General features: G+C 64.4%; 43 protein-coding genes and 6 tRNA genes (1 of these 49 running past the window's edge). 9 read left to right on the top strand and 40 right to left on the bottom strand.

Annotated elements, in window-relative coordinates:
- From GPA22_RS13080 to GPA22_RS13060, 5 genes are all read left to right on the top strand, one after another.
- Positions 1-483: YybH family protein (locus tag GPA22_RS13080; protein ID WP_169256501.1), on the top strand; the 483-nt coding region annotated here is incomplete at its 5' end.
- Positions 484-488: 5 nt separating this feature from the next.
- A complete protein-coding gene (locus GPA22_RS13075) occupies positions 489-1694 on the top strand; it encodes a L,D-transpeptidase family protein (RefSeq protein WP_246264319.1) in 1206 nt (401 codons plus the stop codon).
- Between the two features lie 40 nt (positions 1695-1734).
- On the top strand, positions 1735-2313 hold the full coding sequence (locus tag GPA22_RS13070; RefSeq protein ID WP_169256499.1) for a peptidylprolyl isomerase: 579 nt from the start codon (positions 1735-1737) through the stop codon (positions 2311-2313).
- Positions 2314-2334: 21 nt separating this feature from the next.
- Positions 2335-2829: a peptidylprolyl isomerase gene (locus GPA22_RS13065; protein ID WP_169256498.1), complete on the top strand. Its 495-nt coding sequence runs from the start codon at positions 2335-2337 to the stop codon at positions 2827-2829.
- 36 nt (positions 2830-2865) lie between these two features.
- Complete coding sequence (locus tag GPA22_RS13060) at positions 2866-3582, top strand: UDP-2,3-diacylglucosamine diphosphatase (RefSeq protein ID WP_169256497.1); 717 nt, start codon at positions 2866-2868, stop codon at positions 3580-3582.
- Positions 3583-3645: 63 nt separating this feature from the next.
- Here the strand turns inward: GPA22_RS13060 and GPA22_RS13055 are convergent, their stop codons facing one another.
- The 24 genes from GPA22_RS13055 to fdxA all read right to left on the bottom strand — a co-directional run bounded on the left by GPA22_RS13055 (position 3646) and on the right by fdxA (position 29615).
- Positions 3646-4815: an O-succinylhomoserine sulfhydrylase gene (locus GPA22_RS13055; RefSeq protein ID WP_169256496.1), complete on the bottom strand. Its 1170-nt coding sequence runs from the start codon at positions 4813-4815 to the stop codon at positions 3646-3648.
- A gap of 5 nt (positions 4816-4820) precedes the next feature.
- Positions 4821-6344 carry an amidophosphoribosyltransferase gene (gene purF / locus GPA22_RS13050; protein ID WP_169256495.1) on the bottom strand — a complete coding sequence of 508 codons (1524 nt, stop codon included), beginning with the start codon at positions 6342-6344 and terminating at the stop codon, positions 4821-4823.
- A 10-nt stretch (positions 6345-6354) separates the two neighbouring features.
- Positions 6355-6846 carry a CvpA family protein gene (locus GPA22_RS13045; RefSeq protein ID WP_169256494.1) on the bottom strand — a complete coding sequence of 164 codons (492 nt, stop codon included), beginning with the start codon at positions 6844-6846 and terminating at the stop codon, positions 6355-6357.
- A 19-nt stretch (positions 6847-6865) separates the two neighbouring features.
- Positions 6866-7558, bottom strand: a complete 693-nt coding sequence (locus tag GPA22_RS13040) for an SPOR domain-containing protein (RefSeq protein WP_169256493.1) — start codon at positions 7556-7558, stop codon at positions 6866-6868.
- An 8-nt stretch (positions 7559-7566) separates the two neighbouring features.
- Positions 7567-8844, bottom strand: a complete 1278-nt coding sequence (folC, locus tag GPA22_RS13035) for a bifunctional tetrahydrofolate synthase/dihydrofolate synthase (protein WP_169256492.1) — start codon at positions 8842-8844, stop codon at positions 7567-7569.
- 15 nt (positions 8845-8859) lie between these two features.
- Positions 8860-9729 carry an acetyl-CoA carboxylase, carboxyltransferase subunit beta gene (gene accD / locus GPA22_RS13030; protein ID WP_169256491.1) on the bottom strand — a complete coding sequence of 290 codons (870 nt, stop codon included), beginning with the start codon at positions 9727-9729 and terminating at the stop codon, positions 8860-8862.
- A complete protein-coding gene (gene trpA, locus GPA22_RS13025) occupies positions 9726-10541 on the bottom strand; it encodes a tryptophan synthase subunit alpha (RefSeq protein WP_169256490.1) in 816 nt (271 codons plus the stop codon). Before trpA ends, accD begins: the two co-directional genes overlap by 4 nt.
- A gap of 41 nt (positions 10542-10582) precedes the next feature.
- Complete coding sequence (trpB, locus tag GPA22_RS13020) at positions 10583-11794, bottom strand: tryptophan synthase subunit beta (RefSeq protein ID WP_169256489.1); 1212 nt, start codon at positions 11792-11794, stop codon at positions 10583-10585.
- On the bottom strand, positions 11781-12404 hold the full coding sequence (locus tag GPA22_RS13015; protein ID WP_169256488.1) for a phosphoribosylanthranilate isomerase: 624 nt from the start codon (positions 12402-12404) through the stop codon (positions 11781-11783). The genes trpB and GPA22_RS13015 overlap by 14 nt, the downstream gene beginning before the upstream one ends.
- Positions 12405-13199, bottom strand: coding sequence for a tRNA pseudouridine(38-40) synthase TruA (truA, locus tag GPA22_RS13010; protein WP_169256487.1), 795 nt, complete (start codon positions 13197-13199; stop codon positions 12405-12407).
- A complete protein-coding gene (locus GPA22_RS13005) occupies positions 13196-13789 on the bottom strand; it encodes a CbiQ family ECF transporter T component (RefSeq protein WP_246264313.1) in 594 nt (197 codons plus the stop codon). Before GPA22_RS13005 ends, truA begins: the two co-directional genes overlap by 4 nt.
- A gap of 74 nt (positions 13790-13863) precedes the next feature.
- Positions 13864-16554: a motility hub landmark protein FimV gene (locus GPA22_RS13000; RefSeq protein WP_169256485.1), complete on the bottom strand. Its 2691-nt coding sequence runs from the start codon at positions 16552-16554 to the stop codon at positions 13864-13866.
- A gap of 237 nt (positions 16555-16791) precedes the next feature.
- Positions 16792-17925: an aspartate-semialdehyde dehydrogenase gene (asd, locus tag GPA22_RS12995; RefSeq protein WP_169256484.1), complete on the bottom strand. Its 1134-nt coding sequence runs from the start codon at positions 17923-17925 to the stop codon at positions 16792-16794.
- A gap of 27 nt (positions 17926-17952) precedes the next feature.
- Positions 17953-19005 (bottom strand): 3-isopropylmalate dehydrogenase, encoded by a 1053-nt coding sequence (gene leuB, locus GPA22_RS12990; RefSeq protein ID WP_169256483.1) that lies wholly within the window; start codon positions 19003-19005, stop codon positions 17953-17955.
- A 34-nt stretch (positions 19006-19039) separates the two neighbouring features.
- Entirely contained in the window at positions 19040-19678 is a 639-nt protein-coding gene (gene leuD, locus GPA22_RS12985) for a 3-isopropylmalate dehydratase small subunit (protein WP_169256482.1), read from the bottom strand.
- A gap of 75 nt (positions 19679-19753) precedes the next feature.
- Entirely contained in the window at positions 19754-21160 is a 1407-nt protein-coding gene (gene leuC, locus GPA22_RS12980) for a 3-isopropylmalate dehydratase large subunit (protein ID WP_169256481.1), read from the bottom strand.
- Between the two features lie 97 nt (positions 21161-21257).
- The gene (locus tag GPA22_RS12975) at positions 21258-22073 is read right to left on the bottom strand and encodes a M48 family metallopeptidase (protein WP_169256480.1); all 816 of its coding nucleotides are present in this window, start codon (positions 22071-22073) and stop codon (positions 21258-21260) included.
- Positions 22070-23233, bottom strand: a complete 1164-nt coding sequence (locus GPA22_RS12970; RefSeq protein WP_169256479.1) for an MFS transporter — start codon at positions 23231-23233, stop codon at positions 22070-22072. Before GPA22_RS12970 ends, GPA22_RS12975 begins: the two co-directional genes overlap by 4 nt.
- An 82-nt stretch (positions 23234-23315) precedes the next feature.
- The gene (aroC, locus tag GPA22_RS12965) at positions 23316-24449 is read right to left on the bottom strand and encodes a chorismate synthase (protein WP_169256478.1); all 1134 of its coding nucleotides are present in this window, start codon (positions 24447-24449) and stop codon (positions 23316-23318) included.
- A 121-nt stretch (positions 24450-24570) separates the two neighbouring features.
- Positions 24571-24885: an acetolactate synthase small subunit gene (ilvN, locus tag GPA22_RS12960; RefSeq protein WP_169256477.1), complete on the bottom strand. Its 315-nt coding sequence runs from the start codon at positions 24883-24885 to the stop codon at positions 24571-24573.
- A 2-nt stretch (positions 24886-24887) separates the two neighbouring features.
- Positions 24888-26555, bottom strand: coding sequence for an acetolactate synthase large subunit (gene ilvB / locus GPA22_RS12955; protein ID WP_169256476.1), 1668 nt, complete (start codon positions 26553-26555; stop codon positions 24888-24890).
- A gap of 263 nt (positions 26556-26818) precedes the next feature.
- On the bottom strand, positions 26819-28486 hold the full coding sequence (locus GPA22_RS12950; RefSeq protein ID WP_169256475.1) for a long-chain-fatty-acid--CoA ligase: 1668 nt from the start codon (positions 28484-28486) through the stop codon (positions 26819-26821).
- Between the two features lie 204 nt (positions 28487-28690).
- Positions 28691-29143, bottom strand: coding sequence for a CBS domain-containing protein (locus GPA22_RS12945; protein WP_169256474.1), 453 nt, complete (start codon positions 29141-29143; stop codon positions 28691-28693).
- 148 nt (positions 29144-29291) lie between these two features.
- On the bottom strand, positions 29292-29615 hold the full coding sequence (gene fdxA, locus GPA22_RS12940) for a ferredoxin FdxA (RefSeq protein ID WP_169256473.1): 324 nt from the start codon (positions 29613-29615) through the stop codon (positions 29292-29294).
- Positions 29616-29874: 259 nt separating this feature from the next.
- On the opposite strand from fdxA, the gene trxA reads away from it, so the two are divergent.
- Together trxA and rho are read left to right on the top strand one after the other, a co-directional pair.
- Positions 29875-30201 carry a thioredoxin TrxA gene (trxA, locus tag GPA22_RS12935; protein WP_050416668.1) on the top strand — a complete coding sequence of 109 codons (327 nt, stop codon included), beginning with the start codon at positions 29875-29877 and terminating at the stop codon, positions 30199-30201.
- Between the two features lie 136 nt (positions 30202-30337).
- A complete protein-coding gene (rho, locus tag GPA22_RS12930; RefSeq protein ID WP_169256472.1) occupies positions 30338-31597 on the top strand; it encodes a transcription termination factor Rho in 1260 nt (419 codons plus the stop codon).
- 95 nt (positions 31598-31692) lie between these two features.
- On the opposite strand, the gene GPA22_RS12925 is transcribed toward rho, so the two are convergent.
- The 14 genes from GPA22_RS12925 to phaC all read right to left on the bottom strand — a co-directional run bounded on the left by GPA22_RS12925 (position 31693) and on the right by phaC (position 41653).
- Positions 31693-32544, bottom strand: a complete 852-nt coding sequence (locus GPA22_RS12925; protein ID WP_169256471.1) for a 3-hydroxybutyryl-CoA dehydrogenase — start codon at positions 32542-32544, stop codon at positions 31693-31695.
- A gap of 241 nt (positions 32545-32785) precedes the next feature.
- Positions 32786-32862: transfer RNA gene (locus GPA22_RS12920), tRNA-Asp, on the bottom strand.
- A 65-nt stretch (positions 32863-32927) separates the two neighbouring features.
- Positions 32928-33003 (bottom strand) — tRNA-Glu (locus GPA22_RS12915).
- 21 nt (positions 33004-33024) lie between these two features.
- Positions 33025-33100: transfer RNA gene (locus tag GPA22_RS12910), tRNA-Ala, on the bottom strand.
- Between the two features lie 95 nt (positions 33101-33195).
- Positions 33196-33272: transfer RNA gene (locus GPA22_RS12905), tRNA-Asp, on the bottom strand.
- A gap of 71 nt (positions 33273-33343) precedes the next feature.
- Positions 33344-33419, bottom strand: a tRNA-Glu gene (locus tag GPA22_RS12900).
- A 19-nt stretch (positions 33420-33438) separates the two neighbouring features.
- A tRNA-Ala gene (locus tag GPA22_RS12895) sits at positions 33439-33514 on the bottom strand.
- Between the two features lie 72 nt (positions 33515-33586).
- Entirely contained in the window at positions 33587-34993 is a 1407-nt protein-coding gene (locus GPA22_RS12890; protein ID WP_343036035.1) for an FAD-binding oxidoreductase, read from the bottom strand.
- Positions 34990-35958, bottom strand: a complete 969-nt coding sequence (gene rssA, locus GPA22_RS12885; RefSeq protein ID WP_169256470.1) for a patatin-like phospholipase RssA — start codon at positions 35956-35958, stop codon at positions 34990-34992. The genes GPA22_RS12890 and rssA overlap by 4 nt, the downstream gene beginning before the upstream one ends.
- A gap of 11 nt (positions 35959-35969) precedes the next feature.
- Positions 35970-37301 carry a 30S ribosomal protein S12 methylthiotransferase RimO gene (rimO, locus tag GPA22_RS12880; RefSeq protein ID WP_169256469.1) on the bottom strand — a complete coding sequence of 444 codons (1332 nt, stop codon included), beginning with the start codon at positions 37299-37301 and terminating at the stop codon, positions 35970-35972.
- A gap of 53 nt (positions 37302-37354) precedes the next feature.
- On the bottom strand, positions 37355-37984 hold the full coding sequence (gene phaR / locus GPA22_RS12875) for a polyhydroxyalkanoate synthesis repressor PhaR (RefSeq protein WP_169256468.1): 630 nt from the start codon (positions 37982-37984) through the stop codon (positions 37355-37357).
- A 125-nt stretch (positions 37985-38109) separates the two neighbouring features.
- The gene (phbB, locus tag GPA22_RS12870) at positions 38110-38850 is read right to left on the bottom strand and encodes a beta-ketoacyl-ACP reductase (RefSeq protein ID WP_169256467.1); all 741 of its coding nucleotides are present in this window, start codon (positions 38848-38850) and stop codon (positions 38110-38112) included.
- A gap of 207 nt (positions 38851-39057) precedes the next feature.
- A complete protein-coding gene (gene phbB, locus GPA22_RS12865) occupies positions 39058-39798 on the bottom strand; it encodes an acetoacetyl-CoA reductase (protein ID WP_169256466.1) in 741 nt (246 codons plus the stop codon).
- A gap of 112 nt (positions 39799-39910) precedes the next feature.
- The gene (gene phaC, locus GPA22_RS12860) at positions 39911-41653 is read right to left on the bottom strand and encodes a class I poly(R)-hydroxyalkanoic acid synthase (RefSeq protein ID WP_169256465.1); all 1743 of its coding nucleotides are present in this window, start codon (positions 41651-41653) and stop codon (positions 39911-39913) included.
- A 121-nt stretch (positions 41654-41774) separates the two neighbouring features.
- On the opposite strand from phaC, the gene GPA22_RS22770 reads away from it, so the two are divergent.
- Positions 41775-41999, top strand: a complete 225-nt coding sequence (locus tag GPA22_RS22770; protein WP_169256464.1) for a hypothetical protein — start codon at positions 41775-41777, stop codon at positions 41997-41999.
- Between the two features lie 16 nt (positions 42000-42015).
- Here the strand turns inward: GPA22_RS22770 and pgeF are convergent, their stop codons facing one another.
- Both pgeF and rluD read right to left on the bottom strand, forming a co-directional pair.
- Positions 42016-42759: a peptidoglycan editing factor PgeF gene (pgeF, locus tag GPA22_RS12850; protein WP_169256463.1), complete on the bottom strand. Its 744-nt coding sequence runs from the start codon at positions 42757-42759 to the stop codon at positions 42016-42018.
- Positions 42756-43745: a 23S rRNA pseudouridine(1911/1915/1917) synthase RluD gene (gene rluD, locus GPA22_RS12845; RefSeq protein ID WP_169256462.1), complete on the bottom strand. Its 990-nt coding sequence runs from the start codon at positions 43743-43745 to the stop codon at positions 42756-42758. Before rluD ends, pgeF begins: the two co-directional genes overlap by 4 nt.
- Here rluD and GPA22_RS12840 point away from each other — a divergent pair.
- Positions 43732-43943, top strand: partial view of an outer membrane protein assembly factor BamD gene (locus GPA22_RS12840; protein ID WP_169256461.1) — the 5' portion only. The gene runs 586 nt beyond the window's last position; only the first 212 of its 798 coding nucleotides appear in the window; it begins with the start codon at positions 43732-43734; its stop codon lies beyond the right edge, outside the window. The genes rluD and GPA22_RS12840 overlap by 14 nt on opposite strands.

Below are 43943 nucleotides of genomic sequence, written 5' to 3'. Positions count from 1 at the left end.
GTCCCCGCGAACGCGGCTGCGGCAGCAAAACCCGCTGCACCTGCCCCTGCGGCGACAACGCCGGCGCCGGCCGTTCCCGCCGCGCCCGCCACCGCGATTGCAGGCGCTGCACACCCGGCAGCACCCGCTGCGAGCGCCGCAGGCACCGAGCGCGAAGCGGTGCAGATGGTGGAAGCGTGGGCAAAGGCTTGGTCGCGCAAGGACGTCAAGGGCTACCTCGCCTTCTACGACAAGGAGTTCCGCGCTCCTGACGGCCTGTCCCGGAAGGCTTGGGAGAACGAACGCGAGCAACGCGTCGGCAAACCCGGCCGTATTGCGGTCGAGATCGAGAAGCCCCATGCCAAGGTCGACGGTGACGTCGCGACGGTACGTTTCCGCCAGAACTATGAATCGGCGGGCTTCACTTCCAGCACGACCAAGACGCTCGAACTGGTCAAGCGCAACGGCTCGTGGCGCATCCGCCAGGAGCGCGTCGGGGGATGAAGGGGATGACGCCCGGGCGAGCGCTGTTCGTCCGACTGCTGGTCGCAATCGCCTCGGCGGTCCTGCCGCTTGCGGCCGCAAGCGCGCCTTCGCAGCGTGGCATCTCGGACTCCGGTCCGGACGCCTCGCTGGAATACGTGTTCACCGAGATCGAAGCCAACCGGCTGGACGCGGCACTCGAGCGCACCGAAGAACTACTGCGCGTCTACCCCAACTTCCGGCTCGCGCACCTCATCAAGGGCGACCTGCTGCTGGCCCGCGCCAAACCCATCTCGACCTTCGGTAATGCGTCGGCGCCTGCCGAGCGCGTGACCGAACTGCGGGACGAGGCCATTGCGCGCCTGCGCGCCTATCGCGAACGTCCCGCGGCAGCCACCTACATCCCGCGCTACCTCCTCCAGATGGGACCGGACCAGCGCTACGCAGTCGTCGTCGACACCAAGCGGGCGCGCCTGTACGTCTATGCCAACGAAGGCGGAAAGCCCCGCTTCGTCGCCGACTACTATGTCAGCCACGGCAAGGCGGGCACGGACAAGCGGGTCGAAGGCGACAACAAGACGCCACTGGGCGTCTACGAAGTCACGTCCTTCATCGAGCAGGCCAAATTGCCGGATCTCTACGGCATCGGCGCCTTCCCGATCAATTATCCCAACGAATGGGACCGGCGCCTCGGTCGCACGGGTCATGGCATCTGGCTGCACGGCACGCCCAGCAACACCTACGCCCGTCCGCCGCTCTCCTCGGAAGGCTGCGTCACCCTCGCGAACCAGGATTTCCTCAAGCTTTCCAGCTTCGTCCAGCCCGGCCTGACGCCCGTGATCATCAGCAGCGAGATCGAGTGGCTATCGATGGACCACTGGCAGGCCGAGCGCCGCGCGCTGCAACTAGCCATCGAAGACTGGCGCCGCGACTGGGAGAACGTCGGCGACGTCCGCCGCTACCTGTCGCACTATTCCAGGGACTTCCGCAGCGACAGCCAGAACTTCGCCGAATGGTCGGATCAAAAGCGCAAGCTGGCGGCAAATCGTCAATGGATCAAGGTGCGCCTCGACAAGCTGAGCATGTTCCGCAACCCGGGGCGCGACGACATCGTGGTCGTGACCTTCGAGCAGGACTATCGCAGCGACGGGCTGTCCGACCGCGTCCGCAAGCGTCAGTACTGGCAGAAGGAAGACGGTCACTGGAAGATCGTCTATGAAGGCAAGGCCTGACACAATCACCCGGGATTTTTCTCCTCAACGGAAACTCGACATGAAACGCTTTCTCGCAAGCCTGATTCTTTTCGCCTGGTTCGCCGGCGCCTACGCAGCCAATCCGATTGTGGAAATGCGGACCAACCAGGGCACCGTCGTCCTGGAGCTGTTCGCCGACAAGGCCCCCAAATCGGTCGAGAACTTCCTTGCATACGTGAAGAGCGGACACTACAACGGCACCATCTTCCATCGCGTCATCGACGGCTTCATGATCCAGGGCGGCGGCTTCGACAGCTCGATGAGCGAGAAGCCGACGCGCGCACCGGTCGAGAACGAAGCGAAGAACGGGCTGCGCAACGAAATCGGCACGCTCGCAATGGCACGCACCTCGGATCCCCACTCGGCCACGGCCCAGTTCTTCATCAACCTCGTCGACAACAGCTTCCTCGATTACCCGTCGCGCGACGGCTGGGGCTACGCGGTGTTCGGCAAGGTCACCGACGGGATGAGCGTCGTGCAGAAAATCGGCAAGACCCGCACCGGCATCGCCCGCGGCATGCGCGATGTTCCGGCCGAGCCCGTCATCATCGAGTCGGTCCGCGTCGTAGAGGCCGCCAAGACCGGCCAAACCAAATAACGAGCCCCCAAGGAGTCGCACATGGCAGTCAAGCTGCATACCAATCTCGGCACGATCACCCTCGAGCTGGACGCCGACAAGGCACCGGAAACGGTCAAGAACTTCCTCGAGTACGTCAGTGCCGGGCACTATGACAACACGATCTTCCATCGTGTCATCAAGAACTTCATGATCCAGGGCGGCGGATTCGAGCCGGGCATGACCCAGAAGCCGACACGCGAACCGATCAAGAACGAGGCCGACAACGGCTTGAAGAACCTCACCGGCACGATCGCGATGGCCCGTACCCAGGCACCGCACTCGGCGACCGCCCAGTTCTTCATCAATGTCGTCGATAACGACTTCCTGAACTTCCGTTCGCCGGACATCCAGGGCTGGGGTTACTGCGTGTTCGGTCGCGTGACTGAAGGCATGGATGTCGTGAACAACATCCGCGCGGTGCGCACGGGCTCGAGCGGCTTCCACCAGGACGTCCCCGTCGAGGACGTCGTCATCGAGCGCGCCGAAATCGTCTGATCCGGCCGGGCCGACCCGATTTCGATCTTTGACACCATGTCGGCCCTGTTCATCTCCGACCTGCACCTGTCAGAGCAGGCTCCGGAAAACACCCGCGCCCTCCTGAGCCTGCTCACCGGCCCCGCGCGCGGGGTCGGCACGATCTACATCCTGGGTGACCTGTTCGAGTACTGGGCCGGGGATGACGACAGCGATTCTCCGCTGAATCGGGAGATCGGCACCGCGTTCGCCGCCGTCGCCGCGGCGGGCACGGAAATCGTGTTTGTTGCCGGAAACCGGGATTTTCTCGTCGGCGACGATTTTGCGCGCCGCGCCGGAATGACCATCGCTAGCGATCCGACGCTGATCGAACTCGACGGTCGGCGGGTATTGCTCACGCACGGCGACATGCTGTGCACGGACGATCACGCCTACCAAACCTTCCGCCGACAGGTACGGGATCCGTCCTGGCAGGAGGCCTTTCTGCGACGCCCCCTGGTCGAGCGCAAGCAGGTCATCGAGGGACTGCGCCGCCACAGCGAAACCGCCAAGCAGGAAAAACCCCAGGAAATCATGGACGTTAACGCAGGCGCGGTGGACGCCCTGCTACGCGCTCACGATTACCCTGTCCTCATCCACGGCCATACGCACCGGCCGGCACGCCACCTGCACGAGGTCGACGGCCATGTCTGCGAACGGTGGGTGCTGTCGGACTGGCGCGGGACAGCCACCGGGCTTCTGTGGGACGGAGCGCACTTCCAGCCCTGCCCCTGACCTGACCGCCCAGATCCGGAGCCGGCGGGCGTCGTCCGCCGCCTCCGTGCTCTTCCGGTTGGCTCAGCTAACCAGGCCGCGCGCGAGATCTGCGCGCAGGTCGTCCACCGACTCCAGCCCTACGGCGATCCGCAGCAGACCTTCGCCAATGCCCGCAGCGGCGCGCGCCTCGGCGCTGATGCGCCCGTGCGTGGTCGACGCCGGGTGAGTGATGGTGGTTTTCGTGTCACCCAGATTTGCCGTGATCGACATCATGCGCGTTGCGTCCACCACCCGCCACGCCCCTTCGCGGCCGCCGGCAACCTCGAAGCTGACGATCGCCCCGCCGGACTTCTGCTGCCGCATTGCCAGCGCGTGCTGCGGATGCGATGCGAGTCCCGGGTAATAGACCCTCACGACACCCGGCTGCTGCTCCAGCCAGCGCGCGAGTTCGAGCGAGGTCGCCGACTGAGCCTCCATGCGGATACGCAGCGTCTCCAGCCCCTTCAGGATCACCCATGCGTTGAAGGGCGAAATCGACGGGCCCGCGGTGCGCAGAAACCTCAGCACTTCATCGAGAATCGCCTTCCCGCCGACGACTGCACCACCGAGCACCCGCCCCTGGCCATCGAGGTATTTGGTCGCGGAATGCACGACGACGTCCGCCCCCAGTTCGAGCGGGCGTTGCAGGGCCGGCGTGCAGAAGCAGTTATCCACGGCGAGAATGGCGCCGGCCGAATGCGCGATGTCCGCCACGGCAGCGATGTCGATGACTGCGGTGAGCGGATTCGACGGGGTTTCGATGAAAAACAGGCGCGTGCGCGTCTTGATCGCCGCGCGATACGCATCCAGATCCGTCGCCGGCACGAAGGTCGTCTCGATGCCGAACTTCGCGAGGATCGTCCCGAAAAGCTGCTGCGTGGATCCGAACAGACCCGCCGACGCGACCACGTGGTCGCCGGCCTGCAGCGTCGCCATGGCGAGCGACAGGATCGCGGACATGCCCGACGCGGTGGCGACACAAGCCTCTCCCCCTTCGAGGGCGGCCAGGCGCTGCTGCATCGCGGTTACGGTCGGATTGGTGAAGCGCGCGTAGACGTTGCCCTCGTCCGCGCCCGAGAAGCGCGCCGCTGCCTGCGCGGCGCTGTCGAAGACGAAGCTCGAGGTGAGATAGAGGGCTTCGCTGTGCTCGTTGAACTGGCTGCGCGCGATACCCGCGCGCACTGCCAGGGTGTCGAACTCGTATTCGCTCATGGCGGTCAGTTGTCCTGGTTCGCGACGAGGTTCAGATCGAGTTGCCCGCCCTCGCCGTCGTCGCCGGCCTTGCTTTCTCCGCGCTGGTTCTCGATGCCGTTCAGATACTCAGGCGTGATGTCGCCGGTGATGTAGCTGCCGTCGAAACAGGAGGTCTCGAAGAACTTGATCGCGGGATTCACCGCCCGGACGGCGGCCTTGAGATCACCGATGTCCTGATAGATCAGACCGTCGGCTCCGATGACGCGGCGAATCTCCTCTTCGTCGCGCCCGGCGGCGATGAGTTCGCTGCGGGTCGGCATGTCGATCCCGTACACGTTTGCGTAACGCACCGGCGGCGCGGCAGACGCCAGATACACCTTCACGGCTCCCGCCTCGCGCGCCATCGTGACGATCTCGCGGCTCGTGGTGCCGCGCACAATCGAGTCGTCGACCAGCAGGACCTTCTTGCCCCTGAATTCCTGCGGAATCGTATTGAGTTTCTGGCGCACCGATTTCCGCCGGATCGCCTGGCCGGGCATGATGAAGGTGCGCCCGATGTAGCGGTTCTTCACGAAGCCTTCGCGGTATGGGAGGTTGAGCCGGTGGGCCATCTCCATTGCGGCCGGACGGCTGGAATCGGGAATCGGGATCACGACGTCGATATCCGCATGCGGCACAACGCGCTTGAGCTTGTCGGCGAGGAACTCGCCCATCTTCACGCGCGACTCGTAGACCGACACGCCGTCGATCACCGAATCGGGACGCGCGAGGTACACGAACTCGAACATGCATGGCGCTTCTACCGTCTTTTCCGCGCACTGGCGGCTGCGGAAATTGCCCTGGGTGTCGATAAGGATCGCCTCGCCCGGCGCCACGTCCCGCAGCGTCTTGAACCCGAGCACGTCCATCGCGACTGACTCGGACGCGACGAGCCACTCATGACCATCGTTCACGTCGTTGCGCCCCACTACGAGCGGACGAATACCGAACGGATCACGGAAGGCCAGCAGCCCGTAGCCCGCAATCATCACGACGACCGCGTAGGCGCCGCGGCAACGGCGATGCACGCCTGCCACGGCACGGAAGACCGCGTCCTCGTCGAGCTTGAATCCCTTGGCGGCCGCCTGCAGTTCGTGCGCGAGCACGTTCAGCAGCACCTCGGAATCGGAGTTGGTGTTGATGTGGCGCAGGTCCGAGAGGAACATCTCGCGCTTCAGTTCCTCGGAGTTCGTCAGGTTGCCGTTATGGGCCAGCAGCAGGCCGAAGGGCGAATTGACGTAGAACGGCTGCGCCTCGGCCGGATTGCAGGCCGACCCCGCGGTCGGGTAGCGGACATGGCCGATACCCCAGTTACCGACCAGATTGCGCATGTTACGGGTGCGGAACACGTCGCGCACGAGGCCGGGCCCCTTGTGCATGAGGAAACGCCCGCCCTCCGACGTCGCGATGCCTGCCGCATCCTGTCCGCGGTGCTGCAGCACCTGCAGTCCGTCATAGAGCAACTGATTGACCGGGGATTTTGCAACGACCCCAATGATTCCGCACATGGAATAGCACCTATCTGAATCGAATCTTGGTGGCCACCACATCGGGCAACCACGGTTTGGCAGCGATGACCGCCGTCTCCAACGGAGGAGCAAACATTGCGCCGGCCCACCAGGGTTCACGCGCCATGCCGATCAGGCCGCCGAGCAGCACGACCGCGAGGGCGATCGCAATACCACGGGCAACGCCGAACAGCGCACCGAACACCCTGTCTGCGGCGCCAAGTCCCACCGCCTTGAGAAACTCGCGAAGCAGGAACCGCAGCAAGGCCGCAAGCATCAGCACAGCGACGAAGATCAGTGCGAACCCGGCAATCTGCCGCCACGCGGGCTCGGAGATCACCCCCGCGAGCAGCGCGGCGGCATCGGCGGCGAAGCGCCATGCGGCGAAAAGCGCCACGGCCCACGCGAGCAGTGCAATCACCTCGCTGACCAACCCGCGCCACATGCCCACCGCAGCCGACAGCGCAAGAACTCCGAGAAAGACGTAATCGAATACCGTCATCGCAGCAGCCTGCGCGCGCTCATCTCGGCACGACCGCGCCGCTCATTCCGCTTGCCTTGACCCGCAGCGCGACCTTCTCGGCGTCGTCGCGCCCGTCGTACGGCCCGATCCGGACACGCGTCACAGCGCCGACCTTCTCAGTGTAGGCGGCGAAACCGCGCTTTTTTAGATCCGTGGCGATCGATGCAGCCTTACCGCCGTCACTGAAAGCGCCCACCTGGACGACAAAGCTGTTGCCGGAAGCGGGCGTAGCGGTGACGGGGGGTTTTCCTTCGAGGATGGCCTGGGCGCGGGCGGAGTCAGTCCCGCCTTCCTTTGCTGCCGGCGCTGCAGGCTTGACCGTTGGTGCCGCAGCACTTGCCGCCGGAGGCTTCGGTACTGCCGGCGGCTTGACTGCAGGCGCCGGCACAGGCGCAACCGGCGCGCCTTGCGCTCGCAGCGTTTCGGGTGGAGTCGGACTAGGTGGCTGCTCCTCCGGCGGAGGCGCCAGTTGGGGCTCCGGTTCGCGGGCCGGACGACTGGCGATCGGGCGCGACAGGGCGTTGTCCGCGTCACGATCGGGGATGGAGACCTGTATGTCCTGCGTGGGAGCACTTGGCTCCTTGTCCATCACCATCGGCAGGATGATCGCGGCCAGCAGCGCCAGCGCGGCCGCCCCCACCAAGCGGCGCCTCGCACGCTTCTTGAGTTCGACGTTGTCGCTATCGGTCACGCAGAGCCTCAATGACGAGCGGCGCGGACGGCAGCCAGCACATCCGCGACCGTCAGGAATGAGCCAAAGGCTACGATTCTATCACCCTCGCCGGCAGATTTCCGGGCGGCAGCGTAGGCGTCGGCGGGATGCTCGAATCGCTGGATGTCGCCCCGCACGCCGGCCGTGCGCACGCGCGCTTCCAGCGCCTCCGCGCTCAATCCGCGCGGGCCGGGCAGACCAACCAGCATCCAGTGGTCGACCCGATCCTGGATCAGCTTCACGACGCCTTCCACATCCTTGTCCGACAGCATCCCCAGGACAGCCCAGGTTTCGGGGAAGAACCCCATGTTCGAGAGGTTTTCCGACAGCACGCCGGCGGCCTGGGGGTTATGCGCGACGTCGAGCACGACGGAGGGGCGCCCGGCAAGCACCTGGAAGCGCCCGGGGAGCTCGACGAGCATCAATCCCTGGCGAATCGCCTGCATCGAGACGGGGATCCGCTGCCGCAGCGTTTCGAGCGCCATCAGCACGGCCGATGCGTTGAGCAACTGATTGGCTCCTCGCAACGCCGGGTAGGCGAGCCCTCCCCTGCGCGTACCCCCCTTGCTCCACCAGACCCACTGCGAGCGGTCGCCGGAGAATCCGAAGTCCTCGCCGACGAGGCGAAGGTCGGCACCGATCGCACGCGCATGATCCACGAGCGTGGAGGGGGCCATCGGATCGGAACAGATCGCCGGACGGCCGGCGCGGAAAATTCCCGCCTTCTCGAATCCGATTTTCTCGCGGGAGTCACCCAGCCAGTCCATGTGGTCCATCGCGATGCCGGTGACGATCGCACAGTCGGGATCGATCGCGTTGACGGCGTCGAGGCGCCCGCCCAGGCCGACCTCGAGAATCACGACATCCAGCGGCTCCCGGCAAAATGCCCACCATGCCGCGAGCGTTCCATGCTCGAAATAGGTCAGGGACGTTTCGCCGCGCGCCGCTTCGACCGCGTTGAAGGCGGCGACCAGCGTTTCATCGGCGACTTCCCTCCCGTCGATACGCACACGTTCGTTGTAGCGCAACAGGTGCGGCGAGGTATAACAACCGACGCGGTACCCGGCGGCCAGGAGAATGGCCTCGAGCATTGCGCAGGTGGAACCCTTGCCGTTGGTGCCCCCCACGGTGATCACGACGGCATCGCTGCGCACGCCGAGGGTGTCGCGTACGCGGGCGACGCGATCCAGGCCGAGCTGGATCTGCGCAACATGCCGGTTTTCGAGCAGCGCGAGCCACCCGCTCAGGGAATCGGGAAAGAGCATGAAACGGAATCGGGATCAGACGCCAATGGCCGGCTGACGAGTGAGAAGAGTGAGAAGTTCCGCCAGTTTCGAGCGCATTTCGCGACGATCGACGATCATGTCGATCGCGCCCTTCTCGAGCAGGAACTCCGAGCGCTGAAAACCTTCGGGCAGGGTTTCGCGAACCGTCTGTTCGATCACGCGCGGCCCGGCGAATCCGATCAGTGCGCCCGGCTCGGCAATCACGACGTCCCCCATGAACGCAAAGCTGGCCGACACGCCCCCCATCGTCGGGTCGGTCAGAATCGTGAGGAAGGGGAGCTTGCGCTCGGCAAGCTGCGTGATCGCAGCAGTGGTCTTGGCCATCTGCATCAGCGAGAACAGCCCTTCCTGCATGCGCGCTCCACCGGTCGCGGTGATGCAGATGAACGGCAGGCGCTGCTCGAGTGCGGTCTTCGCGCCACGCACGAAGCGCTCGCCCACGACCGACCCCATCGAGCCGCCGAGGAATTCGAATTCGAAACACGCGACGACGACGGGCACAGTAAGGATCGATCCCTGCATCACGACCATCGCATCCGCTTCGCCGGTATCGTCGTTCGCCGCCGACAGGCGTTCGGTGTAGCGCCGTGAATCCTTGAACTTCAGCGGATCGACCGGCATGACCTCGTTGCCGATCTCGAAGCGTCCCTCCGCGTCGAGCAGCAGATCGAGCCGCGCGCGCGCGCGCAGACGCTGATGGTGCCCGCACTTCGGGCAGACACTCTGGTTGCTTTCGAGGTCCGAGCGGTAGAGCACCGCCTCACACGCGGAACACTTGCTCCACAACCCCTCGGGAATGGACTTGCGCGCCGCCGATTCTGCACGCTTGATCTTCGGCGGCAGCAGTTTTTGAAGCCAACTCATCGCGGAGCTCCTTGAATCTGGTCGAGCGCGCCACGTACGCCCTCGACAAAAGCCTTCACCCGGGCCACCGCCTGATCGCGCGGGCTGTTCTCGATTTCCTCGATGATGCGGCTGCCGATCACGACGGCATCCGCGACCTCGCCGATACGACGGGCCGACTCCGCGTCCCGGATACCGAACCCGACGCCGACAGGCATTCCGACGCCGTGGCGAATCTGCGGCAGGCGCGCGGCAACATCGTTGAAATCGAGCGCCCCGGAGCCGGTCACACCCTTCAGTGACACGTAGTAGATGTAACCGCTGCCGATCTGCGCCACGTCACGGATGCGCTGTTCGGTGGACGTCGGCGCCAGAAGGAAGATCGGGTCCAGCCCGCTCGCCTTCAGCGTCGCCGCAAATGTCTTGCACTCCTCGGGCGGATAATCGACGATCAGGACACCGTCGACACCGGCTTCGCTGGCAGCGAACACGAAGCGCTCGACACCCATTGCCTCAATCGGGTTCGCGTAGCCCATCAGCACGACGGGCGTGTCGGCATTCCGCGTACGGAAATCGGCCACCTGCGCGAGCACCTTGCGCAGGCTCATGCCGTTGCGCAACGCCCGTTCGGAGGCGCGCTGGATGGTCGGTCCGTCCGCCATCGGGTCGGAGAACGGCACCCCCAGTTCGATGATGTCAGCCCCGCCATCGACGAGCGCGTGCATCAGCGGCACGGTAAGTTCGGGAGCGGGATCCCCGGCGGTGATGAAAGGGATCAGCGCCCGCCGACCCGAGGCCCGCAGGCTCTGAAAAACTGACTGGATTCTGGACATGATCGGTATCGGGATGCGCGGGCCCGGCTCGGCCCGACGAGTCAGAACTGGATGCCGGACTTCTCGGCGACAGTATGCATATCCTTGTCGCCGCGGCCGGAAAGATTGACGAGCAGGATCTTGTCCCGCGGCAGGGTCGGTGCAAGCTTTGCTGCATAAGCGAGGGCATGCGAGGACTCGAGCGCGGGAATGATGCCTTCGAGATGACAGAGGTCGTGGAAGGCCGCGAGCGCCTCCTGGTCCGTCACGCCGACGTACTCCGCACGCTCGCTGTCCTTGAGCCACGCGTGCTCGGGGCCGACGCCGGGGTAATCGAGGCCGGCCGAGATCGAATGCGTTTCGATGATCTGGCCATCTTCGCTCTGGAGCAGGTAGGTCCGGTTCCCGTGCAGCACGCCCGGCGTGCCGCCGGTGAGGCTGGCCGCGTGACGGCCCGAATCGAGCCCCTCGCCGTAAGCCTCGACGCCGATCAGGCGCACCTCGGGCACGTCGATGTAGGGATGGAAGATTCCCATCGCGTTCGATCCGCCGCCGACGCAGGCGATCACGCAGTCGGGCTGCCGTCCGGCCATCTCCGGCATCTGGACGAGACACTCCTTGCCGATGACCGCCTGGAAATCGCGCACCATCATCGGATACGGGTGGGGGCCTGCCACCGTGCCGATGATGTAGAAGGTGTTGTGGATGTTCGTGACCCAGTCGCGCATCGCCTCGTTGAGCGCATCCTTCAGGGTTTTCGACCCTGATTCGACCGGAACGACGGTCGCGCCGAGGAGCTTCATCCGGTACACGTTGGCGGCCTGACGCTTCACGTCCTCGGCCCCCATGTACACAACGCATTCCATGCCGTAGCGCGCCGCCACCGTTGCCGTCGCCACGCCGTGCTGCCCCGCCCCGGTCTCCGCGATCACGCGCGGCTTGCCCATGTAGCGCGCGACGAGCGCCTGGCCGATGCAGTTATTCACCTTGTGTGCGCCGGTGTGGTTCAGATCTTCGCGCTTGAGATAGATCTGCGCACCACCGAGCGAGTCGGACCAGCGTTTCGCATGGTAGATCGGGCTCGGCCGGCCGACGTAGTGCTTGAGCTCGTACTCGAATTCGGCCATGAAGGCCGGATTGTTCCGGCACGCCTCGTAGGCCGCATTCAGTTCGTCGAGCGCGGGAATCAGCGTCTCGGCCACGAACACGCCGCCGTATGGGCCGAAATGACCGTGCGAATCAGGAAACCGGTATGGCTTGTCAGCCGTCTGCATTGCGTACTCCAGCGACGAATGCGGCAATCCGTGCCGCATCCTTGATACCCTTGCCCGATTCCACGCCGCTGGATACGTCTACCGCCCACGGCCTTACGCGGCGGACTGCTTCGCCGACATTCTCGGGGTCAAGTCCGCCGGAAAGAATCAGCGGACGCCCGAGGCGCTCCGGAATCAGGGACCAATCGAAAACCTTGCCGCCCCCCCCGTAGCCCTCGACGAATGCATCGAGCAACAGCCCGGCGGCGAACGGATGGGAAGCTGCGAATTCTACCAGATCGACTCCCGCGCGCACTCGCGCGGCCTTGATCCATGGCCGCCCGTGGATCGCACACTGCGCTTCGGTCTCGTCACCGTGGAATTGCAGGAGTTGCAGCGGTACTTGCGCCAGCGCCTGCTGCACGTAGGCGGGATCGGGATTGACGAACAGCCCTACGGTCGTCACGAACGGCGGGACCAGCGCGGCAAGCTCCGCCGCGCGCTCGAACGGGACGAAACGCGGACTGGGCGGATAGAACACCAGTCCGATGGCATCGGCGCCGGCCTCCACGGCAGCGCACACGTCCTCGGGACGGGTCAGGCCGCAGATCTTGATTCGGGTTCTGGACACTCAGACGAACGGGATACGCGGGAGGGCGATGATACGCCCTTCGTCCGGCAGCGGCCAGTGTGGAAGGTACTCGACTCCCGACAGGTACAGGCCATCCGCAGGGAAGGTCAACGCCGCCCGGCTTCGGTCCCGCGATGCCAGCACCTCGGCCATCCACTCGATCGGGTAATGCCCCTTGCCCACGTACACCAGCGCACCGACGAGATTGCGCACCATGTGATGGAGGAAGGCATTCGCCCAGAAATCGAACACGATGTAATCGCCATCGCGTCGGACCTGGACCTCGTGCATCAGCTTCACGGGTGATTTCGCCTGACACCCGGCGGCACGAAAGGCCGAGAAATCATGCCACCCGAGAAGCGAACGGGCGGCCTCGGCCATCGTCGCTGCGTCCAGCGGCGGGTGAAACCATCCCACGCGCCCCGCCAGCAGCGCAGGCCGCACGGCCGAGTTGTACAGGATGTAGCGGTAGCGACGCGATACGGCGCAGAAGCGCGCATGAAAATCGTCGGCGACTTCAACCGCCCAGCGGACCGAGATGGGTGACGTCAGGCGGGCGTTGGTACCGCGAATCCATCCGTGCATCGGACGCGCCGAGGTCGTATCGAAATGCACGACCTGCACCGTCGCATGGACGCCCGCGTCGGTGCGCCCCGCGCAATGCAGCCTCACGGGATGGCCTGCAATGCCCGCGAGCGCCGCCTCGAGATGGTCTTGCACGGTCCGCCCGTGAGACTGACTCTGCCAGCCCTGAAACGCATCGCCGGCATATTCGACGCCGAGGGCGATTCTCATCGTGCTACTCCGAACCAGATCGCCGCCACGACTACCGCGACAAGCATCGCCACGAGATCACTCCACGCAAAAGTCTCACGGGTGAAAGCGATCACCTCCGCACCGCCGCCGTCGGCGTGGTCGCCCTCGAGCCAGCTACGCCAGTCACCCGGCGCTGCAGATTCCACGTACCGCAGGACGAGCACGAGGCGCACGGCAAGCCTTTCGCTCGGAAGGCCGACGCAACCAAATGGCCGTAACAGCGCATGAAGACCTCCGACAAGCCGGCGAACCGGCAAGGCGTCCATCAGCATCGCCACACACAGTACGACTCCCAGCAGGCGCCCGGCGTGCTCGGCCGCCATCGTCACGCCCTCGCGACTGGGGCTGATCTCCGGGAATGCGGGCAGGAGCGCCTCACCGGGGGTGAAGCCCGCAAAGAGGACGAGGATCGCGAGGATCAGGAAGCGCACGCGCCTCAGAAGCCGCATGCTACGTGACGGCGAAAAACGCCATGCGGCGAACACACACGCAAAAACCGCGAACATCAGCGCCTTCGGTGAAAGAAACTGCAGGACGACGACGAACGCCGTCCAGAGCGCAATGAGCAATCCGGAATGCATCAAACGGGAGGGCCGCCCTGCGGCGGCCCCTGGACATCCAGCCTAACCGTAGCCTGCAGCGGTCACCCGAGCCGCTCTGCCAATCGGGTCGCGGCCTCCCGTTGCTCGGGCGAGCCCTCGCGCAGCACTTCCGCGATGAGCTCGCGCGCGCCCTCGGTATCGCCCATCTCCTCATAGGCGCGAGCCAGTTCGAGCTTGGTGTTGACCTCTTCAATCACGTCCGCGCTCGGGGCAAGACCACCTTCAGTCATTGCGTCGGACTGCAGCGCGACCGGCGCGGCGGACGTTGCCTCCAGGTTGAGATCAATACTGCCGAGATCCAGCGAGGGCGGGTTTGCAGCCGCCTGCCCCCCACCACCATCGAGATTGAAATCGAAATCGAGCAGGTTGCTGTCGAACGTCGTCTTCTCCATGTCCGGAGCAACTGCCGCGCCGGCTGCGGCGGACACGACATCCGACGCGATCACCGTTTCGTTGAGACTGGTTGCCGGCCCCGCATCAATTTCCGGAACGGCCAGGTCGAACTCGAGAGACTGATCGGCCGCTGCAAAATCCATCCCTTGCCCGATCACGGTGGCAACCATCGGATCGGGCGCGGGCGCGGGCGCGGGCTCGCTCACAGCAGGCTGCTCCGTCACCGCACCGATGTCGAGATCGAAGGACACCGGTTCGGCGGGCGCCTGTGCAGCGGGCGCCGCGCTCGCGACGGCGCTGCCGAAATCGAGACCCGCGTCGAGGTCGAAATCCAGGGCATTCGCGTCCACCTCCGGCAAAGCCTCGATGTCTTCACCTTCCGGCATCTGGGTAGGCAGCGGATCCGGACTCGTGGGGCTCACCGTCGAGAACGAATTCAGCGTATCGGGTGCCGCTCCAACTGCAGCTGCGCCCGCGGCCAGACCTGCGGCGACCATACCGCCGGCGGAAGGGCCGGCAGCGGCGCCACCCGACGAGGCGCGATAAAGAGGATTCTCCGGGTCGAGACGGCGCCCCATCTCGGCGGCCTTGTCCCAGTCGCCCCCTTCCCCGCCGGTACGGGAATACAGATCCGTCGCTGTATTCTCGAACGCCTTGAGATTCTTGCGCTGCGCATAGATCTCGAGCAACTTGAGATAGATTGCCATGCGGGACGTGTCGGTTTTCAACGCGTCCAGCAGGATCTCCTCGGCTTGGGCATCACGCCCGTAGGCCATGTAGACGTCGGCCTCGGCAACCGGATCAACCCCTTCGTCCGTATCGATTGCAGAAAGGCCGGACTGGCTGAAATCGGTATGCAGTACGCTGCTTTCACCGGTATTGACGCTCTGCCCCCCGGTCGCGCCGAACACCGAGTTCGTCGGCGGCGGGAATGCGCTGGCCACCGACTCGACGCCCTGTTGTTCGGCCTCCTGCTTGCGCCGCTGCCGCGCCTTGATCCCCGCATAGGCCAGCAACAGGGCGAGAATACCGCCGCCCCCCGCCAGTACGACCGGATCGCCGAGCAGGCTTTGCACGAACCCGGGCTCCTCGACAGGCGCCGGGGCCGGAGCGGGGACCGGAGCCGGCTTCGGCGCCTGAGCAGCCGCCGGCGGCGCCGACTCCTGGGGCGGCTGCTGAGCCTGTTGCTGCGACGGCGCGACCGCGGGCGCTTGTTCGGGCTGTGGCTGGGCCGGGGCTGCTGCAGTCGCCTGCTGCTGCAGTTTCGCCATGTTTTCGCTACGCAGGTTCAGGAGTTCCTGCATCTGCTTGACATTGGCCTCGAGCGCCGAGACGCGGTCGTTTGCCTCCTGGAGCGCCTTGTCGCGCGCAACGAGTTCTTCTTCCAGCGACTGCAGACGAGCGAGGCGCGGGTCTTCGCCCTTGACCTTCGACGGTGCCCCCGACACCTTGACCTGATCGCCGGCAGCCGCCTTTGCCGGTTCGTCCACCTTGGGCACGATTGTTCCGGTATCGCTGCGCGACGGAGCGGCCTCGGGAGCAGCCGGCCTCGCAGCAACCGTACCCGCGAGTTTCCGGCGGTAGGCAGCAAAATCCGCGGACTGGGCTTGCACTTCGCGGCGAGCCTGCGCAGGTTCGATTTCGCGCACACGCGCTTCCGGCGGCACCGTCACGATCGAACCGGAGCGCAGGCGGTTGATGTTGCCGCCATCAAAGGCGTCCGGGTTCTCGCGGAACAATGCGATGAGCATCTGGTCGAGGCTCGCCCCCTCGGGCCGGTTCGCCTCGGCAATGCGATGCAGCGTATCGCCTTTCCTGACCTCGACGCGCTCGCCCCCGGCGGCTCCCGGTGCCTGCGCCTGTGGCGCCGGCACTTTGCGCAGCGCAGGCGCAGCAGGCGCGGCGACCGGCGCGGCGCCACGCCCGACAGCGGGAGCCGGCGCCCCTGCCGGAACGGGATCGAGCAGGAAGGTGTATTCGCGCACAAGCCGGCCGGATGCCCAGTTCAGCTCGATGAGGAGATCGACAAATGGATCGCTGAAAGGCCTTTCGCTGGCGATCTTGACGACCGACCGACTGCCCCGGCGCTCGACCGTCAGGCGTACCGCAGACGTTGCACTGGTGTACTGGAGATTGGCTTGCCGAAACGCTTCAGCAGAGGCAACGCGCGCCGAAAGCGACTGCAGTTCCTCGTTGCTCGCGTTGAGCTCGACCTCTGCCCTGAGCGGCTGTCCGATGCCGCTGAAAACATGGATCGCACCGAGTCCTGCTGCGTTGCTACCCAGAGGGAGCATGGCGATCGCCGTCGCGATCAGGGAAGCCTTGATCGATGTCTTCATCTTTGTCATATCATCCGCACCCTTAGTCTGGGTACCTACCTGCGTGGAATATGGACGTCGCGGACGCGGCCGGGCATCCATCATGCCCCGGCAATCTAACATTTTGTTTAAATCTTGGCAGCAATTCTTTAATTGCCAAGACTATTTTGGGCCTGCGGAACCCGCTTCTGCCCAGCGGTTCCGCGGCACGGGGCACGGAAAGCGGCGATCAAGACGCCGCTTTCCGCGTTATGACAATCAGCGATCGAGAAGGATGCGCAGCATGCGGCGCAGGGGCTCGGCGGCGCCCCACAGGAGTTGGTCACCGACGGTAAAGGCACCGAGATATTCCGGACCCATCGCCATCTTGTGCAGGCGGCCGACCGGCACGGTCAGCGTGCCCGTGACGGCAGCCGGCGTGAGCTCGCGCTCGGAGAGCTCGCGCTCGTTCGGCACGACCTTCACCCAGTCGTTGGCCTTGGCAATGATCTCACTGACCTCGTCGAGCGGAACGTCCTTGCGCAGCTTGATCGTGAGGCCTTGCGAGTGGCAGCGCATCGCGCCGATGCGCACGCACAGGCCGTCGATCGGGATACTGCCGGCGCTGCGGAACGCGGGCCGGCCGAGGATCTTGTTGCATTCGGCGCCGCCCTTCCACTCCTCCTTCGACTGGCCGTTGTCGACCGGCACGTCGATCCACGGAATCAGGCTACCGGCGAGCGCGGCACCGCGGAAGTTCTTCACCGGGAAGTCGGACGAGCGCATCGTCGCGGCGACCTTGCGGTCGATGTCGAGGATCGCGGACGCGGGATCGGCCAGTTCGGCCTTGACTGCATCATGAAGCGCGCCCATCTGTGCGAGCAGCTCGCGCATGTTCTGCGCACCGGCACCGGAGGCCGCCTGGTAGGTCATCGCCGACACCCACTCGACGAGATCGTTCTGGAACAGGCCACCAAGGCCCATCAGCATCAGGGAGACGGTGCAGTTGCCGCCGATCCAGTCACGGCCGCCCTTCACGAGCGAATCCTTGATGACGTTCATGTTGACCGGATCAAGGATGATCACCGCGTTGTCTTCCATGCGCAGCGCGCTGGCGGCATCGATCCAGTGCCCCTTCCAGCCGGTGGCACGCAGCTGCGGATAGACGGCCTTGGTGTAGTCGCCGCCCTGGCAGGTGATCACGATGTCCATCTGCTTGAGCATGTCGATGTTCGACGCGTCCTGCAGCGGCAGGGCGGCTTCCTTGCCGCCGAAGGCGGGCGGCTTGCCGCCGGCCGCGGACGTCGAGAAATATACCGGCTCGATGTGGGCGAAGTCGCCCTCCTCGACCATGCGCTGCATCAGCACGGAACCGACCATGCCACGCCAACCGACCAGACCAACCTTGTTCATTTGCTATACCTCGAATTGCCAAAAATCTCAGAGCGCCGCCAGAACGGCATCGCCCATCTGCTTCGTGCCCACCTTCGTCGTACCCGCCTCGTAGATGTCGCCGGTGCGATACCCCTGCGCGAGAACCTTCTTCACGGCCGTCTCGACACGGGCAGCCGCGGCCTCGTTATTGAACGTATAGCGCAGCATCATCGCCGCCGACAGGATCGTCGCGAGCGGGTTTGCCACACCCTTGCCGGCAATGTCCGGTGCCGAGCCGTGCGAAGGCTCGTAGAGGCCCTTGTTGTTGGCGTCGAGCGAGGCCGAAGGCAACATGCCGATCGAACCGGTGAGCATCGAGGCCTCGTCGGACAGGATGTCGCCGAACATGTTGCCGGTGACCATCACGTCGAACTGCTTGGGCGCGCGGACGAGCTGCATCGCGGCGTTGTCGACGAGCATGTGGGTGAGTTCGACGTCCGGATATTCGGGGGCGAGCTCGATCATCACGTCACGCCACAACTGCGTCGTTTCCAGCACGTTCATCTTGTCGACCGAGCACAGGCGCTTGTTGCGCTTACGGGCGGCATCGAAGGCGACGCGACCGATGCGGCGGATCTCCGACTCGGTGTAGTGCATCGTGTTGAAGCCGTAGCGCTCGCCGTTGCGGTTCTCGATGCCGCGCGGCTGGCCGAAGTAGATGTCGCCGGTGAGCTCGCGCACGATCAGGATGTCGAGGCCCGACACGACCTCCGGCTTGAGCGTGGAGGCATTCGCGAGTTCGGGATACAGGATCGCCGGACGCAGGTTGGCGAACAGGCCGAGATCCTTGCGAATGCCCAGCAGGCCGCGCTCGGGGCGCTGCTCGCGCGGCAGGTTGTCCCACTTCGGGCCGCCGACGGCGCCGAGCAGCACGGCATCGGCTTCGCGCGCGAGCTTGCGCGTCGCTTCCGGGTACGGGTCGCCGGTGACATCGACCGCAGCGCCGCCGAGCAGCGCCTCTTCAAGTTCGAACTTCAGATCCAGCGCTTGGATCACGCGGACGGCCTCGGCCGTGATTTCCGGACCGATCCCGTCGCCCGGCAGAACGCAAATCTTCATCAGCAGTCTTCTCCTGGTGCCCTTGCAGCGCTGCTCAGGCGAAATAATAGGGGTGTTCGGCGCGGCGCTTTTCCTCGAAAGCGCGAATCTTGTCGGCGTGGCGCAGCGTGAGACCGATATCGTCCCAGCCGTTCAGCAGGCATTCCCGGCGGAACGGATCCACGTCGAACTTGATGGTCGTGCCGTCCGAGCGGGTGATCGTCTGCGCGGCCAGATCAACCACGAGGCGATAGCCTTCGGACGCCTCGCACTGGCGGAACAGTTCGTCGACCTGGGCAGCGGGCAGGACGATCGGCAGCACGCCGTTCTTGAAGCAGTTGTTGAAGAAGATGTCGGCGAAACTCGTGCCTATCAGCACGCGGAAGCCGTAATCCTCCAGCGCCCAGGGGGCGTGCTCACGCGAGCTGCCGCAGCCAAAGTTGTCGCGGGTGAGCAGGATCTGCGCCCCTTGGTAACGTGCTTTGTTGAGCACGAAATCCGGGTTCTTCGGACGGCTGGTGCAGTCCTGACCCGGCTCACCGTGATCGAGGTAACGCCATTCGTCGAAGAGGTTCGGACCGAAGCCGCTGCGCTTGATCGACTTCAGAAACTGCTTCGGGATGATCGCATCGGTATCGACGTTCGCACGATCGAGCGGCACGGCCAGCGCGTCGAGTGAGGTAAACGGTTTCATTCTTTCACTACCCTCTGGATGGCCCGGCCATCCCTGTCAAGTTCGGTCGTCGGCGCGAAGTCGCGCCGGATGCAGTCAGAGTTCCCGGACATCCACGAAACGTCCGGTCACGGCCGCAGCGGCAGCCATTGCGGGACTGACGAGATGCGTTCGGCCGCCGGCGCCCTGCCGCCCTTCGAAGTTGCGGTTCGAAGTCGAGGCACAGTGCTCGCCCGGCTCGAGGCGATCCGCATTCATCGCCAAGCACATCGAACAGCCCGGCTCGCGCCACTCGAAACCCGCCTCGATGAAGACCTTGTCGAGCCCTTCGGCCTCGGCCTGATGCTTCACCAGCCCCGAACCGGGAACGACCAGCACGCGCTTGACGCTCGCCGCCTTCCTGCGCCCCTTGGCGACCGCCGCGGCTTCGCGCAGGTCCTCGATGCGCGAGTTCGTGCACGACCCGATGAACACCTGATCCACCGGAATCTCGCTGATCGGCGTATTCGGCGCGAGGCCCATGTACTTGAGCGCGCGCTCGACACCTTCGCGCTTGACCGGGTCGGCGATCTTTGCCGGATCCGGCACGCGGCCGGCGACGGTTTCGACCATCTCGGGCGAAGTGCCCCAGGTAACTTGCGGCAGGATTTGGGTTGCATCGAGTTCAACGACACGATCGAAGTGTGCAGCGTCGTCCGATTTCAGGGTGCGCCAATAGGCGGCCGCCTGCTCCCACTGCTCGCCTTTCGGCGCGAAGGGCTTGTCGCGCAGGTAGTCGATCGTGATGTCGTCGACGCCGACCAGGCCGGCACGCGCACCGGCCTCGATCGCCATGTTGCACAGGGTCATGCGCCCTTCCATCGTCAGCGCGCGGATCGCGCTGCCGCCGAACTCGATCGCGTAACCCGTGCCGCCGGCCGTGCCGATACGGCCGATCACGGCAAGGGCGATATCCTTCGCGTACACGCCGCGCCCGAGTTCGCCCTCGACCTTCACCAGCATGGTCTTCGACTTCTTCTGCAGCAGGCACTGCGTCGCCATCACGTGCTCGACCTCGGAGGTGCCGATGCCGTGCGCCAGACAGGCGAACGCGCCGTGCGTCGAGGTGTGCGAATCCCCGCAGACGACGGTCATGCCCGGCAGCGTCGCCCCGTTTTCCGGCCCGATCACATGCACGATGCCCTGGCGCGAATCCTTGAACGGGAAATACGCGAGCGCACCGACCTCGCGGATGTTCGCGTCGAGCGTCTCGACCTGCTGGCGCGAGACCGGATCCTCGATGCCCCGTTCCCAATGATCGGTCGGCGTATTGTGGTCGGCGGTCGCGACGATCGAACTCACGCGCCACGGCTTGCGCCCGGCGAGCTTGAGTCCCTCGAAGGCCTGCGGGCTGGTTACCTCGTGCACCAGGTGGCGGTCGATGTAAATGAGCGCAGTGCCGTCGGCCTCTTCGTGGACGACATGACTGGACCACAACTTTTCGTACAGCGTCTGGGCTTCCATCCAATATATCCCGCGGAAAGACAAGGAAAAGGTTTTGATTATTTCACACGTGCCGCCGACTGGGTAGCGGCCGCCGGAGCGTCGTCCGGCCCCGCATTCAGCGGCGTGCCTGCTCGTAAAGCGGCATCACCCGCTGGGCGTAATCGGCAAGATCCTTGCGCCGCGTGTCGTGCCCGGGGTGGGTGGACAGCCACTGCGGAGGCCCGCCGTTGGAGCGCGAGCTCATCTTGTCCCACAGGCTGATGGCGGCACGCGGATCGTAGCCCGCGCGTGCCGCGAGCTCGACACCGATGCGATCGGCCTCGGTTTCGTGCAGACGGGAATTGGGCAGCTCGAACGTCACCTTGCCGACCATGCTCATGAGATCCGTACCGAGTTCCCCGACTCCCAGGAGCGCTCCTGCGACGGAAGCCCCCACGCTGGTCACCATCGCCTTGGAAATCTGCTCGCGCGAATGCTCGCGCAGCGCATGCGCGATTTCGTGCCCCATCACCGCAGCCAGTTCGTCATCGGTGAGCTTCAGCTGGTCGATCAGGCCCGAATAGACGGCCATCTTGCCCCCCGCCATGCACCATGCGTTGAGCTCGTCCGACTGGATCACATTGACTTCCCAGTGCCACTGCGCCGCATCACGCCGAAACACGACGGACTGGGGAATCAGGCGATTGGAAACGGCGCGTACGCGCGCAAGCTGCGCAGAATCGCGGTTGAGCACCCCCTTCTGGCGCGCCTCGGCGATCACCTGCTGGTACTGCTTGCCGGACGCCTGCTCGACCTCCGCGGCCGACACCATCATCATCTGGCTGCGATCCACGCCCACGGCTCCGGCGCCGGTCGTCTGCACTGTCTGGCAGGCCGCCACGAGCCACGCCGCGGCCGCGACCGACATCACCCTCACGAATCGAGCTTTCATCGCACCTCCCCTTCCATCATCGACTCCATGTCACTGCGCCAACCCAGCACCAGCCAGGCAAGCCCCGCGAGCGCGAACAGGGACCCGAGAGTATAGGTCCATGCCGGCCCCATCGAATCCCACGTGAATCCGCTCACGAGCCCGCCCAGCATCCCGCCCGCGCCGAAGGAAATACTCCCGTAGAGCGCCTGCCCGCGCGACTGCAGCTTTCCCCGGAACCACTGGTTGACCGCCGCGATCGCGGCCGCGTGATAGGCGCCGAAGGTCGCACCGTGGAGAAGCTGGGCGAACCCCAGCACGACGAGCGAACCCACCCCCCAGCCGATCGCAGCGAAGCGCACCACCGCGCACGCAAATGCAAAGATCAGGATCGCCCGCATCGAGTGGCGCCGCAGCAACCGCGGCATGAACATGAATACGACGATCTCCGCAATGACCCCGAGCGACCACATCGCGCCGACGACCGATTTGTCGTAGCCATGATCGACCAGGAAAATCGAATAGAAGACATACAGCGCACCATGCGCAGCCGACATGAGGAAGCAGGCAATCAGCAAGGCCCGCACCTCGGGGCGACGCAAGGTCTCCCGCAGGCTCGCGCTTTCACGATGCGCCGGCGGCCGCTCGGCCTCCGGCAAGGCCGCCGAGCACAATGCGATCGCACCAAGGATCACGGCGGTCATCCAGAGCACGGCGTCGAGCGGAAGGAAATCGAGCACGTAGCCCACACCCAGCACGGCGGCAATGAAACCGACCGAGCCCCACACGCGGATGCTGCCGTAGCGCCCGGGATGGGCGCCCAGATGGGCAAAGGTCAGGCCCTCGACGAGCGGCAGCGCCGCACTCCAGAAGAACGCCATGAGGGCCATCGCAAGGAAGAGCCCTTCAAAGCGCGTCGTAAAGAAGAAGCCGCCGAATCCGACCAGGCTCGCCCAGGCGGACAGGCGGATGATGACGAGCCGGCGACCGAAATGCTCGGCGAGCCACCCCCACATGTTCGGCGCGATCACGCGCATGACCTGCATGAGCGACATCAGGATCGCGATGTCGGCGGCCGACAGCGCAATCGAATGCAGGTATAGCGTGAAATACGGCGAGAACGCGCCGACGAACGCGAAGTATGAAAAGTAGTAGGCCGAGAGCCGCCAATAGGGGAGCACGGCGGTGCCTAGGCCCGATTCGGACAAACGCCGCCTGCCGGCCCGCGACGGGCTCGCCAGGCGGCGTGCAAGACGTCCCCGCTCAAGCGCGCGGAGCGGGAATCCGCTGCACGCCCTGCGGGGCCAGACGCGCGATCTTCGGCGTTTCCGTCGTCACGTCGCCGCATTGCGCCCGATGGCGCAACGCATGATCCATCAGCACGATCGCGAGCATCGCCTCCGCGATCGGCGTCGCACGAATGCCGACACAGGGGTCGTGACGCCCCTGCGTGTTGATGACCACCGGATTGCCCTGCTTGTCGATCGAGCGGCGATCGAGCCGGATGCTGGAGGTGGGCTTGACCGCCATGCTCACGACGATGTCCTGGCCACTGGAGATGCCGCCGAGCACGCCGCCCGCGTTGTTCGTCAGATAGCCGTCGGGCGTCATCTCGTCGGAGTGCTCGGTACCACGCTGCGTCACGCACTCGAAGCCCGCGCCGATCTCGACCCCCTTCACGGCATTGATGCCCATCATCGCGTACGCGATGTCGGCATCGAGCCGGTCGTACACGGGCTCGCCCCAGCCGATCGGAACGCCTGTCGCGACCACGTCGATGCGCGCGCCGATCGAGTCGCCCGATTTGCGCAGTTCGTCCATGTAGGCTTCCAGTTGCGGGACGATGGCGGCGTTCGGCGCGAAGAACGGGTTGCGCGGAACCTCGTCCCAGCTCTCGAACGGGATCGGAATCGGTCCGAGCTGCGACATGAAGCCGCGGATCACGACGCCGTAGCGTTCCTTCAGCCACTTCCTGGCAATGGCGCCGGCAGCCACCCGCACCGCCGTCTCGCGCGCCGACGCCCGGCCGCCGCCGCGATGGTCGCGAATCCCGTATTTCTGCCAGTACTCGTAGTCCGCATGACCGGGCCGGAACGTCTCGGCAATGTTGCCGTAATCGCGCGAGCGCTGATCCTGGTTACGGATCAGGAGTGCGATCGGCGTGCCGGTCGTCACCCCCTCGAACACGCCCGACAGGATTTCCACCTCATCGGGCTCGCGGCGCTGCGTGACGTGCCGCGACGTCCCGGGTTTGCGCCGATCCAGCTCAACCTGGATCTCCTCGGCCGAAATCGGCAATCCCGGCGGACAGCCATCGACGACACAGCCGATCGCGGGACCGTGGGATTCACCAAACGACGTGACGCAATACAGTTTGCCTAGGGTGTTGCCGGACATCGCGATCTCGACTGAAACAGGTGGCGGATAGAACTTTGCAGTTTAGCACAGCGCCGAAACGCCCCTGCCGGCCAGCCGATCGAGGCAGGCGCATTGGCCGCGCCCGCCCCGCTTGCGCGCCTCAGAGGAAGAACTTCTCGAGGCGCTCGAACACCTCGTGCTCGGCCCCGTGGCGGCGCACGGAAAGCACATCGACCAGCTTTTCGACCTGCAGCACCATCTGCTCCAGCCGCTGGTCCTCGAATACCAGCAACCAGATGCGGCTCCGGCTCGCATCGGCCATCGGCATGCACAGGATGCCTTCGACGTTGAACGCGCGGCGCGCGAACAGATTGCAGATGTGGCTCATCACGCCGGGATGGTTGTTCACTTCCAGTTCCAGCACCACCTTGGCGAAGCCTTGCTGCTGCAGGGGCTCGGCAACTTGTTCGATCATGCTCAATCTCCGATCATTTCAGTGTTTGCAGCGCCCGGCGGCACCATGGGATAGACGAATTCCTCGCGGCTGATCGATGCGTGAATCAGGCATGGCCCGCGACTTTGCAGGGCCTGCGCGAGCGCCGCACGTGGATTCGCGGCAGTGTCCAGATCCACCGCCGCGATGCCGAAACCTTCAGCAATCTTCAGGAAATCCGGCTCGCCGCGATACCTGGAAGCAAACACCCGCTTGCCGTAGAACAGGCTCTGCTGCTGATACACGAGACCAAGCGAATTGTTGTTCATCAGCACGATCTTGACGTTCAGCCCCTCCTCGGCGAGCGTCGCCAGTTCCTGGATATTCATCTTGAAGCTGCCGTCGCCGGTGAAACACACGACGGTCCGCTCAGGCTCCGCGAGCGCGGCACCGATCGCGGCCGGGACCCCGAAGCCCATCGTCCCCAAGCCGCCCGAGGTCAGCCACTGGCGCGACCGGCGGAAAGGGTAGGCCTGCGCGACCCACATCTGGTGCTGCCCCACGTCGGTGGCGATGATGGCCTCGTCGTCCAGCGCGGCGGCCACGGCGTGCACGAGCCCGTAATGGGTACGCGGATCGTCGCGACCTGGCATCGCGATGGGAAAGCGCGCCTTCAGGCTATCCACGTGAGACAGCCAGCGCTTGCGCAGGATCGGCTTGACCTGCGGCAGCAAGGCCTCCAGCACGGCCGCCACGTCGCCGTTGATCGCCACGTGGGCCGTCCTGATCTTGTGCAACTCGGACGGATCGATGTCGACATGGATGATCTTCGCGTTGGGGCAGAACTGCGCGGCCTTGCCGATCGCCCGATCGTCGAAGCGCGCGCCGACGCAGATCAGCAGGTCCGATTCCTCGAGAATGAAGTTCGTGCAGCGCGCACCGTGCATGCCGAGCATGCCGATGGAAAGCGGATGGTCGACCGGCATCGTACCCAGCGCCATAAGCGTCATCGTCGTCGGCAGCCCCGCCTGCTCTGCCAGGCTGACCGCGAGTCCCGACGCGCCCGAGTGGACCACGCCTCCGCCCAGATACAGCACCGGACGTTCTGCCGCGTCGATCATCCGCGCCGCGGCAGCGATGGCCTCGAGGTCCGGCGATGGCGCAGGATCCGGCACCGCCGGCTCGGGCAACGCCTCGAAGCTGACGAGTTGGTTCTGCACGTCCTTCGGCACATCGACGAGAACCGGCCCCGGCCGGCCGGACATCGCGATGCGAAATGCCTGAGGAATGACTTCGAGCAGTTCCGCGGCCGAGCGCACGAGGAAATTGTGCTTGGTGATCGGCACCGTCATGCCGTAGATATCGACTTCCTGGAACGCGTCGGTGCCGATCATCGCGAGCGGCACCTGGCCGGTGATGGCCACCATCGGAATGGAATCCAGGCGGGCATCGGCAATCGCCGTCACCAGATTCGTCGCCCCCGGACCGCTCGACGCGAAGCACACTTCAGGGCGCCCGGACACGCGCGCCATGCCTTGCGCGATGAAACCCGCCCCTTGCTCGTGGCGAGCGAGCACATGCCGGATGGTCTCGCTCCCCGACAAGGCATCGTACAGGGGCAGGATCGCCCCTCCGGGGATTCCTGCAATGGTACGAATACCCTGCCGTTCAAGCAGGCGCACGATCAACTCGGCGCCGGTCATTTGCATCATCTTGCGCTCCTTCGGTTCGGTGTCGGGCGTCAAAACCGGCGGCGCAAAAAACAAAACCCCCGCCGGGCTTGCGCGCCGGCGGGGGTTAGGAATCCGTTGCTTGCTTCTGTGCCCTTACCCTCGAGACGCGCGACCGCCTACGCCTACTACTACGCGTACGGACACTACTACGAGGGCGCGAACCAGACGGGTCATTCGGGATAAAAACAAGCGATTAGCGGACGAATCTAAACACAGGCGCGAAGGAAACACAAGCACGCGTCTCACGCCTGCCCGTCGCGCAGCAGGCGCCGCAGGATCTTGCCGACGTTCGTCTTCGGCAACTCCTCGCGAAACTCGACCAGATGCGGCACCTTGTAGGCCGTGAGGTTCGCCCGGCAATGGGCGACGACCGCCTCCTTCGTCAGCGCGGGATCCTTGCGCACGATGAACGCCTTCACCGCTTCGCCGGTCCGCTCGTCCGGGACTCCGACGGCGGCCACCTCGAGCACGCCCGGGTGGCTGGCGATGACATCCTCCACCTCGTTCGGAAAGACGTTGAAGCCCGACACCAGAATCATGTCCTTCTTGCGATCCACGATGCGGACGAACCCCCGCTCATCGATGGTCGCGACATCGCCGGTACGCAGGAATCCATCCGCCGTGAAGACATTGGCCGTCTCCTCGGGTCGCTGCCAATAACCCTGCGTGACCTGCGGTCCGCGAACGCACAGCTCACCGGGCTGACCAAGCGGCACCTCTTCCCCGCCATCGCCGCGGATGCTGACTTCGGTGGACGAGATCGGCAGCCCGATCGAATGGTTGAATTGCGGCAGATCGAGCGGATTGATCGTCACCGCGGGCGACGTCTCGGTGAGGCCGTAGGCCTCCACGAGCGGCCGCCCCGTCACGCGCCGCCATTTCTCCGCGACGGCCTGCTGTACCGCCATGCCGCCACCCAGCGCAATGTGCAGGGACGAAAAATCCAGCTTGCTGAAGTCCTCGTTGTTGAGCAGCGCGTTGAACAGGGTGTTGACGCCGGTGATCGCCGTGAACCTGTACTTCGCCAATTCCTTGACGAAACCCGGGATGTCCCGCGGGTTGGTGATCAGCACATTCATTGCACCGATCTTGAAGAAGGTCAGGCAGTTCGCCGTCAGCGAGAAGATGTGGTACAGGGGCAAGGCCGTGATGATGATCTCCCCCTCCTTTCTCAGGTAGGGCTTGATCCACGCGTGCGCCTGCTGCAGGTTTGCGATGATGTTGCCATGGGTCAGCACTGCGCCTTTCGCGACTCCCGTGGTGCCGCCCGTGTACTGCAGATACGCAACGTCCCCGTGCCCGACATCGACGGCTTTCAGCGGATGTCTTCCCCCCGCTGCAAGCGCCTCGGAAAAGCGCACATGTCCGGGAATTTTCCACGGCGGCACCAGCTTCTTGACACGGCGCACGACGAAGTCGACGAGCATGCCTTTCGGGAAGCCAAGCAACTCGCCGAGACTGGTCACCACGACGTTCCGTACCTTCAGGCGCTGCACGACGTTCTCGAGCGTGCTGGCGAAATTCTCGACGATGACGATGGTGTCGGCGCCCGAATCCCTGAGCTGGTGCTCGAGTTCGCGTGCCGTATAGAGCGGGTTCACGTTGACGACCGTATACCCGGCACGCAGCGCCCCGAACATTGCGATCGGGTACTGCAGGACATTGGGCATCATCAGCGCGACGCGTGAACCGTGCGGCAGCTTCAATTCGCCCTGGAGATAGCCGGCAAACCTGGCCGACAGCCGATCCAGTTCCGCATACGTGATCGACTTTCCCATGTTCACGTAGGCAATCCGGTCGCCGTACTGGCGCACCCCTTTCGCAAACAGGTCGCCCAGCGACGCGAACTCGTTCACGTCGATTTCCGCGGGAATTCCGGGGGGATAGCTCTTGAGCCAGATCCTTTCCACAGCACCTCCTCCGACAGTTGGAATCAGCACCGGACCGACCGCATCCGGCGAAGCCCTCCCGAGGCTTTGACGACAGCGCCCTTCGGCGCTGCCGACTTCCAGCTGCATGCCCTCGCCTCATTGTGCGAGGACTTCTTGTGCTCATCCGCCATACCCCCGGGGCACGACGGACGAAACGGCCAAACGCGCTGCGTCAGCCGCGCATCACTCCTGTTCGCCCGGCTCCTGCGGCCAGTTGCGGATGTAATTCTTGAGCATGCGGTTCTCGAAGCTCTGCTCCTCGAGCACCGCCTTGGCCACGTCGTGGAAGGAAACCACCCCGAGCAGAGTGGTTCCGTCCATCACCGGCAGATAACGCTGGCGATGCTCCACCATGAGACGCCGGAGTTCATCCATTTCCATGTTCGGCGATGCGGCGACCGGACCTGACAACATCGCGTCCTCGATCGCCATCTTTCCCCATCCGGCGCCACCCTTATGCACCGCGCGCAGCACTTCGCGGAAGGTCAGCATGCCGACCATCTGCCCGTGCGAGAACACCACCAGCGAACCGACGTCCTGCTCGGTCATGATCTCGACCGCCTCGGCGAGGCTCTTGTTCGGCGCTATGGTGTAGAGCACCTTGCCCTTGATCGCAAGAATCTCGCTCACCAGCATGCCAATCCCCTTTCCAAGTTCATATCAACCCATCCGAGTGCATCATATTGCACAATTCCGGTCAGGGAAAGACTCCACCCCCCGCACCCTACGCATTATTTCACCTTCTGTCGGTGCGCGCCGGCCACGTCTTGCCGAGGGGACCACTTCAACGCTTCAACTCGCCGAGCTTGTCCTTGCGCGATGCCCATTCCTCGGCGTCGGGCAGGGCGTCCTTGCGCTCGACGATCGGCTTCCACTGCGTCGCCAGTTCGGCATTCAGTGCAATGAAGTGGCGCTGCCCCTCGGGCACGTCGTCCTCGGCGTAAATGGCCTCGACGGGACACTCGGCCACACACAAGGTGCAGTCGATGCACTCCGTCGGGTCGATCACGAGAAAGTTCGGCCCTTCACGGAAACAATCCACCGGGCACACATCGACACAGTCGGTATACTTGCAGCGGATGCAAGATTCAGTCACAACGTAAGCCATCGTTCCACTCCAGTTAATCAAGCAAGGCCCGCCGGATCCCGGGCGCACCGGCTTTTCCGACAATATAGCCGAGACCCTCGCTCTTTTGACACACGCGCGGGCAAACCCTCATCCCGGCGAAGAGTCTTGACGTTCGCGGCGGCTTGGCATAACTTTTCCCAATAGTCTGAAGTGGCGACCCAGGTCTGCCATTGTCCAGAGGGCCGATCCGGCCCGCCTCCCAATCCGAATCACCTGCAAGACCTTGATGCGAGGAATCATGAGCGAGCATATCCATTACGTCACCGACGGCAACTTCGAGGCCGAGGTGCTCCAGGCACAAACCCCCGTGCTGGTTGACTACTGGGCCGAGTGGTGCGGTCCGTGCAAGATGATCGCACCGATCCTCGATGACATCGCCAAGGAGTATGCGGGCAAGCTCAAGGTTGCCAAGCTGAACATCGACGAGAACCAGGAAACCCCTGCAAAATTCGGCATCCGCGGCATTCCGACGCTCATGCTCTTCAAGGGTGGCAACGTCGAAGCGACCAAGGTCGGTGCGCTTTCGAAGTCACAGCTGACGGCATTCATTGACAGCAATCTCTGACCGGGGCTAAAGTCCCGGCCTGCCTGCGCGGCGCCTCCCGCTCCAGAAGCCGGCCTTCCGGCGCCGCAGCAGCGTCTTTCTGCAGTTCCCTCCTCCACTGGTTTCATCCATCTGCGCCCCGTCGCGCCCTCTCACCATGCAATTATCGGAGCTCAAGTCTCTCCACGTCAGCGAGCTGCTGGAAATGGCGGTCGCCAACGAAATCGAAGGCGCCAACCGCCTGCGCAAGCAGGAGCTGGTCTTCGCCCTGCTCAAGAACCGGGCCAAGAAAGGCGAGCCCATCTATGGTGACGGCGCGCTCGAAGTGCTCCCCGACGGATTCGGCTTCCTGCGCTCGCCGGACATTTCCTACCTCGCGGGAACCGACGACATCTACGTCTCGCCGTCGCAGATCCGCCGCTTCAACCTGCACACCGGCGACACCATCGAGGGCGAGATCCGCACTCCGAAGGACGGCGAACGCTATTTCGCACTGGTGAAGCTCGACAAGATCAACGGCCAGGCGCCCGAGGCGTGCAAGCACAAGATCCTGTTCGAGAACCTCACCCCACTCCACCCGAACGAGTGCCTCAAGCTCGAGCGCGACATTCGCGGCGAAGAGAACGTCACCAGCCGCATCATCGACATGATCGCACCGATCGGCAAAGGACAGCGCGGTTTGCTGGTGGCTCCGCCGAAGAGCGGCAAGACGGTGATGCTTCAGCACATCGCCCACGCGATCACGGCCAATCATCCGGACGTGGTCGTGATCGTACTGCTGATCGACGAACGCCCCGAGGAAGTGACCGAAATGCAGCGCTCGGTCAAAGGCGAAGTCGTCGCCTCGACCTTCGACGAGCCGGCGTCGCGCCACGTGCAGGTCGCCGAAATGGTGATCGAGAAGGCCAAGCGCCTGACGGAGCACAAGAAGGACGTCGTTATCCTGCTTGACTCCCTCACCCGCCTCGCGCGCGCCTACAACACGGTGGTGCCGGCGTCCGGCAAGGTGCTGACCGGTGGCGTTGACGCCAATGCCCTGCAGAAGCCGAAACGCTTCTTCGGCGCTGCGCGGAACATCGAGGAAGGCGGATCGCTCACCATCATCGCCACTGCACTGATCGACACCGGCAGCCGCATGGACGACGTGATCTACGAGGAATTCAAGGGCACCGGCAACATGGAACTGCATCTCGACCGCCGCATGGCCGAGAAGCGTGTGTATCCGGCCATCAACGTGAACCGCTCCGGTACCCGCCGCGAGGAACTCCTGATGAAACCGGACGTGCTGCAAAAAGTCTGGGTGCTGCGCAAGCTCCTCTACGGCATGGACGACATCGACGCGATGGAATTCCTGCTCGACAAGGTCAAGGCGACCAAGAGCAACGCGGAGTTCTTCGACGCCATGCGCCGCGGATGATCGGGAACTCCCGACCAGAAAAACGCCACCTCAAGGGTGGCGTTTTTGTTTTCACGATCGAAACCGGATTGCGCAAGGGTCCGGATCCGGCGAGCTTACTTGTAGTCGTAGAAGCCCTTCCCGGTCTTGCGACCCAGGTAACCCGCTTCGACCATCTCGACGAGCAGCGGCGCCGGACGGTACTTCGGATCCTTGAACCCCTCGAACAGCACCTGCATCACGGCCAGCTCGACATCGAGGCCGATCATGTCGGCCAGCGCCAGCGGTCCGATCGGATGGTTGCAGCCGAGCTTCATCGCCTCGTCGATCTCGGCAGCCGTCGCAAGCCCCTCGCCCAGCGCGAAGATCGCCTCGTTGATCATCGGGCACAGCAGCCGGTTCACGACAAAACCCGGACTATTGCGCACCTGGACCGGCGTCTTGCCGACCGCCCTGGCAACGACCTCGACGGCTGCATAGGTCGCGTCCGAGGTCTGAAGGCCGCGGATCAGTTCGACCAGCGCCATCATCGGCACCGGGTTGAAGAAATGCATGCCGACCACCTTGTCCGCGCGCTTCGTCGATGCAGCGAGCTTGGTGATCGAAATCGACGATGTGTTCGAGGCGAGCACCGCATCGGCTTTCATGGTCGCATCGAGCTGGGCAAAAATCTTGAGCTTGAGCTCGAGGTTCTCGGTGGCCGCCTCGATCACGAGGTCGCAGTCGGCAAGCGCGGCGACGTCGGTCGCCGTCGTGATTCGCGCCAGCGTCTCCGCCTTCTGCGCCTCCGTCATCTTGTCCTTCTTGATCAGGCGATCAAGACTCCCGCTTACGGTTGCCAGACCGCGCCGCACCGCAGCCTCGACCACGTCCATCATCACCACGTCGAATCCGGCCACGGCAAAGGCCTGCGTGATGCCGTTTCCCATCGTGCCGGCGCCAACCACGCCGATCTTCTTCAAATCCATCGAACCCGCTCCCTTGGTAAGCAACGCAACAGCCCTGATCCAACAGGGACCATACTGATGCGTATGTACCGAATATAGCTTAATGTCCAAACGCTGCGCCAGCATGTGGCGACACAAGGCCGCAGCCGTGCTTACAGGGGGGAGATGCAGAACGTCCGCACGAGGGACTCGTGCGGCGGACATATGCATGGAACGTATGGACGAAAAAAATGGGAGCCCGGAGGCTCCCATTCTCTTTAAGTGGCGGAGTGGACGGGGCTCGAACCCGCGACCCCCGGCGTGACAGGCCGGTATTCTAACCAACTGAACTACCACTCCGCATCAACCAGTGACCGGCATCTTCCTGCCGGCTCGCAAGCCGTTTTTCCACGCCTTGCCGCATCTGGCGTCCCCACGGGGATTCGAACCCCGGTTATCGCCGTGAAAGGGCGGTGTCCTAGGCCTCTAGACGATGGGGACAACGTCTTTTTGTTGCTTCGTTGGTGGAGGTAAGCGGGATCGAACCGCTGACCTCTTGCATGCCATGCAAGCGCTCTCCCAGCTGAGCTATACCCCCAACAGAGCTGCGCATTCTAGCTTTTGGCGCGACCAACCGCAAGCACTTTGCAACATCTACTTCACATTTTTCGCAGATATTGTCTGCGTTATTGCTGGCGGAGTGGACGGGACTCGAACCCGCGACCCCCGGCGTGACAGGCCGGTATTCTAACCAACTGAACTACCACTCCACACTAACCCATGCCCGGCCCTACCGACCGGAATGCGATTCGTCATTATAGCTCGACGCCTCGCTAAATACTGGCGTCCCCACGGGGATTCGAACCCCGGTTATCGCCGTGAAAGGGCGGTGTCCTAGGCCTCTAGACGATGGGGACTGCACTGTTTTCTTTCGACTGGTGGAGGTAAGCGGGATCGAACCGCTGACCTCTTGCATGCCATGCAAGCGCTCTCCCAGCTGAGCTATACCCCCGACGGCGAAAGAGCGCGCATTATAGGGTGCCCCCCGGACCCTGTAAACCCTGATTCGCCGTTTTTTTGGAAATCAGAGCACTTTCCCCGGATTCATCAGCCCGCGCGGATCGAAGGCGGACTTTACCGCCCTCATCAGTTCGAGTTCGAGATCCGATTTGTAGCGGGCATTCTCGTCGCGTTTCAACTGACCCAGCCCGTGCTCGGCCGAAATCGACCCCTGCAGGGAGGCAACGAGGTCGTGTACGACCCGATTGACCTCCGCCGTGCGCGAGACGAACGCCGCGTTGTCGAGCGCGTCGGGTTTCGACAGGTTGTAATGGAGGTTGCCGTCGCCGATGTGGCCAAAGGCAACGATGCGCACGCCCGGCCACATCGCAGTCAGTTCGGCGTGCGCGCGTTCCAGGAACTCCGGAATGCGGCTCACGGGCACCGAAATGTCGTGCTTGATGCTGACGCCTTCGATCTTCTGCGCTTCGGAGATGTTCTCGCGCAAGGCCCACAGTGCCGCTGCCTGCGCCACGCTGGCGGCGATGGCGGTATCGGTCACCAGCCCGGTGTCGAGCGCAGCCGCGATGGCACTTTCGAGCATCGCATCCAGCGCTTGTGCGTCGAGGGTATCGGTGAGCTCGAGCAGGACACACCAGCCGTGGTCGCCCGCCAGCGGCGAGCGAGCGCCCGGAATATGGCGCAGCACCAGTTCGAGCGCAGCGCGGCCGACGATCTCGAACGCGGTCACGCGCTCCCCGCAGCGCGCGCGCAGGAAGCCGAGGAGCTCCACGGCGACTGCGGGGTGCGGCACGGCAAGCCAGGCGGTGGCACGGGCACGCGGGCGCGGGAACAGCTTGAGGACCGCCGCCGTGACGATTCCGAGCGTGCCTTCGGCGCCGATGAAGAGTTGTTTGAGATCGTAGCCGGTGTTGTCCTTGCGCAGTGCGCGCAGGCCATCCCAGATCCGGCCGTCAGGCAGCACGACTTCCACGCCGAGAACCAGATCGCGCATGTTGCCGTAGCGCAAGACCTGCACCCCGCCTGCATTGGTCGATAGGTTGCCGCCGACGAGACAACTGCCCTCCGACGCCAGCGACAGCGGAAACAGGCGATTCTCCGCGTCGGCGGCCTGCTGGACCGCGGCGAGCGTGCAACCGGCTTCGGCAATGAGCGCGTTGTTTGCGGCATCGACGCTGCGGATACGGTTCATCCGCGACAGGTTGATGACCACGGAACGACCGTCAGGCAGAGGCGTCGCCCCCCCGCACAGACCGGTATTGCCGCCCTGCGGCACCATCGGGACGTTCGCCGCTGCGCAGGCTCGCACGACGGCCGCAACCTGCCGGGTGTCCGCCGGCTTGACGACGGCAAGCGCGCTCCCGACATAACGCCCGCGCCAGTCGGCAAGATGGGGCGCCATCGAGGCGGTGTCGCTCAGCACATGCGACGGCCCGACGGCGGCAGAGAGGGCTTTTACGAGTTCGGTCACGCGGATTGGTCCGGAAGGGTGTGGCCCAGCGCATGGCGCAGGGCGGGCAGCATGTTGGTGACTGCGGCCTCGCCTTCCGCGATGGCCTCGCGGGCGCGGTGAAAGTCCATCGTGCCGATATGGCCCAGCCGCGGCGAGATCTGCACGTCGGCAGGCTCCCCCGCCAACCGGCTGCGCGCGATGCGCACCTGCATGATGTTGATGCTGGAAGTCAGCACGGTCATCAGGGACGGCAACGCGGCTTCCGTTGCGGGCGATGGAGCACTACGTCCGCTGCCGTTGCCGATGGCGCTCATCGTGAGACCGAGTCGAGCGAAGAGTCGCTCCGTCCATCCATCGGTGGTCTCTTCTTCATCCGCCGGCGTCGGGCGCCATGCCCTGCCGACCATGTCCGAGCCAAGATCGACGGCGATCACGATGTCGGCGCCCATCGCACGGCACAGCGACACCGGGACGGGATTCACGAGTCCGCCATCGACCAGGAGGCGCCCATCGCGCGGGATGGGAGTAAAGAGCCCCGGCAGCGCGATCGACGCCCGCACCGCCCGCGAGACGCTGCCTTCGCGCAGCCACACCTCCCTGCCGGTCTCGAGTTCGGTCGCAACACAGGCAAAGCGGCGATCGAGCTGGGAAAAATCGCGGTCGACGAAGTTGCGCTCGAAGAACTGGATGAGTTTCTGCCCCTTGATCAGTCCGCCCCGCAGGCTGACATCGAGAAGAGACACCACGTCCTGCCACTTCAGTGCTTCGGCCCACTGGGTGAGCTTTTCGAGATCGCCGGACGCCATCGCGGCGCCGACAAACGCCCCGATCGAACAACCGCAGATGATCTGCGGTTCGATGCCCTCGCGCGCCAGCACGCGCAGCACGCCGAGGTGAGCCCAGCCGCGCGCGGCACCGCTGCCCAGCGCCAATCCGATGACCGGGCCGGCCTTGTCGGATTTCGGCGGCATCGGCTCGAACATCGGCAGGCCCGTCAGGCGAGCGGTTCGGCGTACAGGTCGTGCACGTCGCAATCGGTGATGCGCACGCGGGCGAATTCGCCAGGCACCAGGCCCTCGCCGTTCGGAATGATGACGAGGCCGTCGATCTCGGGAGCATCTCCCGGCGAACGGGCAATTGCGCCGTCCTCTTCGATGTCGTCCACGAGGACCGTGATTTCACGATCGATCCAGCGTTCCAGCCGCTGGGTCGAGATGTCCTCCTGAAACTCCATGAGCCGCATGCGGCGCTCCTCGCGGACCTCGTCGGGGACGGGATCCGCAAGCTGATTGGCTTCTGCCCCCTCGACGGGAGAGTAGGCGAACGCGCCGACACGGTCGAGCCGGGCTTCTTCGAGGAACTGCAGCAGCAGTTCGAAGTCCTCGTCGGTCTCGCCGGGGAAGCCGGTGATGAAGGTCGAACGAATCGTCAGATCGGGACAGATGCTCCGCCATGCACGGACGCGTTCGAGCACGTTCTCGGCGTTTGCCGGGCGCCGCATCGCCTTGAGGATACGCGGGCTGGCATGCTGGAACGGTACATCCAGATAAGGCAGGATCTTGCCTTCGGCCATCAGCGGAATCAGTTCGTCCACGCTGGGGTACGGGTACACATAATGCATGCGCACCCAGACGCCGAGTTCGCCGAGCGCCTTCGCCAGGTCGATCAGCTTCGTCTTGAGCGGCCGGCCGTTCCAGAACCCGGTGCGGTACTTGGTATCGACGCCGTAGGCGCTGGTGTCCTGCGAGATGACCAGGAGCTCCTTCACGCCCGAATCGACCAGCGCCTCGGCTTCACGCATCACGTCGTGGATGGGGCGGGACACGAGGTCGCCGCGCATCGACGGGATGATGCAGAAGGAGCAGCGGTGGTTGCAGCCTTCCGAGATCTTCAGGTAGGCGTAGTGATTCGGCGTGAGGCGAATGCCCTGCGGCGGCACGAGGTCGGTGAACGGGTCGTGCGGCTTGGGCAGGTGCTGGTGCACCGCCTTCATCACCGCATCGGTCGCATGCGGCCCCGTGACGGCAAGGACCTGCGGATGCGCGGCCAGCACCACGTCGTCCTTGGCGCCGAGGCAGCCGGTGACGATGACCTTGCCGTTCTCGGCAAGCGCTTCGCCGATCGCATCGAGGGATTCCTCGACAGCGGCATCGATGAAGCCGCAGGTGTTCACGACGACGATATCCGCATCGTCGTAACTGCCTGAAATCTCGTACCCCTCGCCCCGCAGGCGCGTGAGGATATGTTCGGAGTCGACGGTCGCCTTGGGACAGCCGAGGGAGACGAAACCGACTCGCGGTACGCCGGAGGTCTTGTGTTGGGTCATGCTCTGAGGGGGGGGAGGTGTTGCCCGGGGTCGAGAGTGCCCCGGTCGAAATCTTACTTCTGGCTCGAACGGCCGGTTTTCGCAGTTGCTGCTTCTGCCTTCACATCCTTGGCCTGCTGGGGCGCGGCCTGCTCTTCCTTGGCGGCCGGGGCGTAGCTCGGGAACGGGAAACCGGTGAAGATGTTGCGGGTCTGGCTCTCGATCTGCTCCTGCATCTGCGAGAACATCTTCTTGCTCTGATCGACGTAGGTACCCATCACGCTCTGCAGCGCCGGCCCCTGGAAGTTCAGGAACTGGGCCCACAGGTCCTGGCTGATCGGGCTGTTCTCACCGTAGATCGCCTGGGCCTGCTCCTGCAGCTTCGCCTGCATCTCGGTAAAGGCCTTGATGTTGTTCTCGAGGTACTTGCCCATCATCCCCTGCGTCGCATTGCCGTAGAAGCGGATCATGTGCGCGAGCAGGTCACTGGTGAACATCGGGGCACCGCCCGCCTCTTCTTCGAGGATGATCTGGAGCAGGATGCTGCGCGTCAGATCTTCACCCGTCTTGGCGTCGACGACCTGGAATTCTTCGCGTCCGAGCACGAGTTCCTTCACGTCGGCCAACGTGATGTAGGAGCTGGTTCGGGTGTCGTACAGACGACGATTGGGATACTTCTTGATGAGACGAGCCTGTTCAGCCATCACTACCTCTCCTCGGCGGCGGTCGTTCCGCTCTACATGTGCCGTGAAATTATACCGCGGTGCAGAAATAAAAACCCCGCCAATTGGCGGGGTCTCGCAGCGATCCGCGGGAGCGGAATACTGCATCAGCACATGTGCAGGCCGCCGTTGATGTTGATGGTCGCACCGGTGACATAGCCGGCGAGTTCGGACGCGAGGTAGGAGCACAGCGCGCCGATTTCCTCGGGCTTGCCGAGGCGCTTCATCGGGACGGTGTCGATGATGCCCTGGCGGATATCGTCGCGGATCGCCATGACCATCTCGGTACCGATGTAGCCCGGGGCGATGGCGTTCACGGTGACGCCCTTGGTTGCGAGTTCGGCGGCGAGCGCCTTGGTGAAGCCGAGCACGCCCGCCTTGGCGGTCGAGTAGTTGGTCTGACCGGCCTGGCCCTTGACGCCGTTCACCGACGAGATGTTGATGATGCGGCCCCAGCCGCGCTCGGCCATCTTCGGCGATACGTGGTGCGTGACGTTGAACAGGCTGTTCAGGTTGGTGCTGATCACCGCATCCCACTGGCCCTTCTCCATCTTGGGGAAGAACTTGTCGCGGGTGATGCCGGCGTTGTTCACCAGGACGTCGATCGCGCCGACTTCCGCTTCGATCTTCGCGACCATCGCCTTGCAGGACTCGTAATCGGATACGTCGCCTTCAGCGGGGATGAACTCGAAGCCGAGTGCCTTCTGCTTGGCAAGCCATTCATCCTTCTGCGGGAAACCCGGCAGACAGTTGGCAACGACCTTCAGGCCGTCCTTGGCCAGCGACTGGCAGATCGCGGTGCCCAAACCACCCATGGCGCCGGTAACGAGTGCGACTTTCTGAGTCATGGTGCAATCCTCTTGCAGATTGGTGATGGGAAGCGCGCGGGTCGCACCGCAACCGCATGCAGCGCACTTCCTCTGGCAACCGTGCGGCATTGCATTACCGCAAAGCGGACAAATTATAGGCAGTTTTTGGACTTTTTGCTGCACCGCAAAACAAAACGGCGCGCCCCCCTCGGGAGACGCGCCGTTCTCGGACCGATCCGGTCCGGGTCAGAACATGTGCTGGCCGCCGTTGATGGAAATGTTGGCGCCGGTCACGAATGCGGCCTCCTCGGATGCGAGGTAGGCCACCAGTCCGGCGATTTCCTCCGGCTTGCCCAGACGCGACACGGGAATCTGCGGCAGGATCTTGGATTCAAGGATTTCCTGCGGGATGGCCGTCACCATCTTGGTGCCGATATAGCCCGGCGAGATGGTGTTGACGGTTACGCCACTACGCGCAACTTCCAGCGCCAACGCCTTGGTGAAGCCGTGCATCCCCGCCTTCGCGGCGGAGTAGTTGGTCTGGCCGAACGCACCTTTCTGGCCGTTGACCGACGAAACGTTGATGACGCGTCCCCACTTGCGCTCGACCATGCCGTCCATGACCTGCTTGGTCATGTTGAACACGCTGTCGAGGTTGGTAGAGACGACGGCATCCCAGTCGGCCTTGGTCATCTTCCTGAAGGTCATGTCGCGGGTGATCCCGGCGTTATTCACCAGCACGTCCACGGGCCCCACTTCCCGGGTGACGGTCTCGACGCAGGTCTTGCACGAATCGAAATCCGACACGTCACAGGGGTAGGCCTTGAAGCCGTAGCCCATGTTGTTCATGGTCTGCAGCCATTCAGCGGCCTTGGTGTTGCCCGGGGAATGCGTCGTCACGACCCTGTAGCCCAGCGCGGCGAGCTTGATGCAGACCGCCTCGCCCAGGCCACCCATGCCACCGGTCACTAGTGCAACTCTTGCCATAAACTTACTCCTCTCCCGTTGATCGATTCACGAAGGGTTTCCATGCATTTGCGGCAGCGCCCCCGTGTCCGCTGCCACTGGATAATTCTTGTTCTTCAGTCAATCGGGCCGGTCAAGCCTTTTCCTTCACGTAGCGCCCCGGCGCAGGCTCGATCGGCGCATATTTCGCGTTACCCATTCGGCCGCGCGCGGCGACCTGCTTGCCGCCGTACGTCTTCAGCCATTCGATCCAGTGCAGCCACCAGCTGCCTTTCTGCTCGACGGCCCCTTCCAGCCATTCGTCCGGATCGGCGGCGCCGGATGCATTCACCCAATAGCTGCGCCGATTCTTCGATGCCGGATTCACCGCACCGGCGATGTGGCCGCTGGCGCCGAGCACGAAGGTCGTTTCTCCACCCAACAGGCTGCGCGACAGGTAGGCACCCTTCCACGGAACGATGTGATCCTCGCGTGTCGCGAGCAGATACGCCGGCACGTCGACCTTGCCGAGATCGACCTTCACGCCGAGCATCTTGAGCTTCCCCGGCATGCGGAGGTTATTTTCCAGATACATGTTACGCAAATACCATGTCAGGAACGGCCCCGGCAGATTCGTGCTGTCGGAATTCCAGTACAGCAGGTCGAACGCCTGCGGTTTGTTCCCCTTCAGGTAGTTGCCCACGACGTATTGCCATATGAGGTCGTTGGCACGCAGTGCGGAAAACACGTTCGCCAATTCCTGCCCGGGCAGCAGCCCGCCCTTGCCGATCGCGGCTTCGCGTGCCGCCACGCTGGCCTCGTCGACCAGGCAGCCGAGCTCTCCCGCATCGGCGAAATCCAGCAGCGTCGTCATCAGCGTGAGGCTCGCGACGGGATCTTCGCCACGCGCACGCGCGACACCGAGGGCCGATGTCAATATCGTGCCACCAACGCAGAACCCGAGCACGTTTGGTTTCTTCACACGCGTGACGGTGCGCACGACCTCCAGCGCCTTGAGGGGCCCCTTTTCGAGGTAATCGTCCCATGTGGCGGTCGCTTCCGGCGCCTTGGGGTTCTTCCACGAGATGAGGAAGACCGTGAATCCCTGCTCCACGGCGAAGCGCACCAGCGAGTTGTCAGGCTGGAGATCGAGGATGTAGAACTTGTTGATGCACGGCGGCACGATCAGCAGCGGCACCTGGGCGACCTTGTCGGTCAGCGGCGCGTACTGGACGAGCTGCATCAGCTCGTTCTCGTAGATGACCGCGCCGGGCGAAACCGCGATGTTGCGCCCGACCTCGAAAGCCGCGTCGTCGGTCATCGACACGCGGCCCTTCTCGAGGTCGGCGATCAGGTTCTTGATCCCGCGGGTGATGCTCTCGCCTTCGGTGTCGAGGGCGGTCTTGATGAATTCCGGATTGGTGGCGGCAAAGTTGGACGGCGCGAGTGCGTCGATGTATTGCCGCGTCAGGAACTGCAGGCGCGACTTGGCGCGGCCGTCGGCCATCGGCAGTTCGTCGGAAACCTGTCGAAGGAAGCTGGCATTCAGCAGATAAGCCTGGCGGATGTAGTCGAAGACCGGGCTCGCCGTCCATTCGGGCGAGGCGAACCGCCGGTCCCCCGGCTCCGGCGACACGACCGGCGCCACCGTTTCACCCGGCTTCACTTGCAGCATCGTCGACCACAGCGCGGCGTGGCGCTCGGCAAACTCCTTTTGCAGGCGCGCAAACACTTCCGTTTCGGGCATGGGGACGTTGGGAGCCGCTTCGCCGCCGCTGTCCTGCATGACGGCATGCTGGCGCGCGATGGCCTGAAAGAAGTTCTGCGCCATCGCCTGGCCGAACTGAAGCATCCCCTGAATTGCCGGGTTGCCCTGATTGTTGTCGGATTCGGACATCAGCCCCTCCTGAGGCGCGGGTTCGGACGCATGCGGAACACGCTGGTCACTCTATTGATTCTCTCCGGGCCGCAAAGGCCCCTGACGACGGATCCGCGTTGCCGCGGGTAGAATCGGCGCCATGTACATTATCGCAATCGCCTGGCTGTACGTCGTGCTGATCGCGGCGATCTCCGACACGACGGTCGTCGGCGGGGTTCTCACGTTCGTATTCTGGGGGGCCGCCCCCCTGGCATTGTTTCTGTGGCTTGCGGGAACCCCGGCTCGCCGTCGCGCCGCGGCGCGTCGGGAAGACGCGAGCGAGGCTCCGTCGCACGATAGATCCGATTCGAATAGCGATCAATAGCCAATCCGGTGCGCTCTCATTCCGAGAGCCACACCAGCGAAGCCAGCCGCCCGGTCACGCCGTCGCGGCGATAGGAAAACCAGCGCAAGGGGTCGGAGTGGGTGCACACGTCGCCGCCGGACACGCGCTCGACCCCGATCGACCGCAGACGCTGACGCGCAAGCTCGAACAGGTCGGCATACCACTTGCCGTCCGATGGCGCCGGATAAAACGCACGCTCGGCCTTTCCGTCGGCCGCGATGAAGCGCTCCCGCACTTCACCGCCGACCTCGAAGGCCTCAGGCCCGATCGCGGGCCCCATCCAGGCCATGATGCGCCCGGGCGGGACGCCCATGCGCGCGACCGTGGCGTCGAGGATGCCCGCCGCGAGGCCGCGCCATCCCGCATGAGCGGCGGCCACGACCGACCCTTCGTCATCGCAGAAGAGCACCGGCAGGCAGTCCGCCGTCATGACGACGCATACCGCACCGGCCTCGCGCGCGACCGAGGCATCGGCACGCGGCGGAGCACCGCCGGCGTCCGCGCTCGCGGCATCCCACACATCGGTGCCATGCACCTGGTCCAGCCAGTGGGGTTCCGACGGCACGATGGCGCGCAGGATCGCCCGGTTGCGGGCCACCGCAATCGGCGAATCGCCGACGTGGCTGCCGAGATTCATGCTCGCCCACGGCCCCTCGCTGACGCCGCCATGCCGCGTCGTGACCAGGGCCCGCACGCGCTCGGGGGCAGGCCAGTCGGGTTCGAACCAGTCGGGACTCATGCGGCCAGCTCCGTGCGGATGATTGCGAGGAGGCTTTCGAAATCCTGCGGCAGGGGCGACTCCCACGCCATTTCCTCGCCGGTCGCGGGATGAACGAGGCCGAGGCGGAAGGCATGCAGGGCTTGTCGCGGGAAGGCATCCAGGACTGCGTTGCCGCTGCGCCGCCGGCCGTAGGTCGCATCGCCGATGAGCGGATGGCCGACGTGCGCCATGTGGACGCGGATCTGGTGCGTGCGCCCGGTCTCGAGCCGGCACTCGACGAGCGTCGCGCGCGTGAAACGTTCGCACACGGAATAGCGCGTCACGGCGACGCGCCCGGCCGAATGCACGGCCATCTTCGTGCGCTGCGACGGGTGGCGGCCGATCGCGGCGTCGACGACGCCGGGGCCCGTCACCGTGCCATGCACGAGCGCGAGATAGTGCCGCCTGACGGTACGCGCCTGGAGCTGGCGCACGAGGTCGGTCTGGGCTTCGAGGGTCCGGGCGACCACCATCAGGCCGCTGGTGTCCTTGTCGAGCCGATGCACGATGCCGGCGCGCGGCACGCCCGCGAGCTCGGGCGCATGATGCAGCAAGGCGTTGAGGAGCGTGCCGCTCCAGTTTCCGCTGCCGGGATGCACGACGAGCCCGACCGGCTTGTCGATGACGAGGAGGTGGGCATCCTCGAACACGATGTTCAGCGGGATGTCCTCGGGCGCCTCGGCAACCTCCTCGGGCGCTGGTGCCGCGTCCACTTCGAGGACTTCACCGCCCCACACCTTGAATTTTGCGTCGTGCAGGCCGCCGTTGAGGCTGACGCGCCCGGACTTGAGCCACGCCTGCAGACGGCTGCGCGAGTGCGCGGGAAACAGCTGCGCAAGCGCCTGGTCGAGCCGCAGGCCGGCGCAATCGGTCGGGATCATCAGCCGGTGGTGCGAAGCAGCCCCGTCCTGTGGGCTATAATCATCCGGTTCATTCACGCGAGTTTTTTCGATGGCCAGGTTCACCCTTGGAAGTTTAGCGGTTATCGGTGCATTGCTGCTCGGCGGCTGCGGCCTTTTGCCGGAACAGGTCGACGAGACGGCCGGCTGGAACGCCCAGAAGCTGTACTCGGAAGCAAAGAATTACATGGCCGAGGGTTCCTACGAGCAGGCGATCAAGCTCTTCGAAAAACTCGAGGCGCGATTCCCCTACGGCCGCTATGC

It is taken from the genome of Aromatoleum toluvorans, from assembly GCF_012910905.1.
GTDB lineage: Bacteria > Pseudomonadota > Gammaproteobacteria > Burkholderiales > Rhodocyclaceae > Aromatoleum > Aromatoleum toluvorans.
This window is presented reverse-complemented; position numbering and strand designations above follow the sequence as displayed.

Coding starts and splice junctions, on each gene's coding strand:
- GPA22_RS13075 (WP_246264319.1), top strand. CDS start 489: ATGACGCCCGGGCGAGCGCTGTTCGTCCGACTGCTGGTCGCAATCGCC.
- GPA22_RS13070 (WP_169256499.1), top strand. CDS start 1,735: ATGAAACGCTTTCTCGCAAGCCTGATTCTTTTCGCCTGGTTCGCCGGC.
- GPA22_RS13065 (WP_169256498.1), top strand. CDS start 2,335: ATGGCAGTCAAGCTGCATACCAATCTCGGCACGATCACCCTCGAGCTG.
- GPA22_RS13060 (WP_169256497.1), top strand. CDS start 2,866: ATGTCGGCCCTGTTCATCTCCGACCTGCACCTGTCAGAGCAGGCTCCG.
- GPA22_RS13055 (WP_169256496.1), bottom strand. CDS start 4,815: ATGAGCGAATACGAGTTCGACACCCTGGCAGTGCGCGCGGGTATCGCG.
- purF (WP_169256495.1), bottom strand. CDS start 6,344: ATGTGCGGAATCATTGGGGTCGTTGCAAAATCCCCGGTCAATCAGTTG.
- GPA22_RS13045 (WP_169256494.1), bottom strand. CDS start 6,846: ATGACGGTATTCGATTACGTCTTTCTCGGAGTTCTTGCGCTGTCGGCT.
- folC (WP_169256492.1), bottom strand. CDS start 8,844: ATGCTCTTTCCCGATTCCCTGAGCGGGTGGCTCGCGCTGCTCGAAAAC.
- accD (WP_169256491.1), bottom strand. CDS start 9,729: ATGAGTTGGCTTCAAAAACTGCTGCCGCCGAAGATCAAGCGTGCAGAA.
- trpA (WP_169256490.1), bottom strand. CDS start 10,541: ATGTCCAGAATCCAGTCAGTTTTTCAGAGCCTGCGGGCCTCGGGTCGG.
- trpB (WP_169256489.1), bottom strand. CDS start 11,794: ATGCAGACGGCTGACAAGCCATACCGGTTTCCTGATTCGCACGGTCAT.
- truA (WP_169256487.1), bottom strand. CDS start 13,199: ATGAGAATCGCCCTCGGCGTCGAATATGCCGGCGATGCGTTTCAGGGC.
- GPA22_RS13000 (WP_169256485.1), bottom strand. CDS start 16,554: ATGAAGACATCGATCAAGGCTTCCCTGATCGCGACGGCGATCGCCATG.
- asd (WP_169256484.1), bottom strand. CDS start 17,925: ATGAACAAGGTTGGTCTGGTCGGTTGGCGTGGCATGGTCGGTTCCGTG.
- leuB (WP_169256483.1), bottom strand. CDS start 19,005: ATGAAGATTTGCGTTCTGCCGGGCGACGGGATCGGTCCGGAAATCACG.
- leuD (WP_169256482.1), bottom strand. CDS start 19,678: ATGAAACCGTTTACCTCACTCGACGCGCTGGCCGTGCCGCTCGATCGT.
- leuC (WP_169256481.1), bottom strand. CDS start 21,160: ATGGAAGCCCAGACGCTGTACGAAAAGTTGTGGTCCAGTCATGTCGTC.
- GPA22_RS12975 (WP_169256480.1), bottom strand. CDS start 22,073: ATGAAAGCTCGATTCGTGAGGGTGATGTCGGTCGCGGCCGCGGCGTGG.
- aroC (WP_169256478.1), bottom strand. CDS start 24,449: ATGTCCGGCAACACCCTAGGCAAACTGTATTGCGTCACGTCGTTTGGT.
- ilvN (WP_169256477.1), bottom strand. CDS start 24,885: ATGATCGAACAAGTTGCCGAGCCCCTGCAGCAGCAAGGCTTCGCCAAG.
- ilvB (WP_169256476.1), bottom strand. CDS start 26,555: ATGATGCAAATGACCGGCGCCGAGTTGATCGTGCGCCTGCTTGAACGG.
- GPA22_RS12945 (WP_169256474.1), bottom strand. CDS start 29,143: ATGCTGGTGAGCGAGATTCTTGCGATCAAGGGCAAGGTGCTCTACACC.
- fdxA (WP_169256473.1), bottom strand. CDS start 29,615: ATGGCTTACGTTGTGACTGAATCTTGCATCCGCTGCAAGTATACCGAC.
- trxA (WP_050416668.1), top strand. CDS start 29,875: ATGAGCGAGCATATCCATTACGTCACCGACGGCAACTTCGAGGCCGAG.
- rho (WP_169256472.1), top strand. CDS start 30,338: ATGCAATTATCGGAGCTCAAGTCTCTCCACGTCAGCGAGCTGCTGGAA.
- GPA22_RS12925 (WP_169256471.1), bottom strand. CDS start 32,544: ATGGATTTGAAGAAGATCGGCGTGGTTGGCGCCGGCACGATGGGAAAC.
- rssA (WP_169256470.1), bottom strand. CDS start 35,958: ATGTTCGAGCCGATGCCGCCGAAATCCGACAAGGCCGGCCCGGTCATC.
- rimO (WP_169256469.1), bottom strand. CDS start 37,301: ATGACCCAACACAAGACCTCCGGCGTACCGCGAGTCGGTTTCGTCTCC.
- phaR (WP_169256468.1), bottom strand. CDS start 37,984: ATGGCTGAACAGGCTCGTCTCATCAAGAAGTATCCCAATCGTCGTCTG.
- phbB (WP_169256467.1), bottom strand. CDS start 38,850: ATGACTCAGAAAGTCGCACTCGTTACCGGCGCCATGGGTGGTTTGGGC.
- phbB (WP_169256466.1), bottom strand. CDS start 39,798: ATGGCAAGAGTTGCACTAGTGACCGGTGGCATGGGTGGCCTGGGCGAG.
- phaC (WP_169256465.1), bottom strand. CDS start 41,653: ATGTCCGAATCCGACAACAATCAGGGCAACCCGGCAATTCAGGGGATG.
- GPA22_RS22770 (WP_169256464.1), top strand. CDS start 41,775: ATGTACATTATCGCAATCGCCTGGCTGTACGTCGTGCTGATCGCGGCG.
- pgeF (WP_169256463.1), bottom strand. CDS start 42,759: ATGAGTCCCGACTGGTTCGAACCCGACTGGCCTGCCCCCGAGCGCGTG.